The following is a 57,671-nucleotide window of genomic DNA, read 5'->3' as shown; positions in this document are numbered from 1 at the left end:
AGGGAATGGGGCGGTTCGGCTCGTTGATGGCGTCCACGTGGCGGTCGAACCAGTCGTTCACCGCCTGGCTCGAGGCACAGACCAACGGTCCCGTCAACCCGATGCCCAACGCCAGCGTCCACAGGCGCTCCGACGAGAGCGGTACGCCGGCGGAGATCGCTCCGCAGGTGAACGCCCACATCGGGGGGAACCACGTGACTGGCTTGAGCAACGTCAGGACCGCTTTCGGATCCAGTCGTGCCGGGACCGTACGTTCTGTGTAGCTGACGCCCATAGGTGTCCAGTTTAGTTGACAGTAACCGTATGCGACAGAGACCACTTTGCTTTTCCGGTTACTGGGATGGTTCAGGGAAGGCCGGCAGCGCCGGTGAGGGGCGGCGGTGCCGCTAGCCGCTCACATCATCTTCCCGATCACCACCGGGGCTCACCAGTCGATGTCTTCGCAACTTGACGTACAGGCTCTGCCGGCTCACCCCCAATACTTCGGCGGCCGACGTCCGGTTGTCGTTGGTGAGCTCGAGGGCGGCCTCGATGAAATGCCGCTCCACCAGGTCCACCGTGTCGCGCACGAGGTCGCGCAGCGAGACGCGCCCCACGAGCGACGTGAGCTCCTCGACGGCGCGCGTGAGGTCGCGGGCCCCCTGCGGGCCGCTCGCCAGCCGCCGGCCGATGTCACGAATCGTGAAGCCGATGCACGGCTCCTCCCCTTCGGGCACCCAGACGGCCGACACCTCGACCTCGGACTGGTTGCCATGGAGGCCGCGTGCGGAGGTCGCCATGAGCCGCACCACGCCGTTCTTCCGCAGCATACTGGTGAACACCGGGAAGTCGGCGCCGGGGCGCCCGATGTAGGTGGCCAGCGGGGTTCCGCGCACCTGCTCTTCGCTCGCCAGCTCCGTGATGTCCAGGAACGCCCGATTGGCGGTCAGGATGACGCCCTCGAGGTCGGTTACCACGAACGCGTCGGGGGAGCGCTCGAGCAGATCGAGCAGCCGCGACGGCGAGTTGGCGCCGCTGCTGCTGGCCGCTGGCAACTCCGCCGGCGAGAAGCGCACGAGCAGCAGCGTCGCCTGCTCCTGACGGAAGCAGGAGGCGGACGCATGGACCGCCCGCCCACCGTGCAGCGTGATGGCCATGTCGCCCGCCCGGCCGGCGCTGCGTGCGGCACCCAGCAGATCCTCGAGCGCCCGCGCCGCCGTGGCATCCATGCCCAGCGGAAAGACACGGCCGATCAGCCGGTCGGTGGGTTCGCCAAAGAGCTGTCCCGCGGCGGCGTTGGCGTCGAGCACCTTGAGGGTGGCCGCGTCGAGCACAAGGATGCCGTCGCTCGCCAGCTGAAAGAGCAGGCGGTAGCGCGTTTCCACATGACGCAGGCGCCAATAGTCGCGCTCCATCGCCTGCTGCGCTTCCACCAGCCGCTGTTGTAGCGCCGACACGTGGCGCATGTCGCGCCCCACCGCCACGAGGCTGCCGTCGCGCCCAAGCTTGATCGTGGTGTACGACACGGGCACGTCCATGACGTCGCCCATGAGGTGATTCACCTGGCGGCGCTTCGACACCCCCTGGTGGATCGCTTCCTTGAGCAGCGTATCGATCTTGGCGCGCGAGTCGCCCGACACGGTCTCGTTCCACGGCCGGCCGATCCACTGGGTGGCCGCATCGAACTGCGTGTCACCGCCGCCCATGACGGCCACGTCCCGGATGACGCCGGCCCCATCCATGACAAGCGCAATGTCCCCGGCCACCGCGAGCAATGAGGCAGCCGAACGGGCATCGAGCTCGCCGATGGCGGGATTATTCGCGTCGAAGGGCTTCACGGAACTGGCCATACTCGCCGAGCCCCTCCGTCCGATGCGCTTCCGGCAGTCCCGCACGCGCCGCCGTCAGCAGGGAACGCGCAATGGCCGGTGCCTGACGGGCATCGGACGCGATCGCGTTGGCACCGACCTGATCGGCCAGTGAGGGGTCTTCGGCGAACAGCTGTCCGCCAACCATGACCTGCACGTTCGTGTTGCGCGAGGCCTGCTTGAGCCGGCGGATATCGCGACGCAGTACCGACAGGCGACTCTCCGTACCGACCGAGAAGCCGATCACGTCGTACCACTCCGCGGCGACCATGGCAAGCAGGTCGCTTTCTGTCCACGGCGCGCCCACGAGCACCCGCCAGCCGTCGCGCAGCAGGAACTCCCCCACCATGATGATGCCGAGCGTGTGCTGCTCTCCCGGCACGCAGGTGAGCAAGATGTTGCCCACCGGCTCCGCATGCCCCGACTCGGCCAGGAACACCTGCGACAGATCGCGCAGCAGCCGCTGCATGCGCCCCAGCGCCACCGTCACCTCGACGAAATCGCACTCGTCGTTGTCCCACATGTCGCCCAGCCGTCGGGCCGAGGGGGCCAGCAGATCGAGATAGACCCCCTCCACCGTCGCCCCTTCGGCGAGGACGGCGCGCACGAACTGCGCCCCGCGGCTGTCGTCGGGGCTGCGCACGGCCGCCACGAACGCCTGCACGTCCGCCTCCGAAAGCATGCGGGCGGCCGCGGCCGCCATGGCCGGCGAGACCGGCCCCACACGGTGGCTCGTCATCAGGCGCGGCACGAGTTCGTTCTGGATGGTCCGCTCCAGGCGCTCGAGCCGCTCACTGCGGCGCTGCGAAGTAAGGTGGTCCATGGCATCGGGGTGGGATCCCGGGCCTCGATTCACCGTGGGGAAGCCGCTGGCAGCTGGCTGGAGAGACGCGCCGGTCATGACGCGGGAACTCCTTGGCACGATGGCGTGGTGAAATGGGCCCTGGTGTGCGGGCACACCATAACGTAAGCACGCCGATAATGGTACCACGTGGTCCAGTTGTCAAGAAAAGTGTACGTCAATTCTTCTTGACAACTACCCGGTCCGATCACACCTTCTGCTCATCTGGGCAGCGAACCCCCGGAAGAGACGGCTAGATGACTGTTGTGCCCCATCCCGAGACGGCCGCGCCTACAGCGGCCGCCGATCCGCGCGCGTCGGCACCCACCGTGCGCACGGGTCTGTATACGCCGGAAGAGCGGAAGCGCCGCGACGAGACCAAATGGACACTCGTGCAGGGAATCCTTGCACCCGTCCAATTTCTCGTCATGGGCGTGTCCGTCTTCCTTGTGCTGCGCTACCTCCGGACCGGACAGGGACTGGAGGCGGCCCACCTTTCCATTGTCGTGAAGACGCTCGTGCTGTACACCATCATGGTGACCGGCGCGATCTGGGAGAAAGTGGTGTTCGGCCAGTACCTGTTCCACGAGTCCTTTTTCTGGGAAGACGTGGTCAGCTTCTTCGTGATTGGCCAGCACACGGCCTATCTCGTGGGGCTGTCTCTGGCATGGGATCCTCGCTTCCTGATGTGGATGGCCCTGGTCGCCTATGCCGCCTACACCGTGAACGCCATTCAATTCATCCTCAAGCTCCGTGCCGCGCGGCTGCAGGAAGCTGCGGAAAAGGCCGCCCGGGCCGCCCAGGTGCACGTCTCGTGAGTACGGCCCTCGAGCTGCCGGTCATCCGCGAGCGTGGTCAGCGCGAGGTCTTCTGCGGCCTGACCGGCATCGTCTGGCTGCATCGCAAGATGCAGGACGCCTTCTTTCTGGTGGTGGGGTCGCGCACCTGCGCGCACCTGGTGCAGTCGGCGGCCGGGGTCATGATCTTCGCCGAGCCGCGCTTTGCCACCGCCATTCTCAGCGAACGGGATCTGGCTGGCCTTGCCGACGCCAACGACGAACTCGATCGGGTGGTGCAGCAGCTGCTCTCGCGGCGTCCCGACATCACCACCCTCTTTCTGGTGGGCTCCTGCCCGTCGGAAGTGATCAAGCTCGATCTGGCGCGCGCCGCCGAACGCCTCAACGGCCAGTTCATGCCGCGCGTGCGCATCCTCAACTACAGCGGCAGCGGCATCGAAACCACCTTCACGCAGGGGGAAGACGCCTGCCTGCGCAGCATGGTGCCGCACCTGCCGGAGAGCCGCACGGCCGAGCCGTCCCTGCTCGTGGTCGGCACCGTGGCCGATGTGGTCGAAGATCAGTTCGCGCGCATGTTTGCCAAGCTTGGGGTGGGGCCCGTGCATTTCTTCCCGCCCCGGCGGGCCCGCGAGCTGCCGCCCGTTGGCCCCAATACGCGCATCCTGCTCGCGCAACCGTTTCTCGGCGACACCGCGCGCGCGCTGGTGGCTCGTGGAGCGACGCTGTTGCCGGCGCTCTATCCCTTCGGCGTGGAAGGGACCACCGCCTGGCTGCGCGCCGCGGCAGATGCCTGGGGCGTGACCCCGGCCCACTTCGACAGTAGCGTGGCCCCCAACGCCGAGCGGGCGCGGGTGGCGCTCTCGCGCTATCGCTCGCAGCTCGAGGGCAAGCGGTTGTTCATGTTCCCCGATTCCCAGCTCGAGATCCCGCTTGCCCGCTTCCTGCATGAGGAGTGCGGCATGGCGCTCGTCGAGGTGGGGACGCCGTATCTCGATAAGCTGCTCATCGACGCCGAGCTGTCGCGTCTGCCCGCCACGGCGCAGGTGAGTGAAGGGCAGGACGTGGAAAAGCAGCTCGACCGGTGCCGCGATGCGCGCCCCGACCTCACCGTCTGTGGCTTGGGGCTCGCCAATCCGCTCGAGGCCGAAGGGCTGCGCACGAAGTGGTCCATCGAACTGGTCTTCTCTCCCGTGCACGGCTACGAACAGGCCGGCGATCTGGCCGAACTCTTTGCGCGCCCGCTCGATCGGGCGCGGCGACTCGCGGTTTGAGGCGGCCATGGAACTGACGCTCTGGACATATGAAGGACCGCCGCATGTGGGGGCGATGCGCATCGCCACCTCCATGAAAGGCGTGCACTATGTGTTGCACGCCCCCCAGGGCGATACCTACGCGGACCTGCTGTTCACGATGATCGAGCGGCGTGATCGCCGCCCGCCGGTCACCTACACCACGTTCCAGGCGCGCGATCTGGGTGGCGATACGGCGGAGCTGGTGAAGACGTCGGTGCGTGAGGCGTATGAGCGGTTCAAGCCCGATGCCCTCCTGGTGGGCGAATCGTGCACGGCCGAACTCATTCAGGATCAACCGGGCTCGCTGGCGCAGGGGATGTCGCTGCCGGTGCCGGTCGTTCCGCTTGAACTGCCGGCCTACAGCAAGAAGGAAAACTGGGGCGCCAGCGAGACGTTCTACCATCTCGTGCGTGCCCTGCTGCAGCCGATGGCACCGCCGCCGGGCACCACGCGTGCGCCGGTGCTGGAGGGGGTGCGCCGGGAGAACCGGCGTCCGCGCGCCAATCTGCTGGGCGCCACGGCGCTGGGGTTCCGTAACCGCGACGACGTCCGGGAAATCACGCGGTTGCTGCATGACCTCGGCGTGGACGTGCACGTCTGCGCGCCGCACAACGCCACGGTGGCCGACATCCGGCGCATCCCCGAGGCGGACTTCAACATTGTGCTCTACCCCGAGGTGGCCGACACCACCGCGCGGTGGCTCGAGAAAACGTTCCGCATGCCTACGGTGAAGACGGTCCCCATTGGCGTGCTGGCCACCCGCGAGTTCGTGCAGGAAGTCGGTACGGTCACCGGCCTCGACGTGCAGCCGCTGCTCGACCACGAGCGCGCCGGCACGGCGCAGGTGGATGCGAGCCGCTCGCTGCTGCCCTGGTACTCACGGTCGGTGGACAGCACGTACCTCACCGGCAAGCGGGTCTTCGTTTTCGGCGACGCCACGCACGTGCTGGCAGCCGCGCGCATCGCGCGCGACGAACTCGGCTTCCAGGTGGTGGGCATCGGTACCTATTCGCGCGAATTCGCGCGGCCGGTGCGCGAATATGCCGCCAGCATCGGCGTTGAGGCGCTCATCTCCGATGACTACCTGGCCGTGGAGCAGCGGGTGAGCGAGTTGGCGCCCGAACTGGTCCTCGGCACGCAGATGGAGCGCCACATCGCCAAGCGGCTCGGGGTGCCCTGCGCCGTGATCTCGGCCCCCATCCATGTGCAGGACGTGCCGGCGCGGCACTCGCCGCAGATGGGATTCGAAGGCGCCAACGTGATCTTCGACACGTGGGTGCATCCGCTCATGATGGGGCTCGAGGAACATCTGCTGCACATGTTCCGCGACGACTTCGAATTCGGCGACGGGACCTCGCCGTCGCACCTGCACCACGCGGCGCCCAAGGCGGTGGCGGCGACGGCACCGGTGCGGGAAACCGCCGATGTGTTGGCCACCTCCTTCTCCACCCCCACCCCCACCGGGACCCACGAGATCGTGGTGCCCGAGGCGGCAAGCGCCGTGGGGCTCACCGAAGAAGAGGGCGAAACCCCCGCCCCGTCATCCGCCCAGCCCGCCTCGGTGACCAGCACGCAGTGGCTGCCGCCGGCGGAGGCGGAACTCAAGAAAATTCCGTTCTTTGTGCGCGGCAAGGCGCGCCGCAACACCGAACGGTATGCCCTCGAGCACGGGATCGCCGAGATCACCGTGGACACCCTGTACGACGCCAAGGCATTCTATGGCCGCTGACACCCGCACTCCCGCAATGCGCGTCTGCATCACGACGCTGGATGCTCACCTGGCTGACGCGTTCGACCGCGCCAAACAGGGACTCGCAAGCATCCCGGGATTGCACGTGTCCATGCACATCGCGGCCGACTTCGGCACCGATCCCAAGGCCGCCGAGCGTGCGCGCCAGGACATCGCGAAAGCCAACATTGTGGTGTGCACGCAGCTGTTTCAGGAGGAGTACGCCAATGAGGTGCTCCCCGCGGTGCTCGCGCGTCGCGCCGACGCCGACGCGGTGCTCTGCGCGTTGTGCACCCCGGAACTCGTGAAGTGCACCCGGCTGGGCAAGTTCGACATGTCCGGCGGCGAAAGCCGGTCGCCCTTCTCCCCCATCTCGCTGCTCAAGAAGCTCCGCGGGTCGCGAGGCGACGGCAAGAGCAGTGGCGAGCGGCAGATGAGCGCCCTGCGTACACTTCCCAACCTGCTCAAGTTCATTCCGGGCACGGCGCAGGATGTGCGGGCGTATCTGTTGCTCATCCAGTATTGGCTGGCCGGCAGCGACGAGAACATCGAACAGATGATCCGCTACGCGGTCGACCGCTACGCCGCGGGCCCGCGGGCGAAGTTCAAGGGCGCCCTCAAGCCGGCGCAGCCGGTGACGTATCCCGAAGTGGGGCTCTGGCATCCGGCGCTGCCCAATCGCGGCATCACCGAGGAATTGTCGGCGCTTCCCAAGCGCGCCCACGCCACCGGAACGGTCGGCCTCCTCGTGGGCCGTTCGTATCTGCTGGCCGGCAACGTCGCGCATTACGCGGCCGTGGTGAACGCACTCGAGGCGCGAGGGCTCACGGTGGTGGCCGGCTTCTCGTCGGCGCTCGACGCGCGCCCCGCGATCAGCAAGTACTTCGTGGATGCGCGCGGACACGCCACCATCGATGCCATGATCAACCTCACCGGCTTCTCGCTGGTGGGCGGACCGGCGTACAACGATTCGGTCGCGGCGCAGGCGGTGCTCAAGCAGCTCGACGTCCCGTACCTCACCCTGCAGACACTCGAGTTCCAGACGATCGAGGAGTGGCAGCGCGATGCGCGCGGGCTGAACCCGCTGCAGGCCACGCTGCAGATCGCCATTCCCGAACTCGATGGGGCCATCGTGCCCACGGTGTACGGGGGCAAGGGGCAGCCGGTGGAAGGGAAGCCGGCCGCTTCGGAGCCTATCCCCGAGCGCATCGAACGCGTGGCGGAACGCGTGAGCCGCCTGGTGACGCTGCGCCGGAAGGCGCGGGGCGAGCGCAAGGTGGCCATCATCCTGTTCAACTTCCCGCCCAACGCCGGCAACACCGGCTCGGCGGCGTATCTCGCCGTCTTCCCGTCGCTGCAGCGCGTCCTCGCCGAAATGAAGGAAGGGGGCTATACGGTCGACTTGCCCGGCAGCGTCGATGAACTGCGGGAACGCATCACGCAGGGTAATCGCGAGCAGTTCGGCGCGCCGGCCAACGTGCACACGCGCATTCCCGTGGACGATCACGTGCGGCGCGAGAAGTACCTCAAGGAAATCGAGAAGACGTGGGGCCCGGCGCCCGGTCGTCAGCTCGCCGATGGGCAGAGCATTCAGGTGATGGGCGCCATGTTCGGCCATGTGTTCGTGGGGGTGCAGCCCAGCTTCGGCTGGGAAGGCGACCCGATGCGTCTGCTGTTCGAAGGCGGCTTCTCGCCCACGCACGCCTTCAGCGCGTTCTATCGTTGGCTCAAGGAAGACTACAAGGCTGATGCCGTGCTGCATTTCGGTACGCACGGCGCGCTCGAGTTCATGCCCGGCAAGCAGTCGGGACTCGATGCCACCTGCTGGCCGGAACGCCTGATCGGCGACCTGCCCAACGTCTACCTGTACGCCTCCAACAACTCGTCGGAAGGCACGCTCGCCAAGCGCCGCGGCAACGCCACGCTGGTGTCGTATCTCACGCCGCCGGTCAGCAACGCCGGGCTCTATCGTGGTCTGGCCGATCTCAAGACGAGCCTCGATCGTTGGCGCCAGATGGACAGCGGGCGGGCGGCAGACGCCGACCAGCTGCGCACGCTCGTGCAGCAGCAGGCGGCGGCGGTGGAGCTCGCGAAGGCCGAACCGGCGTGGACGCCCGACGAAACCGACGCGCGCATCGCCGAGATCCGCGAACGGCTGCTGGAGCTGGAGTACAGCCTCATCCCCACGGGGCTGCACGTGGTGGGTGAGCCCATGACGGCCGAGGCGCGCGTCGAGATGCTCATCGAGATGGCGCGCTCCGGACGTCCCGAGGTGGAGCTGCCGAGCATCGGGGACACGGTGCTGGCGGGGCACGGCGACAAGCGCACGGACGATGTGCAGGGCGCGGCCGTGGAAGCGGTCGTGCGGGCCGCCGTACAGGCGCTCGTGGACCAGGGCGATCTTCGCGCCGCGCAGAACGCCGGACGCGCCGCAGCCAAGGCGTGCGGCATGCGCCTCGCCAACGACAAGCAGTTCGACCAGCATCTCGAGCTGCTGGCCGGCTACGATGTGGCGCTGCGGGAAGACCGCGAAGTGGACGGCGTCCTGCGGGCGCTCGATGTGCGCTACGTGGAGCCCGCGCCGGGCGGTGACCTCTTGCGCAATCCGCAGGTGCTGCCGTCGGGGCGCAACATCTACGGTTTCGACCCGTATCGCGTGCCCAGCGCCGCGGCCATGCTCGAAGGGCGGGGACGCGCCGAGCAGCTGCTGGTCAAGCACCGGCAGGAAACCGGGGAGTTCCCCGAGACGGTCGCCGTGGTGCTCTGGGGTACCGACAACATGAAGAGCGAAGGCACGCCGCTCGCGCAGGTCATGGCGATGATGGGCGTGGTGCCGCGCTTCGACAGCGTGGGGCGTCTCACGGGGGCACGCCTGCTGCCGCTCGAGAGCCTCGGTCGGCCGCGCGTGGATGTGGTCATCACCCTGTCCGGCATCTTCCGCGACCTGCTGCCGTTGCAGGTGAAGCTGCTCGCCGAAGCGTCGCTGCTGTGCGCGAAGGCGGAGGAAGATCCCGCGAGCAACTACATCCGCAAGCATGTGCTGGAGACGATGCGCGACACCGGCTGCACGCTGGAGCAGGCCTCGCTGCGCGTCTTCTCCAATGCCGACGGCGCCTACGGATCGAACGTCAATCTGCTCATCGAGACGGGCAAATGGCAGGACGAGAACGAACTGGCTGACCTGTTCGTGCAGCGCAAGGGCTTTGCCTACGGTCCCGATGGCAAGCCGCAATCGCAGCCGGCGCTCATGAAGCGGGCCCTCGGCAAGGCGACGCTGTCGTTCCAGGGGCTCGATTCGGTGGACCTCGGCGCCACCGACATCGACCAGTACGTGGAGTCGCTCGGCGGCATGACGCGCGTCATTGCCCAGCAGAACGACGGCAAGGCGCCCGCCGTGTACGTGGGTGACTACGGACAGGGGCAGGGCAAGGTGCGCACGCTCAAGGAACAGGTGGAGCTGGAATCGCGCACCAAGATGCTCAACCCCAAGTGGTACGAGGCGCAGATTCAGTACGGTTACGAGGGCGTCCGCAACATCACCGGGCATCTCACCACCACCCTCGGCTGGTCGGCGACCGGTGGCAAGGGGACGGTGCCGCAGTGGGTGTACGCGGAGGCCAGCAAGACCTTCGTGCTGGACGAGGAGATGCGGAAGCGCATCGCCGATGCGAATCCGGATGCGGCGCTGGGCATTGCGCAGCGATTGCTGGAAGCGAACGACCGCGGGTACTGGCAGCCCGATGACGCCACGCTGGAGGCGTTGCGGGATGCGGCCGCCGATCTGGAAGACCGTCTTGAAGGTGTGTACGCGGCTTAACCTGTAGCACCCCCACTCCCCACGGGTAACGCAGCATGGCAACAATGAAACTCCCCATCGTGGACGCGCTCGGTGACGGCGACGGCTCCCTGCAGGTCCACCTGGACGAAAACCAGAAGATCGAGGGAGCGCTCGTCATTGCCGTGTATGGCAAGGGCGGCATCGGGAAGAGCACCACGTCGAGCAACCTGTCGGCGGCGTTCTCGAAGCTGGGCAAGCGCGTACTGCAGATCGGGTGCGACCCGAAGCACGACAGCACGTTCACGCTCACGAAGAAGATGGTGCCCACCGTCATCGACGTGCTCGAAAGCGTGGACTTTCATGCGGAGGAGCTGCGGCCGGAAGACTTCATGTTCGAGGGCTTCAACGGCGTGCAGTGCATCGAGGCCGGCGGTCCGCCGGCGGGGACGGGCTGCGGCGGGTACGTGACCGGCCAGACGGTGAAGCTGCTGAAGGAGCATCACCTGCTCGAGGACACCGACGTGGTGATCTTCGATGTGCTGGGCGACGTGGTGTGTGGCGGCTTTGCGGCACCGCTCCAGCACGCGCACTACTGCCTCATCGTCACGGCCAACGACTTCGACTCGATCTTTGCCATGAACCGCATCATTGCGGCCATTCAGGCGAAGTCCAAGAACTACAAGGTGCGACTGGGCGGCGTGGTCGCGAACCGCTCGCGCGAGACGAACGAGATCGACCGTTTCAACGCCGCGGTCGGCCTCAAGACCATGGCGCACTTTCAGGACGTGGACGCCATTCGTCGCAGCCGGCTCAAGAAGTGCACGATCTTCGAGATGGAGCCCACCGAGGACGTGGTGCAGGTACAGCACGAGTACCTCGAGCTCGCGCGCAAGATGCTCGAGGATGTGGTGCCGCTCCCTGCGGCACCGCTCAAGGATCGCGAAATCTTTGACCTCTTGGGATTCGACTGATGGCTCCGACCGTGAACAATTCTCCGACTCCAGGTCCGTCGTTCGAGGGAACGCCGCTTGGGGGTTCGCACGCCGCATCGGTGTCGTACCGCGAGCGGCGGGCCTGGATCGGGGAGTATTTCGACCGCACCGCCGCCGACGCCTGGAAGGCGCTCACCTCTGATGCGCCGGTGTCCAGGGTGCGCGCCACGGTGCGCGCCGGTCGGGATCGCATGCGCAGCACGCTGCTGGCGTGGCTGCCTCCCGACCTGCATGGCAAACGGGTGCTCGATGCCGGCTGCGGTACCGGGACGGCATCGATCGAGCTGGCTCAACGGGGGGCCGAGGTGGTGGCGATCGATCTCTCCCCCACGCTCGTGGAGCACGCGCAGGAGCGGGCGGAGGAGATGGGAATCGACGACATCGATTTCCGCTCCGGGGACATGCTCGACCCGTCGCTCGGGCCCTTCGATTACGTGGTGGCCATGGATTCCATCATCCACTACGAGCTGGAGGACATGGTGAAGGCGCTGGCCACGCTGGCCCCGCGGGTGAACGAGCGCATGCTCATCACCGTGGCGCCACGCACTCCCATGCTCTCGGTGATGCGCGCCGTGGGGAAGCTCTTTCCGCGCTCCGACCGCTCCCCGTCCATCGTGCCGGTGTCCGAGAACGCCTTCCGCAAGGCCCTTGCCGCGGAGCCGGTCCTTGACAGCTGGGGGATGGTGGGCACCAGACTCATCGAGTCCGGGTTTTACCGATCGATGGCGATCAATCTGCAACACGCCACGCTGGGTGCCCATGGCACGCGGCGGGGCTGACCGACACATGCCGAAGCACCGGGAGGACGCAGGATGGACGTGATGACATGGGGGCTGGTGGCGGCTGCCGCCGTGGGGGGAGGGGTCTGGTATGCGGCGTCGCGCAAGAGCGAGGTGCCGTGTACCGTCGACTTGGAGATGACCCACGACCATTTCCACGCCCACGTGGATCTGCAAGGGGTGGAGGTTGATCCCGGCGACGAGGTGCTGGTACGCAACACGCCCAACCGGATCGCGTTCGGCACGACCACCACGTTCGAATCGAGCGCCGAAGTGAAGCGCGCGAGCTGGCTCAAGCGCCAGATCGTGAAGCTCACCGGCGGCACCGAAATTCACGAACTCTACGAAGTCGGCTTCGAAGGCTGATCAGACATGTACTCCACCGAGACAGACGTACCCGTCCGCGCGATGAAGCCGGTGAACGACACGACGAAGGCGGCCCAACAGGACGCCATCCTCAATCCGCGCTTCTACACCACCAACTTCGCCGAAATCGACGCGCTCACGATCACGCCGGAGAACCGGCAAATGTGGGATGAGATTCTGGCGGAGTTCCGGCGCGATCCCAACAAGGATCACTTCAAGCGCAACGCCGAGTTCGATCAGGACTTCTCCGACATGGACCCGGCGCTGCGTGAGCAGTTCATCGAGTTCCTCACATCGTCGGTGACGGCCGAGTTCTCGGGGTGCATCCTGTACGCCGAGATCAAGAAGCGCATCAAGAACCCCGACGTGCGCGAACTGTTCGGCTTCATGAGCCGCGACGAAGGGCGCCACGCGGGCTTCATCAACCACACGCTGAACGATTTCAACGTGGCGGTCGATCTGAGTTTCCTCACGAAGTCCAAGAAGTACACGTACTTCCAGCCCAAGTTCATCTACTACGCCACGTACCTGTCGGAAAAGATCGGCTACGCGCGCTACGTCACCATTTATCGCAACTTCGAGAAGCAGCCGGACAAGCGGTTCCATCCGATCTTCAAGTGGTTCGAGAACTGGTGCCTCGACGAGTTCCGCCACGGGGAGGCGTTCGCGGTGCTCATGCGCTCGAATCCACAGTTCCTCGAAGGGGTGAACAAGCTGTGGATCCGCTTCTTCCTGCTGGCCGTCTTCTGCACCATGTATGTGCGCGACCACAGCCGGAAGCCGTTCTTCGACTTCATGGGTATCGACGTCGACGAGTACGATCGCAGCGTGATCGCCCTGACGAACCTCATCAGCCGGCAGGTGTTCCCCGAGACCATCGACACCGAGAGCGAGGCGTTCTGGGGGCTCATGCACAAGATGTGGCTCAACACCGACGCCATGCGGAAGGCCGAGGCGGAGGGCAGCGGGCTGTTCACCACACTCAAGGTGGCGGCTCTCAAGGTCTCCAACGGGCTGACGTTCCTGCGCCTGTTCCTGCACACGCCGCATCGTCAGCCGCTACCGGCTGACGTGCGCATGCAGCCGGTGTGGTGATGTCGGTGCGCACACCGGGAGTGGCGTGATGGCGTCCGCATCCGATCGGATCGTCAATGTCTGGCGCAACGTGGGCAGCCAGTACCTGCCGTTCGCCGACGTGGCCACGAACGACGTCCCGCTGTCCCGCCTCCTGCGGCTGTCGCTGTTCCAGCTGTCGGTGGGCATGGTGCAGACGCTGTTCGTGGGCACGCTCAACCGCGTGATGATCCTCGAACTCGGGGTGCCCGCGTCGCTGGTGGCGATCATGCTCGCCATTCCGCTGCTCGTCGCGCCCTTCCGTGCCCTGGTCGGCTTCAAGTCGGATACGCACAAGAGCATTCTGGGGTGGAAGCGGGTACCCTATCTGTGGTTGGGCACACAGATGCAGTTTGGCGGGTTGGCCATCATGCCCTTCGCGCTGCTCGTGCTGTCGGAAGGGGGCGGCCGCGCCCCGCTGTGGGTGGCCTATGCCGGGACCGGCCTGGCCTTTCTGCTTGTCGGCGCCGGTGCCCACACCACGCAGACGGCGGGGCTGGCGCTGGCCACCGATATCGTCGACGAGGACAAGCGGCCGCGCGTCATTGCGCTCATGTACCTCATGATGCTCATGGGGACGCTGGTAAGCGCTCTGGTGCTGGAACGGCTGCTGCAGAACTTCACGCCGTTCACGCTCATCCAGGTCATTCAGGGCACGGCGGTCTTCACGGTGGTGTGCAACGCCTTCTCGCTCTGGAAGCAGGAAGTGCGGGTGCGTGGGGTCGTGGAGTACCAGAAGGGGGAACGGCGACCGATGTTCCGCGATGCCTGGCGTACCTTCAGCGAAGGGGGCCAGGCCGTGCGCCTGCTGCTGGCGTCGGGGCTCGGGTTCTTTGCCTTCAACCTGCAGGACGTGCTGCTCGAGCCGTACGGCGGGGAAATCCTCAAGTTCACCGTGGCCGAAACGACGGCGCTCACGGCCATCATGGCCTTCGGCGCGGTCATTGCCTTCGCCTGGTCGGCCAACGTCATGCGGGCCAACACCGATCCCATCAAGCTGGCGTCGCACGGGGCGATCGTGGGCATTCTGGGGTTTGCCCTCATTGCGGCCGCCAGCCTCGCCAAGTCGGCGTTTCTTTTCCGCGTCGGCGTCATGATGATCGGTTTCGGGGAAGGGTTGTTCGGGGTGGGGACGCTGTCCTACGCCATGAACATCCGTGATGCGTCGCAGCACGGCATCGCGCTGGGCGCGTGGGGGGCGGTGTTCGCCACCGCGGAGGGCCTGTCTTTCGCCGTGAGCGGCATCGCCAAGGATTGGCTGTCCCACCTGGTAAGCCGGGGGGCGCTGGGGGCCGGCATCACGAGTCCTGCCGCGCCCTATACCATGGTGTACCTCACGGAAGTCGTCGTGCTGCTGGCGACGCTCATTCCGTTGTTCTCCCTGCTCCGGCGCGAGCCGGTTCAGGATGCTGTAAATTCCCGTCGTTCATTCGGTCTCGCCGATATTCCGGCCTGATCGGTAACCCTCCGCACCGGAGCCGTCTCATGATGGAGTACATCGATGGTGCCCAGATCGCGCTGTATGCGTTCTGGCTGTTCTTCTTCGGCCTGATCATCTATCTCCGCCGCGAAGACAAGCGCGAGGGCTATCCGCTCGAGTCGCCGCAGGGGCCGCGTGAAGGGTGGCCGAAGCCCGGCGCGAAGAAGACCTACATCCACCGCGATCACAGCGAGGGCGCGCACTGATGTCCGACGTCAAGTTCGTACCAGCCGACAATTACAACGGCTCGCCCATCGTGCCCACGGGTGACCCGATGATCGACGGGGTCGGGCCGGCCGCGTGGGCCACTGATCGCCGCGACGAACCCGATCTCACGTATCATGGTTCGCCCAAGATCGTGCCGATGCGCCTCGATCCCACCTACTCGGTGGCCAAGGGCGATCCCGATCCGCGCGGGCTTCCCGTGATCGCCGCCGACAAGCAGGTGGCCGGCACGGTGATCGACCTGTGGGTGAACCGCTCGGAGCCGCAGGTCTCGTATTACGAAGTGCAGCTCGCCAACGCCGAGCGGCGGGTGCTGTTGCCGGTCGGATACGTACAGTGGCCCAACCTCGGCCTCTGGGGCAACGACAAGCTGCTGGTGAAGTCGATCACTGCCGCCCAGTTCGCCAACGTGCCGGCCACCAAGCGTGACGACCAGATCACGCTGCTCGAGGAAGATCGTATCGGCGCGTACTACGCCGGTGGTCACATGTACGCGTTCGCCGAACGCTCGCAGCCGATCATCTGATTATGAGCCAGTTGGAAGGCGGCACGCCAACGGCGCCAGCGGCGCCACAATACATTCGTGGCGTGCCGCACCCGCTCCCCGACGGCGAGCGGTTGCTGTGGGAGGGAGCGCCGTCCATGAAGTCGGTGGCCACGCACGTGTTCCACTGGCGTCTCGTGGCGGCGTATTTCGCGGCGATGCTCGCCCTCTGGGCCATCTCCACCGAGCACGAGCCGGGGAGCGAGGTGTACGTGGCCAGCGCCGTGGTCCGCGTGGCGCTGGCGGCGTTCGTGATGCTGGCGGCGCTCGGGCTCTCGCGCGCCGTCGCCACCACGTCGTGGTATGCCATCACCACCCACCGCGTGGTGATGCGCGTGGGCATGGCCTTCCCCATGTCCATCAATATCCCCTTCAAGCTGCTCGAATCGGCCGGGGTCGGCACCTTCAAGGATGGCACCGGGCAGGTCACCATGACGCTGCAGAAGGGGAGCCGCATTGCGTACATCGCGCTCTGGCCGCACTGCCGCGTCTTCCGCTTCACGCACCCCGAGCCGGTGTTGCGCGGACTCGAGGAGCCGCAGCGCGTGGCGCAGATTCTCTCGCGCGCCGTGGCCGACTTCGCCGAGGCCGACGCGGACACGCGGGTGGAGCGCAGTGGCCCCGCCGAGCGCATGAACAGCGGACTGGGCATGCCCTCGCCGGCGAGCGTGTAGCGTGAACCAGCAACAGCCGGGCATCATCTTCGAGCCGGAACCGGGAGAACGTCCAGGGGGCGCCCCACCGCTCGTCGTGCCCAAGCCGGCGCTGCAAATGGCGGGGCTCCTCATCGCCACCGTCTTTGCTCTCGCCATTGCCGCCCGCTTCTTCGGCTTCGGCGCGTTCCGCGAAGTGCCCACCACCGTCCTCATCGAACGGTCGCTGCGTTTCGAGGATGCACCCAATCAGGGCATCACCGTCATCGACGCCACGACCAACAAGGTCGCGGTGGTGCTGGCGCCCGGCAGCAACGGCTTCCTGCGTGGGGCGCTGCGCGCGCTCACCCGCAGCCGCCGGGCCGCCGGTGTTGGGGCGACTGCGCCCTTCCGCCTCGTGCGCTATACCGACGGCCGCCTCGTGCTGCACGATGATGCCACCCGCCAGCAGGTCACGATCACCAGCTTCGGCCCCACGCAGATCGAAAGCTTCGACAACCTGCTCAAGGAGAAGCCGGGACCGGGACCGACCGTGGCCCCGCCCTTCGTGCCGGTACGCTGAGAGCTGAGAGCTGCGATCTGAGAGACGAGCCGGGGAGTTGAGCCGGCAGGCGGAGCGTCGAGCCCGGATCGCCGTGAGAGTTGAGGGTTCCAGCAGCGAGAATTGAGGTACTCAACTCTCACCGCGAGGCCGCTCAATTCTCACGGCGATCCGGGCTCAACTCGTTGCCTGCGGACTCAACGCTCCCACGCACCGCTCGCGTCTCGCCCCTCACTTCTCGCGCTGCCCCGCCGCCTTGACGGTCACGTTGCACGTCATTTCGCCCGTGCGCAGGCGCCGGTAGAACACGATGTTCACCGTGAGATCGAGCGCACCGCCCGCGTCGAATCGCCCGTTCAACCGCGTCGTGAGCGCCGTCATGGTGCGCGCCTGATCGGGCACAATGCGGAAGGTGCTGGCGAAGTAGCCGTCGGGGTCCACGTTCGAGGGGAAGAGGTCGCCCCCCTGAAACGCCACGGCGAGGGTGTCCGCCCCCGGCAGGTGCGTGACCACGGCAATGTCCTCGGCGTTGGGGGGGCGGGTCCACACCTGCGTGCATTCGGGCGAGCCCACCGCGGAAGCCGCGGCGTACCGAATGCGATACCGGCCCGCCACGCCGCGGGCACGCACCCCGCTCGCGGGTGCGCTCCTCTCCGCGGCCCTGGCGCCCGCAGCCCCCAGGGTGGGGGGCTTTCCCGGCCCGCGGGCCGCCGTGGCGGTGGCGCGTTCCGCGCGGAAGCGCACCACGGTGCCGAACTCGGTGATGATCTCGGCGATGTCGTCCTTGCGGTACTCGTGACGCAGCCCCGTGCGCATGTCGCGGAAGATCACCGTGCCGGCGCGCACCACATCCACCCGCCCGCGCATCGTCTCGCCGCTCACGAAGTGCAATTCGTCGTAGGTGATGGGCGTGGCCGAGGACGGGGTCTGCATGCGACGCCCTTCGCCGGCGGCGCGACGTGCCGGCTGCACGAAGACCATGCGCCCACTGTCGGCGCCGGTCGCCAGCAGCCCGCGCGTAATGGAGGGGACGCCCGGCTTCTCCGGCGCGAGAATCGTCACGCCGCCGGTGAGCGCCGGTGACACGGTGCGCGCACTGGTGGGATCGGCGCCGGTGGGAAGCCGCCGGTCGGGCACGGTGGGGAAGCCCCCCGCTCCGGTGGCGACGGCGCCGCCCGGCAGGGACAGGCCAGCGGAACGCCTCACCGGCTCACCCGGCACATCGGCGGTGGAGACGAGCGGACGTGTCACCTCGGTGTCCTCGAGCGAGGGCATGGGCGCCGACATTGCCGCCGACGGGCTGTTGGCCGGCGCGCCGGAGAGCCTCGCCGGCTGACCGGGGGGCGCGGCGCCCGCCGCGGCCTGTGCCACCAGCTCGTCCCCCGGCGTATCGCCGGTCACAGTGACCACGGCCACGCGCGTCACGATCCCCAGCGCCATGACGCAGATGGTGGCGAAGAGCGCCTTGGGAAGCCACGCGGGCACACTGCTCCCACCGCCTCCAGAGCGCGTTCGCGGCGTGTAGGACGGATTGAAGCGCGCGGGAGGGGCAACGGTGCTGCGCGGCGTTCCGCGGGCTCCAGCGGGCTGCTGGAGCCCTTTGCTGGCCATTCCGGCGCCGCCGCGCGCACGCGGTCCTGGAGCAGCGGCTGCTGGCGTGCCGGCCATGGCGGCGGCCACGGCCCGCGCCGCCTGTGCGGCCTGCGCGCCCGCGACCGCCGCACCGGCGTTGAGCCGCGCGGCCATCGCCGCCATGGACTCGCGCTTGGGGGGCGGGGCCACGCGTACCTGCGACTCGTCGATGACCCGCAACGCGTACGCCCACGACTCCACCGCCCACCGGGCCATCTCGGGTTGCACGAACCGTTCGCTGCTCCATTGCAGCACGAAGGGGGCAACCATGGCGTCGAAGCGCCCGGTATCCACCGCGCCCGACGGCAACCGGTCGCGCCAGCCGCGTCGCAGCGCTTCGATGAGGAATTCGGCCAGGGGGCGCGCATCACTCCCGGTGTGATCGAGCAACCGGTTGCGGAGCACGAACAGCGAGGGCGCGTCCCAGTGGGCAGGGCTCTCGTCGACGAGGGTGCGCAGCGCATCACGCATGCGCACCCGGGGATCGAGGGGCGAGCCCATCACGCCCCCGCGCCCCTCACGGCAGGCGTCGGCGCCCGGTCAGGTCGGCAGTCACGACACACGTCTGAATCTTGCCCCAACGGAGAATGGCATCGGTGTGAGTTACGCTCTCCCCGGTGAAGCCATCCGGCCCGAACCGGCCGCGCATCTGGAAGCGCCAGTTCACGTTGTTCGTGGTGCCGGCCCGCGGTTCCGAGACAAACGTGCCGTCGCGGTCGAGCGTTCCTGCCACGCGCCGTGTGCTCAGGACGAAGGTGGGCGCTCCGGGCGTGTGCACCACGCGCTCCTCCGATTCGCGCCCGCTCGCGAGGGCCTGAGCCACGGCGTCGCAACTGGTGCTGCCGCTCACATCGCGTACGCGCTGCCTGACCACGTAGCGCCCCGCCACACCGGTTTCGCGCACCGGAAGGTCGGGCGGGAAGGCGTTCCCGCCCGGCATGGCGAGCCGATCGCGCGCTTCCGGTGAGGCCTCCGCGTTGGTGTCCACCGGAGGCGCTGCTGCCGCTGCCGCGCCCGCTTTCACGGCGGGGGCAGGGGCGGCAGGTGCCGGTGCGCCCTCGCCCACCGGAACGGCGGCCACTGGAAAGGCGGCCACCGGAACGGCGGCCACCGGCGTGGTGACATCGGGGCGGTTCCGCAAGGCGTTGCGCAGCCCGATGGTAATCATCACGAGCAGCACTGCCAGAATCAGCGCCGCTCGCCGCTCCGCCGGCTGAAAACGCGGCCCGGAGACCGGCGCGCCGCGCACCACCACCCGGCCGCTCTGGGCCATCGCCGCGAGTGTGGCGGCCTTGGGCTTCTGCCCTACCCGGAAGGACACCGGGCCGCCGGCCCAGCTTGGCGTCTGCTTGAGGGCCGCCGGTACCTGCTGCGGCGTGAGCACGCGTGGCTGAGGCGCGGCGACGTGAGCGGAGGGTGCCGTTGCACGGGCAGGCCGGGTGGCCGCCGCGCCCGCGGCCGCGGTCGCCCCCGGCGCACTGGCTGCCTCGAGTGCCGGCGGGGCCACGACGCTCGACGGCACGATGCCAAGCAACTGCCCCCAGACGTCCACGGCCCAGCGTGCCACATCGGGCTGGAGATAGCGCGTGGATACCAGCCGGTGCACCAGCGGCGCCCGTGCATGGACCCACGAGCCAGCGGTCTGCGGCGGCAGCGACGCCAGCGGCGGGCGCACCACACGGCCCAGGTCGATGACCAGTTCCACCAGCGGCCGATAGTCGCTGCCGCACTCGTCGAGCACACGCCCTACCTCGGCGCGCGTTGGTGCGGCCGGATCCGCCATGCCCGGCCACACCGTCACGAGGGCGGCGCAAACGCGAGCGAAGGCATCGGTGGACGAAGCAGTGGACATGACCTGGGGAGACGAACGGGACACCACGTCGGTGCGCCGACGGGGCGCCCCCGACGGGCTACGGCAACCTACAGCGTACCGATGCGCAACACCCGCGCGGGCAATTCGTCGCCGATGCGCACCGTGAGACCGCTCACGAGCTCGAGTGACGCATTGCGGCCGATGGACGGCCCGTCCACCACGTGCCACGGGGTGTCACTGGTGTTCACCATCCACCACTTGCCCGCGTGCTGCGCCACGTACCCACGGGCGGTGCGGTCGGCCTTCTCGTTGGGGAGCGTGCCCACACGCAGGTGCCAGTCATGCAGCGCCAGGTGATGAAACAGCACGAACAGGTCCTGCTCGTCGACCACCCCCTGCGGCGTATCGCGCAACAGATGCGCCACCAGCACCGGCCCCGACACCCGTTCGTCGCCGGCGAGTGACGCGTTGGGCAACCCCGAGCCCACGAGCGTCCACTTGCCGCTCGGCAGGGGATGCAGCCGCTGCATCGTGCGATACAGCGCCGCCTCCCACTCCGCGGCATCGGCGCGCTTGCCCGGGGTGTGCAGGCCATCGACGAAGGTACGGGTGAAGCACTGCGCCAGATGCGGCCCCAGTCGGGAGAAGGGGACGGTGATGGGCGTGTGCGGCGGATTGCGGCGGTCGGTGGGGTGCTCGATGAACAGCGCCCGTGCCCCCATCGACAGCTGCTCATCCTCCTCGGCCGACCGCGTGCTGTTGACGCGCTTGCCCTGCAACGGATGGCGTTGCAGCAGCAGTTCATACAGCAGCACCGCCAAGGCATGCTTGTCGGTGGCGATGCTGGGCTGGGCCTTGTTCGCGAGCACTTCGGGCGCGATGTAGCCCGGGGTGCCGAGCACACTTGGCGGCGCCACGCCTGGCACCACGAGTGAATCGATGTCGATGATGCAGGCATCGCCCCCCTTGGGGTCGACCAGCACGTTCTTGTTCGACAGGTCTGCGTGGGCGAGACCGGCCATGTGCAACCGCCGCACGGCCCGCGAGAGCCGCACCGCCACCTGCAAGCGCGTGAGCAACGTTCCCGTTTCCGCTTGCGGCACGAACTTCGAGGCCTTGCCGCCGGTGAACCAGCGCACCTCCTTCTCCTGCTTGCTGCCGAAGCGATCGCTGAAGTAGAAGTTGCCGCGATAGGTGGGGGTGACGACGGCCAGGGGGGGCCAGACCAGCTGCTGCCGCTGGGCAAACGCCAGCGGGATGGCCTGCGCGCCATCCACCATCCCCACCGGCCAGCAGAAGTACGGCGACCAGTACGCGCCGTTGGCCGCCAGGGTGGGATTGTAGTTGGTCAGAATGCGCGTCAGCCGATCGACCCGTTCGCGCCGGTCGCTCAGCGTGCCATAGTAGAACCCCACGGCAAATTGTCGATCGCGCGTGAGGAACACGCGCTTCTCCGCACCGGTGCCCACCGGTTCATCGTCCAGCTGCAGCGTGCGCCCGTCGGTGAGGCGGCAGTGCACGGTACCCATGATCAGGCGCCCGCGGGGCGCACGCCGGCCGTGGCCACGAAGGCATCGGTGTACGCGAGGCACAGCGTACGGTCGTCGTTTTCGCCGCGCTTCTCGAAGGCCAGCCATTCGGCCAGGGCGTGCACGGGGTCGGCGGCGCCCAGCACCGAGTCGGTCCATGCCGGCACGAGCGACGCCGGCATGGCGGCGTCGGACTCCGCATGGCGCCCGGTGGCAAGCAGCTGCACCAGGGGCTTGGCGAAGCGGGTGAACGGATACCACGGGTCCTCCACGCCGTCGCTGGCGAGCAGCACCGCCGCCACGTTGGTGGCCGGCATGAGGCGCAACGAGGTCTGCAGCACGTCGAGCGCGCCGTCGTCGGGCAGGAAGTGCGCGACCTCGCCGGAGTAGTCGCCGGTGGCGGCTGCCTGCGGGTGGGACATGGTTCCGTCGTCGTGCAGCACGGCCATGGCTCCGTCCCCCACCTGCATCACGGCGAGGGTGCTGCCATGCCGCGCGGCCACGAGCAGCGTGGTGCGCAGGTCACGGGGGGCGAGGGCGGCATGGGTCGCGAACGCGCGCTGCCGGTCGTGTACCACCTGCGCGGCCTGCCGCATGGCCGGACCGAGCGCGGCGGCCGGCGCACTGCCGTGCGACAGCGCCTCGCGAAGGGCGTGCGTGACCGTGTGGGTTGCGAGCGCGCTGCCGAGGCGGCTGTACGCCGCCGAGCCGGCGCCGTCGGCCACGGCCGCGCACCAGCCGTCGTGAAAGTGCACGAGGTGACCGGCGTCCTCGCGGTGCTCGCCGCGGTGCGCATGCAGCCGTCCGCGTCGCGAGGAGAGCAGCAGCGACCAGGGCGCCGCGCGCAGCTGCACGCCGGTGGCCTCGTGTGCGGCCGCTGCCTGTCCGCGGTGAGGCAGTCCCGGTGCGAGCCGCTCGAGATGCTCGCGCCATTCGTCGGGACACCACGGGGTGGTGGGCACGACCGCCTTCCACGTGGGACGGACGGGCGCGACCTCGGTGGCAGCGGACTCGGACGGCGTGTCGTCAGGGCGGGGAGTGGATTCCACGGTACTGCGGATCGTGCCTTACGGAACGATCGTGATGCCGGGTGGCGGCGGCGGCAGCGTAATGCTTCCCCCATCGGCCACGGCCCCGACCTTGGCGCTCGTCTGCTTCACACTGGCCGACACGAACCGGAAGAAGGCCTTGAACGCATCGGGGGACATGTCCTGCATCTGGATGACGATCTCGGTGACCTGCTTGAGCGCCTCGACGTCGGCCTGATCGCCGCAGGCCACGGCGATGATGTTGGCCGGGCGCCGCTCCCGCAGCTGCTGCGCGTACACTGGCCAGTCCACATCGGTGGGGGCGCCGTCGGAGAGGATGAACACCAGCGGACGCCAGTCGCCCTTCTGCTCGGCGGTGGTGCGCATGATCTCGCGGTCGAAGCTCTCGAGGAGGAGTCGCAGGCCGTCGCCGAAGTTCGTGGAGCCGCTCGCCACCAGGTCGGGCGGGTTGAACATTGCCACTTCGGTGAGCGGCACCAGCTGCTGCGCCGAGTTGGAGAAGGTGAGGACCGAGAGGTACGCGCTTTCGATGGCCTGCGGGTCGCCCAGCAGGTCGCGGTGCAGCTGGCGGATCCCCGACTTCACCGATTCGATGGGGGTACCCTGCATCGAACCGGATACGTCGGCAAGGATGTACACGGGCAGTCGGCGCGTAGACACGGCAGGACTCGGAGGGAAAGGGTGAAACGGGCAAGAACGCCCGGGGGTCGGTGGACACCCCGGGTCAACGCACGATGAATGCGCGAGGGCGGGTGGCGGTTTCTGCCATGCGGGAAGCAGTAACCCCGCGACGCCGGTGAGGCGCCGCGGGGTTGGCCGCACGGCGGGCCAGGGGCCCTATGCGCGGAGCTGAAACGTGCGGGTCAGTTCATACCCACCGGTGCGGCCGGCGCCGTCTTGGCGCTGGTACGCTGTGCTGGCGCGGCCACGGGAGTGGCCACGGTGCTGTCACGCTTGGTGGTGTCCGCCGCCATGGTCATGATCCCCGGGAAGGGGGCTCCGTTCCAGTCGGCGCGTCCCCAGAGGGCAGGGAAGTCCTTGGTCATCTGGGCCCCGTACAGCGGCTTGTACGCCCCGTTGTGGCAGGTGACGCACTGGGCCTTGGGCGCATCGCCCATGGCGCCAAGGCGCACCGCGGGATAGACCGGCTGCAGCGGCGCCAGGTAGTTCTGGTTCACGTCGCGCAGCATGAGGATGCCGTGGTAGGCGGTCACACGCTGCGGCGGCGCTTCCCGCCAGGAGGAGAACTGGCGGCTGTTGTGGCAGTACGTGCAGTTCACCCCGAGCGAGCGCGACTGCGAGATCATGAGCGCGTACGTCCACTCCGTCTGCTTGACCGAACTGCGGTTGACACTGGCCGGGGCAACGGTCTGGCTGATCACGCGCGCGCCATCCCGGTCGAGGTAGTGCCGCAGGTAGTCGGTCTGGCTCGAGTAGAACCAGAGGCCGTTGGGCAACGGCTTGCCCATGTGGCAGGTGTAGCAGGTCACGCCGGTGTTCTTCACGTGCTGCGAGTACTGCCCGTTGATCTGCCGCGTCATCTGCAGCATGCGGCGGGCGACCAGCTTGGTGTACAGCGGCTTGCCGTTGGGCAGCGTGTCGTCCTGGAAGGCGGCGACGTTGTGGCAGTAGGCGCAGTTGCCCGTGCCCGCCACCCAGGTGCTCATGGCAATCATGGTGCGGTTGAACTCCGCCACACTGATGTCGTTGAGCACCTGCACGTTCTTCCACGGCAGCGGGCCCGGCGGTGATTCCCCGGCCGGCGGCGGACTCTGTGGAATCTTGACCTGGGCGAACTTGGCCTTCAGATCGCCGTGGTCGTAGTTCTGCTCCATGGCCGTACCGCGGTACCCCACCTGGACCGTGTCCACGGCCGCGTCGCCACAGGCCCCGAGGGACAGCAGGGCAAGGGGGAGGCCGGCCGTGGTGACCCATCGACGTGCGGACTTCACTGGACACCTCCCGACTTCGTGGAATCGGTCTTCAGCGAGTCGACCTTGAGCGAGTCGGCCATGAGGGAATCCACGGCAACCGGCGCTTCCGCCGTATCGGGCATGGTCGCGTTCTGCGGCACGACATACGACGGGAAGGAATCGGGGGCGGTGCCCTGATACCGGCCGCGCAGCAGGTCGGCTTGTTCTGGCGTGAGCTGGTTCTGCGCCGGGTACGGCGCCACGAGGCCGTGCTTCACACCCCACAGGTACCAGTTGTCGACCACGGTGCCGGTGAGGAGGATGCCGATACCGCCCGTGAAGGTGGTGAGCACCGCGAACCACCAGGACCAGCGATGGATCGACTCCATGGTGGCGTTGAAGCCCATGCACCAGCGCCAGAAGAGCATCGAGCGTTCGGCCGCCGTGCCGCGGTCGGTGATCTGCTCGATTTCGCGCTCACCGCCCATGCGGGCCACGGCCAGGATGGTGGCACCGTGCATCGCGAAGAGCACGGCGGAGCCGTACAGGAAGGCGATGGAGAGGGCGTGGAACGGGTTGTAGTACAGGTTGCCGTAGCGGATCGAGAACGCCGCCGTCCAGTCGAGATGCGGGAAGATGCCGAAGGGCACCATCTCGCTCCAGCTGCCAACGAGCAGCGGCTGGAAGAAGAACGTGGAGTAAAGGAAGATCGCGCTGGCGAAGGCCCATGGGAGATGCGTGCCCATTTGCAGGGCACGCGCCCGGCGGTACACCCGCACCCACCACAGGATGATGCTCAGGGTGAGGAAGAAGCCGGCCATGAGGTACCAGCCACCCTGATTGAGCGGCGGGATGCGCAGCCCGTACTGCGGCGGCGGCGGCTCGAGGGCCAGCCACGGAAGCTGGCGGATGAACTCCACCGGATCCCAGCCCACCGAGGCCCACATGTTGAGGCCGATGATCTCGAAGGCGATGAAGCCGAAGATCAGCGACAGCACCCCGGCCCAGCCCAGATAGATCGGGCCGATCTGCGCGTCGCCGAACTTGCCGGCGAGATACGAGAAGGTGGGGGTGCCGTACCGCGTACCCGTCGATTCGTCGATCGGGATCCCCGCTTCGGGGAGCGTCCGGACCTGGACGCGCGTGAACAGATTCTGGTATTCAAGCATGGTGACCGGGCCTCACTTCCAGATTGGGAGGTTGAGCCACCAGCTCCACCACTCGGGCCAGCCCTTCGTCCAGAAGGGACCGGAGATCACGATGCAGATGGCACTCCAGACCGCCGCGCCGACCGCGAGGAACAGGCCAAGGCGGTGAATGCCGATTGCGCCGATCGAGTAGCCGACCAGGTCGCGGAAGAAGACGTTCTCCTGTTCACTCGTTCCGACGGGCGTACCCTTCGGCGGATTGGTCACCGAGAGGATGAGCGAGCCGTGCATCGCGAGCGCGAGGCAGTTCGTGAAGAAGAACGTCACGGCGATCATGTGCGCCGGATTGTAGTGGAAGTGGAGGTACTGGTACCCCACGTTCGACACCCAGTCCAGGTGCGAGAAGATGCCGTACGGAAAGCCATGTCCCCACGCGCCCAGCAGCAGCGGACGAATGACGACCAGCGTCACGTAGGCCAGTACGGCACCGCCGTACGCCCACGGGATGTGCATGCCCATGCCGAGTTTTCGGGCGATCTCGGCCTGACGCAACGCCCAGGAGCCGAAGGCCCCGATGGCGCACAAGGTGATGATCTGCCACAAGCCCCCCTCACGCATCGGCGCGAGGCCGAGCCCGTACTTGAGGTCGGGCGGGGCAATGTTGATCTGCCACAGGTTCCACGTCGGCCCCATCGCCGCGCCCCACACGCACAACAGCGTGCCAAGCGTGACGAAGATGATCGTCGTGACACCAAAGAAGCCCACGTAGAACGGACCGAACCAGAAATCGAAAAGATCTCCGCCGATCAGCGTACCACCGCGGACACGATACTTCTTCTCGAAGCTCAGCATCGCCATGGGCGATATCTCCGGACGCGCAGAGAAAAGGCAGCGGGGGGAATTGCGGCTGCGAATTACCAGGGAACTGCCAGCAACTGCCTAGGAAAATGCGAACGTTTTGCGTCGGCCGGGGCTGGCGTCGCACTGACACGTGCGAAACGCCAGCCCGGCGACGACGCGCGACGTTTTACCGGCCGGGCGGGAGCGGCGACATCTCTGCCGCCGCCGCCGGAGCCGACGCCCCGACGGGCGCCTGATCAGCACCGAGCGTCCCGTTTTCGATCCACGAGTAACGCTGCGAGCTGAGCAGGATGAAGTGAATGACCAGCGCAAGCACCGCCAGGAAGCCAACCATGGCCACCAGCACGCGCCGCGGGTCATACATCAACCAGATGCGATGCATGGGTACTCCTTACTTGGTGGCGGCCTGCGCGGTCAACGGCGCGTACTTCGCCTTCAGCGTCGCAGGCCAGTTGAACTGCCCGTAGGCCCAGATGTGCATCACGAGTACCGCGCCAACCAGGAACGATCCGAGCGCGCTCATGATGATGTTCGGGTCGTGTCCCATCCAAATTCTGTGCATGTGTTCTCCTGCTCGAGAATCAGAGGGTTAGAACCACGGACGCCACGACCACGCCAGGAAATGCGCGACCGCAGCAACAACGATGTAGCCCATGGTGCCGGTCACCATGTAGCCGTGGAAGCGACGCGCCTCTTCCTCGGTCATTCCGCCCTTTTCCGACATCTCTGCCTCCAAAGGAACTGACTGATGCTACCGCGCTCCGCCCGCGCGGCTGGGATGCCACCCGAGTAACGGGCAGCGAGTCTTGAACTACGGGGTGTAAACTGGACCTTACGGTTCAATGCGTCAAGAAGAATTTACGGTTTCTGACGCATCAATTTCATAACACCCCAAAATCACCATATTCCCGACATGATCCCTCTGGACTGGCCGCTCCGCGAGTACTCCCAATTTCAGGCGTGCGACGGCCTCACGTGGCACCTCCAGCGGTCGGGACTCCCCCCCGATGCCGCCCCCACGATCGTGCTCATGCACGGCACCGGGGGCAGCACCCACTCCTGGGCCGGCGTCGTACCCGCCCTCCACGGCCACTATCACGTGGTCAACATCGATCTCCCCGGTCACGGCTTCACCGAGGTCCCGGCCAGCGTCGAACGGACCCGCAATCCCTACAGCCTGGCCGGCATGTCGCGCCTGCTGCACGCCCTGCTCGATGGCATCGGCGTGCGGCCGCAAGTGGTCGTGGGGCACTCTGCCGGCGTGTCCGTGTTGCTGCGCATGATACTCGACGGCTACCTGGCGCCCGAGCGGCTGCTGGGCGTCTGCCCGGCGCTCGTGTCCCCGCCCGCGTGGTATGTGGCGCTCATTGCGCCCGTGCTGGGGCTCGTGCTCGAAACCGAGGCCGTGGCCGGCACCACCGCCCGTCTGGCCGCACAAACCCGCCTCATCGAGCGCATGCTCGGCAGCACCGGTACCACGCTCACCGCCCCGCAGGCCGCCCGCTATCGCCAGCTCTGCTCCCGCCCCGCGCACGTGCACGCGGCCATTGCCATGATGGCGCGCTGGGACCTGCCCGCGCTCTTTCGCGACGTGGGCGTGCTGCGCACCCCCGTGCAGCTCATCGCCGCGCGCGGAGATCGCTGGATTCCACTCGCCCCCCTGCGTCGCGCCGTGGCGCGCATTCCGGGGGTGACGCTGACCGTGGAGGAGGGAGGGCACCTGCTGCCGGAAGAAAGGCCGGAGGTGATCGTTCACGCCCTGTGCGGGAACGGCGACTAGCCGCCAACAACGCGGCAAAACATACCACGCAAACGCGCCAGCGGACCCTCGGTCCGCTGGCGCGTTCGACCCTACCGGACCCCGTGGGCGGGGCACCCTGCAAGGAGCCGCATTACGCCGTGGCTCCCTGCAGCGTACGCCGGCTGGCCAGCACGTGATCGCGGGTCACGACACTGTCGCCAAGCTCCCGCGCATCCTTCTCCGCCGCATCCCGCAGCCGCTTCGCCGCCGAAATGCGAATGAGAATGGGGAACCCTTCGCACAGCTCGTCGAACGTCGCCTTGGCCTCGTCGTCCCACGGCAACTCCTGGTGCAGGCGCGCCGGGGTGGCGTCGATCTTGTCCATCTCCGTGCCCAGCGGCAGGATGTGGAAGAGCGCGTCGAACAGCTGGTTGCACACCTCCTGCACGATGTACGTGGCCCCGCTGTAGCCCATGAAGGGGGTACCCGTGTGCCGGCGAATGATCGCCCCCGGGAAGGACGCCGGGATGTACATCGAACGCGACCCCAGTTCCGCCAGATACATGCGCTCGTTGTAGCTGCCGAACATGATGAGCGGCGGCTTCGCCTTGAGGGCGTCCTTCACCGCCTGATTGTCCGGCTTCACGCCCGGACGGCGCGCGAAGCTGAACGCGCAGGGCATACCCATCTCCGTCTCGAGGAAATGCCGGATGCCGCGGGCGTGTGTCTCGTTCGCCACGATCGCGAAGCTCGCCGTGCCGAAGAAGTCCTGCGTGACCGATCGCCACAGATCCCACAGCGGCTTGATCGTCGTGTGCTTCTCCTTCTCGATGAACGGCTCGGGATCGAGCCCCAGCAGGTCGCCGAGCGTGCGCAGGAACTTGGTCGTGCTGTGGAGACCGATGGGCGCCTGCAGGAAGGGCACCTCGAGATCTTCGCACAGCATGCGGCCGAACTCGCGGTACATGCAGATGTTCACGTCGGCATCCACCAGCCGCGGAATGTCCTGCATGTGGCTCCCCAGCGGGAACACCATGTTGATCTCGGCGCCGATGCCTTCCACCAGGCGACGGATCTCGTGCAGGTCACTGGCCGTGTTGAAGTAGCCGTAGATGGGGCCGATGATGTTCACGCGCGGCTTGTCGCCGGGCTGCTTCTCGCGGCGCTTGGGACGCACGCCCTTCTTGAGGCCGTACTCCGTCCACAGCCAGTACAGGGCACGGTTGGCGGCCTGCCACTGGTCTTCGTCGATGGTGCGCGGCAGGAAGCGCTGGATGTTGGTGCCTTCCGGCGTCACGCCACCGCCGATCATTTCGGCGATCGAGCCCGTCACGACCACGCTGGGCAGTTCGGGGTCGAGGGTGCTGTGCGCCCGCTTCATGGCGCCTTCGGTACCGTGCTGGCCCAGCTCCTCTTCGCCGAGCCCCGTGACCACGATGGGCAACTCATGCGGGGGCAGGGCATCGGTGTAGTGCAGCACCGAGGTCACCGGCAGGTTCTCGCACCCCACCGGGCCGTCGATCACGACCTGCATGCCCTTGATGGCGGTGAACACGTACACCGCGCCCCAGTAGCCGCCGGCGCGATCGAGATCGAGGATGAGCGTCATCTCAGACCATCTCCTCGGCCTTGCGGGCGCGCGCGAGCTTCGCGATGTGGCGCTTGTAGTGCTCGCGGAATTCCGGCTTGTCCTGCGGCACGTCTTCCCACACACCGGCCTTGAAGCCGCTGCCCACGTCGCCGAAGAACGCCTTCATCTCGTCGAAGCGCACCTTGTTGCCGATGGCGGCGTTCACCACCTGTGCCAGCGAGCCGGCACCGGCCGGACCCATGAGCGGACGCGCCGAGATGAGATTGGTGAAGTAGAGCGCCGGAATGGTGAGCTCCTTGGCCTTCTGCACGACCGGTGTGGTGCCGATCGCGAGATCGGGCTTGAACTCATCCATGGCCGCGCAGTCCTGTTCGAGCGACGCGCGATACTGGATGTGCACCCCCTTCGCTTCGAGCCATTCGCGATCGGCATCGCTGTACGGGGTGCGCGGGCAGGCGGTGCCCACGTAGCGTACGTCGGCGCCGCTCTCCACGAGCAGGCGCGCCACCAGCAGCTCCGAGCCTTCGTAGCCCGACATCGTGATGCGGCCCTTGATGGGCATCGCCGACAGCGCGCCCTTGATCGCGGGGAGCATGCGGTTCTTCACGGCGTCGATCTGCTCGCGCGACACGTTCGCGGCCTGACCGATGTGCTCGAGCCACGCCTCGGTGCCGTCGTAGCCCACCGGCGCCGAGCCGATGATGGGGCGACCGGCCGCTTCGAACTCGCGGTAGGTGGCCACGTAGAACGGGTGAATGGCTGCCGCCACCACGCAGTCGAGCGCCGCATACAGCTCGCGCCACTCCCGGGTGGGCACCACGGGGCCGGCCGCGAGACCGAGCCCGTCGAGCATCATGCCGATGCCCACGGGATCGGCCGGGAACATCTCGCCGATGAGCGAGACAGTGGGCTTCTGCGAACGGCCGGCGCGCGGCGCCTGCACGGGCCCCTGTTCGGCCTCGAGGCGCGCGTACTTGAGCATGGCGCCCGCGAGCACGTCCTTTGCCTCGGCGTGCGTGGGCACACCGAAGCCCGGCACGTCGATGCCGATGATGCGCACGCCGTTGATCTCCTTGGGGAGGATCTGCAGCGGCACACCGGACGCCGTGGGCACACACAGGTTGGTGATCACGATGGCGTCGTACAGCGCCGGGTCGGCCATCTGATACACGGCGTCGCGAATGTCCTCGAACAGCTTGCCGGTGACGAGCGTCTCGGAGTTGAAGGGCACGTAGCCCACCGTGCGACGCGCGCCGTAGAAGTGGCTCGTGAAGGTGAGCCCGTACACGCAGCAGGCCGAGCCGCTGAGGATGGTGGCGGTGCGGCGCATGCGCAGTCCCACGCGCAACGACCCGAAGGCGGGGCACATGCTCTGCGGCTGATCGTGGGGCCCCTTCGGATAGTCGGCAGCGTAGCGATCGAGCACGTCGCTCTTGCCGGCGGCGCGCGCGGCCTCGAGCATCTGCTCCTTGCCCGAGTGGCAGCCCAGGCCATCGGCCTGCGTGGCGGCCATGTTCACCGCCTTGCCGTCCACCACGGGCAGTGCCTTCCCCGACGGGCCGCTCGGAGCGCACCCCATGCCGCCCGGCGCGTCGGCGTCGTTCAGCATGGGCACCTCAGAAACGTCGTCGTAGACGACTTCCTTCTCGTTGGACATCGCGCAGGCCTCAGACGGTGTCGTAGACGACTTCGAGCGTCGGCTTCACGATCTCTTCCTTGCCGACCATGTCGAACATGGTGGCCGGCTCCATCACGAAGTCGCGCCCGGTGGTTTCGGCCGAGAAGAGGCCGAGGAGCTGATCCTGGGTTTGCGGCTTGGGGCGTACCGGCGGGGCGTCGGCGACGTTCTGCGCGAGCTCGGCGAAGAGCGCGCCCCACTCGCCATCGGGCTTGCCGATGATCTCGTAGCTGGCACTCTTGCGGCGGATGTCCTCGTGCGCGGGAATCGCGGCGAGCACCGGAATGCCGGCGTTGCTGGCAAACGCCTGCGCTTCGCCGGTGCCGTCATCCTTGTTGATGACCATGCCGGCCACGCCCACGTTGCCGCCCAGCTTGCGGAAGTACTCGACCGCGCTGCAGACGTTGTTGGCCACGTACAGCGACTGCAGGTCGTTCGAGCCGACCACGATGACCTTCTGGCACATGTCGCGCGCAATGGGCAGGCCAAAGCCGCCGCACACCACGTCGCCCAGGAAGTCGAGCAGCACGTAGTCGAACCCCCAGTCGTGGAAGCCGAGCTTCTCGAGCGTTTCGAACCCATGGATGATGCCGCGCCCGCCGCAGCCGCGCCCGACCTCGGGACCGCCCAGCTCCATGGCGTACACGCCGTCGCGCTTGAAGCAGACGTCGGAGATGGAGACCGCCTCCCCGGCGAGCTTCTTGCGACTGGAGGTTTCGATGATGGTGGGGCAGGCCTTGCCACCGAAGAGCAGCGATGTGGTGTCGGACTTCGGGTCGCAGCCGATGAGCAGCACCTTCTTGCCCTGCTGCGCCATCATGTACGAGAGATTGGCGAGGGTGAAGCTCTTGCCGATGCCGCCCTTGCCGTAGATCGCGATGATCTGCGTCTCCTTGGTCACCGGGCCCGTGTGCACGGTGTCGACATCCGACGAGGCCTCATCGCGGATATTCTTGTGCAGCTGGTGCAGACCGTTCTCGCTCATGCAGCAGATCTCCAGTCGAGGATCATCTTGACGCAGTGGGGATCACCGAACGCCGTGGCGTAGGCGTCGGCGGCACGCGCCGCGGGTTCGCGGTGCGTGATGAGGCCATCGAGGTCGAGGCGTCCGCTGTTGGCGAACGCCGTGATGGCGGTGAGGTCCTGCTCCTTCCACTGCGCCGCAATGCGGATGCGCGCTTCGCGCAGGAACGCGGGCGGGAAGGTGAACGACACCGGTTCGCTGTAGAAGCCGCCGAGGACGATCTCGCCGCCCGGCATGAGCTTGTTGACGAGGGAATCCATGATGCCGTCGGCGCCACTCACGTCGCAGATGACCTGGTAGCCGCGCGTGGTGTCGTCGTTGGGGTGGATGACGGCATAGCCGCGCGCGCCGTCCATGCGAATGGGATTGGTTTCCCACACGGTGGGAGCCGGCGCGCCGTAGAGGACACAGAGGCGAGCAATGAGACGGCCGAGGGCACCGTGCCCCACGATGAGCCCGGGCAGCTTGTCGAGGTGGTTGGCCGGATCGGGCTCGAGACAGTGATGCGCCGTGGCCGCGAGGGCGAAGAGCGCCCCCTGCTCCCCCACATGATCGGCAAGCGGGATGGTCTTGGCACCGGGCACCACCACGCGTGACGCCTGTCCACCGAACAGGCCGCGGGCTTCGTTGAAGCCCTTGGAGCCGGGCACGTACACCAGCTGCCCCGGCTCACGTCCGGATTCGGCTCCCGCCTCGACAATGAGCCCCACCCCTTCGTAGCCGGGGACCAGCGGATAGGCGAGACCAGGGAAGGGGGGCATGCGCCCGGTGAAGAGCAGCTTCTCGGTACCGGTACTGATGCCGGAGTACTGCATGGCCACCACGACATCGGCGGCGGTGGGTTCGACGAGCGTCAGTTCGCGGACGGACAGTTTCGTCGGTTCTTCGAAGACTACGGCGAGGGTGTTCACGAGTGTACAGTGAAGTTGACAGTGGTTGCTGTCAATAACCAGAGATAATCGTTCGGGTATGGGGTCCGAGACTGATAGGACGGTTCGGACCGAGCTTCCTAACGAGGAGCAGGGGGAAGACGGTCAGGCGGAAGGGGAAAGGCGGGGTCCTACGGCCTTCCCCCTGATCCCTTCGCCCTGCGCCCTGGTTCGGCCATCGCGCCCTAGACTTCCGCCACGATGAGCCCCGTCTGGATCGGGAAGCGGGTGCGAAGTTCGCGGCTCCTCCGGAACCCGGCCGTCTGCAGCATCTGGTGCAGCTCGGAGGCCCGGCGCGCGCGCCCCTTGCCCATGGCCATGAGGTAGAACGAGAAGTAGGCGTCGCCCACCGTCTCGGCGCCCTTGGCGCCCGCCAGCGCCTCGGCGATGAGCAGGACCCCGCCCTTGGGGAGCGCGGCCCGCACCCGCTGCAGCAAGCGCAGCACCGACAGATCGTCGTGGTCGAGCAGCACGCGCACCAGCGAGCAGACATCGGCGCCCGTGGGGAGGGAGTCCGCGTGGAAGTTGCCCCCGTAGCACTGCACCCGGTCACCCAGGCCGATCTGTTCGAGTCGCGTACGGGCGCGCGACGCCACGGCCGGCAGGTCGAACAGCTGCAGCTGCAGCCGCGCATGCCGCGCGCCCACGAGCGACAGGAATGCTCCCTCCCCTCCGCCAACGTCGAGCAGGCAGTCGTGCTTCGACAGGTCGTAGGCGTCGAGCACATCGTGCGCCACCGGCGGCAGGGTGGCCGCCATGATTTCCGAGTAGGCGGCAACCCGCGAATCGTCGATCGCCTGCGGCCGCGGGGCGTCGGCGTACGACCAGTAGCGCGACAGCTCCGTACGGAAGTTGGAGCCCTGACGCAGCAGCGAGACAGGGTCGGCCAGGTCGTGATACGCCATCTTGTGATGACGGATGAGCGCCGTGACCCCGACGTTGCGCACCAGCGGAGCCCCCAACGGCCCCAACCCATAGCGGCCGTGCCGGCGCTTGATCAGCAGGCGCAACGACGCAGCCGCATTGAGCAGGCGCTCGGCGCTCGGGATGGGCATCTCGCCGTGGTGGGCGATCTCCTCGATGGTGCGGGCCCCATCGGACAGGTAGTCAAAGAGATCGATCTCCACGCAGGCATAGAGTGTCTGCGTGTAGACGAACCCCGAGACCAGGTCGAAGACCTTTCGCGACCGGTAGCGCGTAATGGGAGCCGTGAGCGGAAAGCGCGCACTCCAGCGCTGGAACTCATCGGTCGCAACCAGTTTGTACCAGCGATCGCGCACGCGCTCGAACCACGAGGGCGCCGGCGCACGGACGGTTGCCGAAGCAACCGGGGCGAGATCGGCCGTCGCGCGTGGGCGATCGGCGGCCGGAACGGTGGGCGCGGACAGCGCCTGCTCGGGGGGATTCACAGCAGCTAAGCTCGCGCGAGGAAACCGCAGTGTCAAGAAAAGTGTACACCTGCAGGCGCCGGGACTGTCAGGACATTGCGACATAGAATGTCCGGTCCTAACGTCATAGAAACATGGATTTCTCCAGCTGCCCTGCGCCACCCCCGGCGGCCGGCCGATTTTTTCAGGATTCTGATGCGACCTGTGTATCCGTTCAGCGCCATCGTGGGACAGGACGAGATGAAGCTCGCCCTGCTGCTGGTGGCGATCGACCCCTCCATTGGCGGGGTCATGGTGTTTGGCGACCGAGGCACCGGCAAGAGTACGGCGGTCCGTGCGCTGGCTGGGCTGCTGCCGCCGATGAAGGTGGTGCAGGGGTGCAAGTACGGCTGCGATCCGCACTCCACCACGCAGCGCTGCGATGACTGCCTCAAGCGGCTGGCCGAGGGGCAGCATCCGCGGGCGCTGCTCGCGCCGGTACCGGTCGTCGACCTGCCGCTCGGCGCCACCGAGGACCGCGTCGTGGGCGCCCTCGATCTGGAGCGGGCGCTCACGACGGGTGAGAAGGCCTTTGAGCCCGGGCTCCTCGCGCGCGCGCACCGTGGCTTCCTGTACGTGGACGAGGTGAACCTCCTCGAGGATCACCTCGTGGACCTGCTGCTCGACGCGGCCGCCACCGGTGAGAACGTGGTGGAGCGTGAAGGGGTCAGCGTGCGGCATCCGGCGCGTTTCGTCCTCGTGGGGAGCGGCAACCCGGAAGAGGGGGAACTGCGGCCGCAGCTGCTCGATCGCTTCGGGCTGGCCGTGGATGTGCGCACGCCCACGGTCATCGCGTTGCGCATCGACGTGATTAAGCGGCGCGATGCCTTCGATCGCGATCCCATCGCCTTCCTCGCCCAGTGGCAGAAGGCCGATGCCAAGGTGCGTCGCTCCATCGAAAAGGGGCGGACTCGCCTCGACGAGCTGACCGTACCCGACGCCATCCTCGAGCGCGCTGCGGCGCTCTGCTCGGCGTTGGGTACCGACGGACTGCGTGGCGAACTCACGTTGCTGCGTACGACGCGCGCGCTGGCCGCCTTCGAGGGCGCCAACGTGGTCACCCTCGATCACCTGCGGCGCATTGCGCCGATGGCGCTGCGCCATCGCCTGCGCCGCAACGTGCTCGATGACGCCGGCTCCACCACGCGCGTCGAACGCGCCGTGGCCGAACTCTGGGACGCGCCGGCCGGCGATGTCGTCGCCGCAGGCTGACCTGTCCGGCCGCTTCGGCGCCCTCGCGGCGCTGTTGCTGGCCGTGGACCCGCACGGGCTGGGAGGCGCCGTGCTCGACCACCCGCTGCACGAGCAGGCGCGCCAGTTCGGGGCCCTCGTGCGGGCGTGGCTGCCCGCGGGCGCCCCACTGCGGCGCGTGCCCGCGGGCGTGACGGCCGACCGCCTGTACGGCGGCGTCGATCTCGCGTCCACGCTCTCGGCCGGCCGGCTCGTCGCGGAGCGGGGGGTGCTGGCGGCGGCCGATGGCGGCGTGCTGGTGTTGCCCATGGCGGAGCGCCTGGCCGTGGCCGCGCGTACGGCGCTGTGCGAAGTGCTCGACCACGGGGAAATCACCGTGCAGCGCGATGGCATCGCCGACCGGCATGCTTCGCGCGTCTGCGCGCTGCTGCTCGACGAGTCGGTGGATGAGGAACTGGTGCATCCGGCGCTCGGTGACCGGGTGGCCTTCCGCGTGCGCTTCGATGGACGCACCAGTGAGGAGCTCGAGGGGATGGCCGACGAATCGGCGGCGCATCACTTCGCGCGGCTCGTGCGCGAGGCACGGGCCCGGCTGCCGCAGGTGACCGTGGACGATGCGTGGGCGGCGGCGCTTTGCCAAACGGCCGATGCCTTCGGGGTGGACAGTGTGCGCGCGACGCTCTTTGCGCTGCGCTGCGCTCGCGCCCACGCGGCACTCGACGGGCGTCTGGCGGTCACCGAGGCCGACGCGGAGAAGGCCGCCGCGCTCGTGCTGGCGCCGCGGGCCACGCGACTGCCTCCTCCGCCGCCGCCCCCCGAGGAGGAGGAGGAGGAGCAGGGTGACGATCCCGCGCCGCCGGAGCAGGAGGAGACACCGCAGCAGCCGCCCGAGCCGCCGCCGCAACTGGAGCAGCCGCCGGAGCCCCCCGAGTCGGAGCAGAAGGACAACGATGACGACAGCACGCAGCCCACGCCCGACAGCGGCGAGTTGCTGCGTGATGCGGTGCAGGCCGCGTTGCCCCCCAACCTGTTGGCGCAACTGGTGCAAAACAGCACGGCGGGATCCATGCAGGGCCGCGTGGGCGAGGAAACGCCCAACCTGCTGCGCGGGCGGCCACGCGGTGCCCGCAGTGGGCTGCCGCGCGGTGGTGCCCGGTTGCATCTGCTGGAGACCCTGCGGGCGGCTGCGCCGTGGCAGCGGGTGCGGGAGCGCAGCGCGGGTCCGGCCAGCGCCACGGCGGCACCACGGCCGCGTGTGGCCGTGCGCCGTGAGGACTTCCGCATTCGACGCTTCGTGGAGCGCACCGGCACCACGGTCATCTTCGTGGTGGACGCGTCGGGGTCGTCGGCGCTCTATCGTTTGGCTGAGGCCAAGGGCGCGGTGGAGCTGTTGCTGGCGGAGAGTTACGCACGACGTGACCGCGTGAGCCTGGTGGCGTTCCGTGGCCAGGGCACCGAAGTGCTGTTGCCGCCCACCCGGGCGCTCGCGCGGGCCAAGAAGGTGCTGGCGGCGCTTCCCGGTGGCGGGGGCACCCCCATGGCCCATGCCATCGATGCCGCCCTGGAACAGGCGATCGCCACGCGACGCGGCGGCAGCGCGCCACTCGTGGTGATGATGACCGATGGGCGCGCCAACATCGCGCGCGACGGAACGCCGGGGCGCAAGCAGGCCGAAGTGGATGCGCTGGCTGCTGCGGCGCGCTTCGCGTCGCAGCACATTCCGGCCATGTTCGTGGATACCTCGCCGCGGGGAGAACTTGTGGCGCGCAAGCTGGCGGAGGCCATGAAGGCGCGCTACATCCTGCTGCCGTCGGCCGATGCGAGGGCATTGGGAGGACTCGTGAGGACGGCAATGCAGATGGCCGAGGGAGGCGCATGAGCGTGGGGATGGATACGGTACAGATCCCGTTGGCGCCGACGCGTCCTACGGGCTGGCGGGCATGGCTGCCGTCGCTGTTGCGCGCGCGTCACCCGGACATGGTGCATGCCACGGACATTGCCACGCGCGAAACCACGATGCGGGTGGCGCTGCGCTCGTTCGGCGTGGTGGTGGCCTTCTGGTGGAGCACCACGGGCGTGGTCTTCGCGCTCGAGCGCACGCCGGGCACCCGGCTGCTGGGGCTCGTGGTGGCCAGCGCGTTGGCGCTCTGGGGAGCCTCGCTCGTGTATCTCGAGCGCGATCGCGACACGCCCTCGGCGGCCCGACGCAGCTTTCTGGGCGGCGCGTTTCTCTGGACGTGGGCGCAGGTCACGTTCTATGGCGGATGGATCATCGGCCCCGAGGCGCTGCGTCTCTCCATACCCGCCGAGCCGCCGTCGTGGAGCTTCGCCGTGCGGGCGGTGCTCTCGATGTTCTGGTATCAGCTCGTCATGCTGGGGGTGCTGGCCACCACCGCGTTCTTCACGCACAAGCGCGTGAATCGGGTGGGGTGGTACACGGCGGCGCTCTTCTGGGTCGTGCACCAGGTGGCCAGCATCAACATCTTCCTTGGCGTGGAGAACCCGGGTCGCGGATTCTTCCCCGACCAGCTGGTGTTCCTCGAGTCGTATTTCGGCCCGGTGCAGAACAGTTGGTTCCTGCCGTTCACGCTCGCGTGCGTCATCACCTACACCGTGGTCACGGCGGTGCTGGCCATTCGCGGGCGCACGCCGGCGTATCGTCAGGGCAAGATGCTGCTCACGGTGATCGGGGCGCTGTCGGTGCTCGAACTCGCCGTGCTGGGTGCTCCCATCCAGCTCCCGCTCTGGGAAGCCTTCCTCGCCGTGCGCGGGTACTGACGCCCGTTCCCGCCACTCCACGCTCGCGGAGTTGCTCGCCTCGGCGTTGGCGGCCACGGTCTGCGGGAGATGTTGATCTGCTCGATCGTCACGCCTGCCGCGGCGGCGTCCACCACGACTCACTCGTAACGCAGCGCTTCGATGGGATCGAGCCGGGCCGCGCGGCGCGCGGGAATCATGCCGAACACGATCCCGATACCCACCGAGACGACGACCGCGATCACCGTCAGGGTCACGGGGACGGGAGCGTCAATGTCGAGCGCCACCGCCGCTACCCGTCCGAAGGCGAGGCCCGCCAGAACGCCGATGACGCCACCGATGCCGGTGAGGGTGCTCGCCTCGACGAGAAACTGGATCAGGATATCGCGGCGTGTCGCGCCGAGCGCCTTGCGGACGCCGATTTCGCGCGTGCGACTGGTGACCGAGACGGTCATGATGGCCATCACGCCAATCCCACCCACGAGCAGGGCCACGCCGCTCAGCACGATCATCACCAGAAAGAAGACGCTCGTGAGGCTGTTGAAGGTGTTCAGGATCTGGTCCTGCGTTACGAGGTCGAAGGTATTGCCGTCGCCGGGGCGCAGTCGCCGGCTTTCCCGCAGCGCCATCTCCACGGCGCCCTGCGCATCGGCCACGCGCACGCCCGCTCGTGGCTTTACCGGGATGAACAGCGCGTTGGTGCGATCGATGGTGTACGAACGATCCATGAAGCGAAACGGCACCACGGCGCCCACGGATTGCCCGGGAGGCGCAAAGATGTTCCCGGGCTGTGCCCACAGGCCGATCACCTCGAGCACGCGCCCACCGATCTGCACGCGCCGCCCCAGCAGGCGCTCCTGGCCGAACATCGAGCGCGCCGTGTTCTCCTGCAGCACCACCACCGGGGCCCCGGCGGTGATTTCGCCGCGCGTGAACCACCGCCCCTCCACCAGTTCGCCACCCTGAATGAGGGTGAAGCCGTCGTCGGCCCCCATGATGGCCATCCCCTGCGTGCGTACGCCGTCAGCCTCGATGCGCGCCAGCGTCTGCGCCCACAGCGAGGCGTAGCCGATCTCCGGGAGCAGACGAATGCGCGCCACTTCCGCCTCGGTGAGATCGGGGCGGATGCGCACCTCCTTGGGGAGGTTGTCGGGATTGAGCGGGGTCTGCGAGAACTTCTTCAGCACGTAAAAGGTCGTGGGGCCGGCCACTTCGATCGTGGTCACGATCTGATCGCGAATGCCCTGGACCATGGCGGCCATCGTCATAACGGTAGCCACGCCAATGACCACGCCGAGGATGGTGAGTGACGAGCGCAGCTTACTTACACGCAGCGCTTCAATCGCCAGCTTCACATTCTCCGCGAGACCACTGCCCGACAGCGGCATGTCAGGTTTCCGCGCGCATGGCCGTGATGGGGTCGAGCCTCGCGGCGCGCGAGGCCGGGTACACGCCGAAGAGCACGCCGATCCCCGCCCCCAGCACCAGCGACAGGGCCACACTCCACGGCGTCACGCGGGCGGGCAGGGGGCTCGCGCTGCTCACCACGAACGCCAACGCCCATCCCGCTGCCACGCCCAGCACGCCGCCGGCGAGCGCCAGCGCTACCGCTTCGGCGAGGAACTGCCACCGGACGTCCGCGGACGTGGCGCCCACCGCCTTGCGCAGCCCGATCTCGTGCGTGCGCTCGGTGACGGCCATGAGCATGATGTTCATGATCACGATGCCGCCCACGAGGATGCCGATGGCCACCACCGCCGGTACCACGGCAAAGAGTACGCTGGTGAGTTGCTTCCAGAAGGCGATGAATGCTTCCCCGGTGCCGATATCGAAGTCGTCCCGGTCGGCGGGGCGCAGGTGACGCGTCACGCGCATCGCCTCCTGCGCGCGCGCCATGGCAGGCGCCACCTCCTCGGCCGTCCGCATCTTCACCGACACGACCGTCTGCTGGCGTCGCCCCCAGATGGACTCGAAGGCGGGAATGGGAATCATCACGAAGGCATCGAACGACTGCCCCAGCACGCGCCCCTTGGGTGCGACCACGCCCACCACGGTGAAGCGGCGGCCGGCAATGCGCACCTCCTGGTCGATGGCATTCCCCTCGTCGAAGAGATCCTTCGCCACATCGGCGCCAATGGCCACCACGGGGCGGCGCTCGCGCACGTCGAGTTCACTGAGTGGCCGGCCGGCCACGAAGCGGTAGTCCTGCACCGCCTGGTATCCCTCATTCACGCCAAACACCAGCACACTGCCGAGGGTGCGATTGCGCCACACCACGTCGGCGCGCGGCGTGGGCCACCCGGTGGAGAAGCCAATGGACTGGGCGTCGGGGAGCACCGCCGCCACGGCGGCCGCGTCACGCTCGTCCACGCGCGGGCGCTTCTGCAGCAGGCGGAACTCGTCGTCGGTGAAGAGCCCCAGGCTGAGCGGCAGGCGACGCACCTGGAAGGTGTTCATGCCGATCATTGCCTCCGCGATGTTCTCCTTCACATAGGCATTCATCCCCTGGATGATTGCCACCACCGCCACGAGAAACCCCACCGACACCACGATCCCCAGCAGCGTGAACGCGGTGCGCAGGAGGTTCACACGCAACTGGCCGAACGCCAGACGGAAAATGTCGATGGGGAGCATGGCTTACTCGTATCGCAGCGCCTCGACCGGATCGAGGTTGGACGCCTTCACGGCCGGCAACATGCCGAACGCCACGCCGGTCACGGCGCTGGCGACGAGTGCGGTCACCACGATGCTGGTGGGCAACTCGGCTGGAATGCTGGTATTGGAACGGATGACCCACGCCAATAGCGCGCCCACCGCGAGGCCCACAATGGCGCCAATGCTGGTGAGCGTGGCCGCCTCGACGAGGAACTGCCACCGGATGGTGCCGGCGGTGGCGCCCAGCGCCTTGCGCACGCCGATCTCCCGGGTGCGCTCGGTCACCGAGATCATCATGATGGCCACCACGCCCACGCCCCCCACCAACAGCGCCACCGCCGACAGGGCCAGCCCCACGGCGAATATGGCACCAAAGAGCTGGTTGAAGGTGTCGAGCAGACGATCCTGCTCCACCAGGTAGAACGTTTGTCGCTCACCCGGCTTGAGGCCGCGGCTGGCGCGCAGCGCCGCCGTGACTTCGTCCATGACTTCGTCCTGTCGCGCGCTGGGGAGCGGGCGCACGGTGAGCATGAGCCCACTGCGGAACGCCTGCAGCTGGCGCACCGCCGCCTGCAACGGGATGATGGCGCGAGGTGTGTCGGGCCCCTTGCCCTGCAGCGACAGCAGGAAGCCGGCGCGCGGTGAGTACACGCCGATCACGGTGAACTGCTGCCCATTGAGCGTGATCTGCTTGCCGATGGCCTCGGACTGGCCAAACAGCTGCGCTTTGAGCGTGTCGTTGATCAGCGCCACCGGGGTGCCGGCGGCGTCTTCATTGCGCGTGAAGTTGCGCCCCGGCGCAATGTCCGACGCGTTCACCTTGGGCCAGTCCACGCTGTAGGCGTCGTAGCCCACATTGTCCACGCGACTGTTGCGGTAGGCGAAGTTCGCCGACCCACCCAGTGTGGCAATGACCGTTTCCACCCCGGGCAGGCGCTTGATGATGTTCCACTCATCGAAGCTGATGGGCGGATTGCTGCGGTCGGGACACTTCTCGTCGGTGCCGTCGCAGCCACTCAGCCCACTGCTGCGTCGCTGCACGAAGAAGCTGGTGGCACCGATCTGGTCGAGGTCCTGCTGGAACGACGTGCGGATGCCGTTCACCACCGCGCCCATGGCCACCACCACGAACACGCCAATGGCGACGCCGGCAATGGTGAGGCCGGCGCGCACCTTGTTGCCGCGAATGGCTTCGAGCGCCATGCCCACGCCTTCCAATACCAGCAGCAGACTGTTCATGAGGGCTCCTCAGTCGGCGCGCAGCGCGGCAATGGGGTCCAGTTGCGAGGCGCGACTGGCGGGATAGAGCCCGGCGCCAATGCCCACACCGGCCCCAGTCACCAGCGCCGCGGCAATGGACCAGGGCGCCACCGCTGCCGGCAGCGGCGTGAGCACGGCGACCAACTCGGCGAGGCCGATGCCCAGCCCGATGCCGATGGCCGCCCCGATGGTGCTGAGCGTCGCGGCCTCCACGAGGAACTGCGAGAGGATGTCCTTGCGCTTGGCGCCCAGCGCCTTGCGCACCCCGATCTCACGCGTGCGTTCGGAGACCGCCACCAGCATGATGTTCATGATCACCATGGCGCCCACGACAAGGCTGATGGCCGGCAGGGCCGTGCCGAAGAGCACGAGGCGCCCCTTGAGCTGCTTGATGAAGCCGAAGGCCGCATCCTGCGTGACGATGCCGAAATTGTCGGGCTCCGCGGCGCGCAGGCCGCGGAAGGCGCGCAACGCGCCGCGCGCGATTTCGATGCCTTCCGCCAACTCCGCCTGCGTGGGCGCCTGCACGATGAGTGTGCTGAAGTCGCGCAGCGGGCGAATGATGCGCTGCATGGGCGAGGTGTACGGGGCAATGGCCAGGCGATCGAGGGAGAAGCCGAACACCGAGCCCTGCTTCTCCACCACGCCGATCACGGTGAAGGGCACCCCGGACACGCGCAGCACGCGATTGATGGGATTGAGCCCCGGGAAGAAGTGCTCGGCCACTTCCACGCCGATCACCAGCACCGGCGCGCCGGCGCGCACTTCCTGATCGGTGAAGGCGCGCCCCTGGTCCACCACGAACTTCTTGATGGCGAAGTAGTTCGCGTCGGTAGCCACCGCCTGCACCTGCCGCGGCCGCGCGCCCGGGGCACCGGCGTACTTGAACGTCTCGCTGGAGATGGTCGATGTCATGGACGGTGGCAGCGCACCGCGCACGGCGTCGATGTCGGTCATGCGCAACAGCGGACGCCGCTGCGCTTCACGCGAATCGAAGCCCCGGTTGCCACCGGGACCACCCGCCACGTTGTCGAAGCGCCGCACCGTGAACGTATTGGTGCCGATAAGGCGCGACGCGAAATCTTCTTCGACGTACTTGCCCATGCCCTCCACGATCGACACCACCGCGATGAGGAACATCACGCCGATGGTGACGCCGAGGAGCGTAAAGGCGCTCTTGAGTTTCTGGACCCGCAACTGGGCGAGGGCCAGCCGAATGGCATCGAGGGTTCTCACCCCAGAACGATAACACCCTCCGGGTCGGCCGGTCGTCCCCCGGAGGCCGCTATTCGTACCGGAGCGCTTCCACCGGGTCGAGACGCGCGGCGCGGCTGGCCGGGAGCATGCCGAACAGGATGCCGGTAATGCAGCTGGCGCCCAGCGCTGCCACCACGGCCATCGGCGGGATGCTGGCGTTGATGGGGGTGAAATTGCGAATGAGCAGGGTGCCCAGCCACCCCACGAACAGCCCGATGGCGCCGCCGATGCCGGTGAGCGTGGCCGCCTCCACCAGGAATTGCCACAGAATGGTGGCCTTGGTGGCGCCCAGCGCCTTCCGCACGCCGATCTCCCGGGTGCGTTCGGTCACCGAGATCATCATGATGGCGACGACCCCTACGCCCCCAACGATGAGGCCCACCCCCGACAGCGCGATCATGACGAGAAAGAACATCCCGAAGATCTTGTTGTAGGTCTCGAACAGCTTGTCCTGCGTGATGATCGCAAAACTCGACTCTTCGGAGGGCCGGGCGCCGCGCAATCCGCGCAGCGTGGCGGTGACGTCATCAATGGCCAGGTCCCGGGCGAGGGCCGGTGCCAGCTCCTCCCGCGGCTTCACCGCCAACGCCACGCCGCTTTCCCGGGCCCCGATCGAGCGGATGAGCGCGGTGATGGGCACCACCGCCTTGGGGCGGTCGCCACCGTTCAGGAAGCTGACGTTGTCCTTGAACACGCCGATCACCTCGAAGGGCACATCGTTCATGGCAATGGCCTTGCCAATTGGGTCACTGTCGGCGAACAGCCGCTCTGCCATGAGCGTACTGATGACCGCCACGCGCGCCCCGGTGCGGACCTCCGACGGGGTGAAGGCCCGCCCCGGATACACCTCCGGCGCGTTGATCAGCGTCCACTCCGCCGAGTACCCCTCCACGCTGGTGGATGCCAGCTCGGTGGAGCGGTAGGCCACCTTGGCCCCCCATTCGAGCCGCTCGCCCACCGCGTCCACCGAGGAGAGCCGCCGCAGGGCGTCCACTTCGTTGGGGCGCAGTGGCGGGTTGCGCAACCACTGGCAACTGTTCTCGCTACCGTCGCAGCTTTCGAAACTGATGGGGTAGCGCGCGACGAAGAACGTGGTGGGCCCCATGCTGGCAAAGTCCCTCGCCACGGCCTGGTTGATGCCGCGTACCGCCGCTGCGATGGCCACCACCACGAACACGCCCACGGCGATGCCGAGGATGGTGAGCCCCGCGCGCACCTTGTTGGCGCGCGTCGCATCGATGGCAATACGGACGCCCTCGCTCACGGCCAACAGCCCCGTGGGGAATGCACTCATGGCTTACTCCTGCCGCAGGGCAGCGATGGGATCGAGCCGCGAGGCGCGGCTGGCGGGATACACGCCGGAGATGATGCCCACGCCCGCGCCCAGCGCCACGCCTGCAACGATGGACCAGGGCGCGACACTGGCCGGGAGGGGCGAAACCGCTGCGATGAGCTGCGCCAGCCCGATACCGAGCCCCACCCCGATGACCGAGCCGATGGTACCGAGCGCGGATGCCTCGATCAGGAATTGCAGCAGGATGTCCCGGCGCCTGGCCCCGAGGGCCTTGCGAATACCGATCTCTCGCGTGCGCTCGGCCACGGCCACCAGCATGATGTTCATGATCACGATGGCGCCCACCACGAGCCCGATGGCGGGGAGCGCCACCCCGGCGAGCACCAGATAGCCCTTGATCTTGTTCCAGAATTCCAGCGCGGAATCGGCCGTTTGCAGCGAAAAGTTGTCCTTCTGTGCCGGCCGCAGCTGGCGCTGCGCGCGCATGGCGGCGCGCACCAGTTCCATGTTCTCCGTCATGGCCGGTACCGTGGGCGACTGAATCACCACCGCATCCACGATGTTGGGGCGCGAGTTGAGCAGCCGCCGCGCCGGCGAGCGGAAGGAGGCCACGACGAAGTTGTCGAAGGACATGCCGAACACCTGGCCCTGCGACTCCGCAACGCCCACCACGCGATAGGGCACGCCACCCATCTTGAGCTCCCGGCCGATCGGGTCGAGCCCGGGAAAGAGCCGGTCGGCGGCATCAGGGCCAATCACGACCGACTTCTCGCCGCGGTCGAGCTCCTGTTCCGACAGCAGGCGTCCGCGCGTGACCCCCATCTTCTTGATCGCGAAGTAGTCCCCCTGCACGGCAACGCCGCGTACCTGGCGAGGCTTGCCGCTCGTGCTGCTCGTGGCCATCACCATGTCTTCGCTGTACAGGTACCAGCGCGAGTCGGCGGGGAGTGTGGCCGTGGCCGGTGCCACGTCGGTGATGTCGAGCCGTGGGCGCTTGCGGTACTCCTCCCACGTCGACTCGTCGACGTCGCCGATATTGATGTTGGGACGATGCCGCAGCTCGAACGTGTTCACGGCAATGAGCTTGCCGATGAGGTCCTCCTCCATGTACCGCCCCATCCCTTCCACGATGGACACAACGGAGATGAGGAACATCACACCGATGCACACGCCGAGCAGCGTGAAGGCGCTCTTGAGCTTCTGGGTGCGGATGGTACGGAGCGCCAAACGAATGGCATCGAAAAACGGCACGGGGCCTCGCGGTAAGCGGTGACCCCGTGCCGTACGTGCCGCAGCTGCGCCGGTTTCAGTGCGTCGCGTGGGTCAGACCGACGCGCTCGATGAACTGTTCACGCTGCTCGTCGCTGGCAATCACGCCGTCGCGCAGCACCACCACGCGCCGGGCATGCGCGGCAATGTCGGGCTCGTGCGTGACCATCACCACCGTCTGCCCCTGCTGCGCCAGCTCCTCGAAGACCTTCATGATTTCCTCGGAGGTGGTGGAGTCGAGGTTGCCGGTGGGTTCGTCGGCCAGCAGGATGGACGGCCGGTTCACCAGGGCGCGGGCAATGGCCACGCGCTGGCGCTGGCCGCCGGAGAGCTCGTTGGGGCGGTGATGCATGCGCTCCCCGAGCTGCACGCGCCCGAGCGCCTCGCTCGCCCGCTTCTTGCGCTCGTCGGCGGAGATGCCGGCGTACACGAGCGGCAGCTCCACGTTCTGCAGCGCTGACGCACGCGGCAGCAGGTTGAAGGTCTGGAAGACGAAGCCGATTTCCTTGTTGCGTACGCGCGCCAGCTGGTCGTCGCTCATCTCGCTCACCAGCATGCCGTTGAGCCAGTACTCGCCCGCGTTGGGCGTGTCGAGGCAGCCGATGAGGTTCATGAGCGTGGACTTGCCCGAACCGGACGGTCCCATGATGGCCACATACTCGTTGCGCCGGATGGCCAGATCGACGCCGCGCAGGGCGCGCACGATTTCCCCGCCCATGTCGTACTCGCGCTTCAGCTGGCGCGTGACGATGACCCAGTCCTTCGTGGGTGCGGCGCCGTTGGTCGCGGTGACGGCGAGCCGTTCCCCGGTGGTGCTGAGGCCGATATCGCCCAGCGCGCTCACGACTTCTTCTCCGCCGCCACCTTCTTCTCGGGCACCGCCTCCTTCACCAGCGCGCCGTCCTTGAGTTCGCGGATGGCCTGGTACGTGCCGGCCACGATGCGCTCACCCGGCTTGAGGCCGTCGAGCACCTCGAAGTGGCGCTCACCCGCAATGCCCACCTTCACCGGGCGGAAGGTGACCTTGTTGTCGGTGCCCACGATGAACACGCCTTCCACGTCGCGCTTGCCGACTTCCTTGGTCGGCTGACGTCCCACCGTCACGGCGGAATCACCGTTGGGCAGGTCCTCGTTCTCACGCACGGTGAGGGCGATGATGGGAATGCTCAGCGCCTTGGTCCGCTTGGCGGTGACGATCTTGGCGGTGGCCGAGAAATCGGGGCGCGTGTCGATGGGCGGATTCACCAGCTGCACGCGCACCTCGTAGTCGATGGCCTGGTCGCCCGTGGCGCCCGCGGTGGCCGACTTGGTGACCGAGCTGTTGGAGATCTCCACCACCTTGCCCACGAACGCCGTGTCGGGGAAGGCGTCGATCTGGATGAGCGCCGAGTCGCCCACGCTGATGCGCGCCACGTCGGTCTCGTCCACCTTCACCTTGGTCTCGAGCACGCTCATGTCGCTGATGGTGAGCAGCGTGGCCGCGTCCTTGTTGAGCGTGCCCATGATGGCCGTTTCGCCCTCTTCCACGTTGAGCCGCGTGATCTTGCCGCTCATGGGGGCCGTGATGGTGGTGCGGCTCAGCGCCTGCCGGGCATCACGGACCGAGGCCACCGCCTGCTCGACGGAGTAGTTGGCCGCTTCGGCCAGCGCCTTGTTCACGTCCGCCTGCGTGCGCAGCTGCTCGAGCTGCTCTTCGCTGATGAGGTTGGGGGACTGCTTCTGGATGGCGGCCGACCGTTCGTAGTTGCGCTGCGCCTGAATGAGGTTGGCCCTGGCCTGCGCCGCCTGGGCCCGGGCCGATGCCAGCGTGGCCTCGGCGCGCTGCATGGCCGCGGTAGCCTGCTCGGGGTCGATCTGCAGCAGCAGCTGCCCCCGGGTGACCATCTGCCCCTCCTGCACCACGAGCCGCACGATCTTGCCGGTCACGTCGGCGGACACGTCCACCTTGGTGCGGGGCTGAATCTGGCCGCTGGCCGTGACCGAGGCTACGAGGTCGCGCGCTTCCACGGCTTCCACGCGCACTTCGGTGGCCTTGGTCTTGTTCTTGTTGGCGGCCACGACCGCGAGCCCGACCACACTCGCGAGGACCACACCACCGATGGCGTATTTGGCTGTCTTGTTCATGATGATAGGGCTCAGTTAGCGAAGCGGGCGACCGGCGGCATTTTCGAGCGCGGCAAACGCCCGTTGCACGTCGTATACGGCGGTGATGCGATCCGTCTCTGCACGCTCGAAGTCGCCGCGCGCCTGCACCAGGTCGACGAGGTTGCTGGCGCCCACCCGGTAGCGCTCCTGCGCCAGCGAGAGGGCGGTGCGCGCCGTGCGCACGTTCTGTTCCTGCAGCGATACCGCCTGCTGCGCCGTGTTGAGCTGCAGGTACGCCGCCGTCACGTCGGCGATGACCCGCAGCTCCTGGCCCCGGGTGTTGTTCTCGGCATTGCGACGCTGCACCTGCGCCTGTTCGATTTGCTGTTCGCGCCGGAACCCGTTGAACAGGGGCAGCGAGAGGCTCGCCGACACGCTGTACGGGTTACGGGTGAAGTCAAACGGGTACTGCCCCTGCGCGTCGCGGATGGATTGCTCCTGTGCCGGGGTGAAGGCAATGTTTTCGCACGCGGCGAGATTGTTGGCGAGCTGCAGGCGGGCACGGACCTCCTCAGAGCGGATGCATCCGGCACGCTGCGATGCCGCGCTGTTGCGCGCGGTGCTGATCAGCGCGTTGGTGTTCAGAAAGCGATTGGTGAACGCCGAGACGCCAGCCTGGAGCGCGAGCGACGGGTAGTAGCCGCTCTTGGCCGAGGTGAGCTGCCGCCGTGCCGACTCCTCGCGCATCTTGAGGGCGCCAAGTGCCGGATTGGCGCGTTTGGCCATGTCGAGCACCGCGGGCAGTTCGAGCGCCGGGGCGGCCGGCAGGTTGGGGTCGAGGGTGGTGCCTGGCACAGGATCGATGCCGATCTGCTGGAAGAGCCGCACCACTTCCACCTGGACCGTGTTGCGCGCGCGGAGCTGGGCCACGCGCTGCTGGCCATCAGCCACCTCGGCCCGCTGCACGTCAAGCTGCGTCCCCGAGCCCACTTGCAGCCGCGCGCGCGCGAGCTGCAGCTGTGCGGTGGTCGTGACGAGGAGCGTGTCCTGCAATATGGCGTTGGCCTGTGCCTGCAAGGCTGTGAGGTACTGATTGATGACGTTGTTGCGCACCGCCACTTCAGCCGCCGCAATGTCCGACTCGGTCGCTTCCTGCTCCGCCTTGACGGCGCGGCGGTCGTTGATGGCGCCAAGGGAAAGATTCAGGTTCGCCGACGCGCCGGCGTCGGTGGAGAGCTGGTCGTTGGTGGAGCCGAAGCCCTGACCCTGGAAGAACGTCTGGCGCCCTTCGCGATAGCCGCCGCCGAAGCTGGTATTCACGCTGGGGAGGAAGGCGCCGTTGGCCGCGCGCAGGTTCGCGGCGGCGTTTCGCCGCGCGTTCACCGAGTTGGCCAGTGCAGGGTTGCTGCGCCGCGCCAGGGAGAGGGCGTCGGCAAGCGTCAGGACGTTCCCCTGAGCGGTGGCCGGTGCCTGGGCGTGGGCCACCGCCGGAGTCATGACCCCGGCCAAGCAACCGATCGCCAGCGCGAACACGTGAAATCTCACGGGAAGCTTCATGATGTTGGTGCAGGGAGAAGAGAAAGAGGACAGGGGGGCGTACGGCGGTCCCCAACTGATGGTTTCAGCCTCTGCCCAGTCGAACGCACAGAGGGGCGTTGAACGTTGCCGCGGCTTCATCGCGGCACGTCGTCGCGCAACGCGTCCAATCCGCGTGCCGGGATGCGCAATCGCAGGAGTGCGCCATCGGCCTCGGCCCACAGCACCCGCACCTCCCCGGCGTCGGTCACGATCCGGTAGCGGCGCGCATCGCGGCGCGCCCCGGCAATGATGACCACATCGTGAGCCGCCTCGAGCACGACACGGACCACGCCCTGGCTGTTGGCGACCGGGGTGAGTGAGGGGAGGGTGAGGCCTTCGCCCTCGGCCAGCGTGCGCCCACGCACGAGCAAGGCATACTGCACGATGCCGTCATCCTCCACGACCACGGCGCCGGGGCGCAGCAGATACTCGCGAGCCGCTTCCCCGGTGACGCTGCGCGCCAGCGTGGCAAAGCGGCCACGGACGCGCTGGCCGCCCAGGCGCAAGATCTGCTCGGTGCCACGTCGCGCTTCGATGGAATAGCGGACCGGGGTTCCCGCTGAGTCCGCCTCGAGGCGCACGGCGGTGCGGGTGTCGCCCACCGCCGATTCCGAGCGCACTTCGATGGTGCCGCCGTCGTTGGACTCCACCCGCTGCACGGAGAACTGTTCGCGCCCCGCGCGCTGTCCGCCAACGCTGATGGTGAAGCTGCCCACGTCGAGCCTGGTCGATTGCGACGGCCCCGGGTGCACTGCCCCCGCCGGGACTGCTGGCAAGGCGCAGAGGAGCCCCAGCAGGGCTGGGACGAAAGGCAGGGCGGGACGAGACATTACGGAAGTATAACCGAATCCGGTCCCCCCTTCGCCTGAGGGAACCCGTCGGGGTATTGTGGGCCATGGCCGACTCTGCTCCCGCCGAACCCCAACTCGTCCCCACCGGTCGCTGGCCGGTGGGTTGGGTAGCGAGCTGTGCCGTGGCATTCGTGGCACTGGCCTATTGGCAACAGGCACCGGCATGGGGATCGCTGCTGACGGCCATGGGCGGCACCATGGCGGCCGCCTGGTTCCTGCCGCAAGTCAAGCGCCCCCGCGCGGCAGCGGTCCTGGCGGTGGCCGTGCTGGCCGCCGGCTGTCTGCTGGGCGCGTCGGACACGGCAACCTTCGTGTCCATGCGCAACGACTGGCCGGCGTGGTCGGCGGCCGAACGGGAGTCGCGGGCGCGGCGTGTTGCCGAAAGCGTCACTGAGGTGGCGTCGGTGCTGCGTGAGGCGGCGGAGCGCGCCACGGCCGACAGTGCCCTCATGGCGCGCGCACTGGCGGGGCAGACGGTGGACGTCGAGGCGCCGCTGCCCCGGAATGTGGAGTCGGCGCTGCTGGTGTACCGGCGCGGCATGCTCGTGGCGAGCGTCGGCCAGATGCACACGCCCGTGAATCCCGGAGCGCCGGCGGGCGTGATGATTGTACCCGGCGCGTTCCATACGTCGCTCGTGGCGCGCTCGCGCACCGCCGACGATGCCATCGAGGTGGTGGCGACGGCGCTCATCACGTCGGCGCCGCCCGCCGATCGTTTCACGCGGACGCTGCTGCAGACGTTGCCGGGCAACGTCGACGTCGCCCACACATATGTGGAATCGCCGGACAGCCGCGGGATGGTGGCGGGGGAAACCGCGGTTGCCGCGCGCGACGGCGAGCGCGCGGTGGCGCGGGTGCGCGCCACCACCTACACCGAAGGCGAGACACGGCTTGCCCTCGAACAGCGCGCCCGCTTCCGCAGCAGCGTGGCGCTGGCGCTGGCGCTGGTGGCCTTCCTGGTGGTGGCGTGGTACCGGCCGGCGCGCACGGCGGAACGCTTCGGGGCGACCGCCGCCGTTCTGCTCACGGTGGCCGTCGCGCCGCTGTCGGGGCTGTCGAATATCTCCAGCCTCTTCGATCCGCGCAGCTACTTCGCGCCCATGGGGGGACCGTTCACCTCCACCGTCGTCGCGTTGCTCATTACGGCGGCGCTCACGCTCGCCATGCTGCTGTTCGTGCTGCGCGGCACGCTGCAGCGCCTGTCGCGTGGCGTGGCCGTGGCCCTCGTGTTGGCCACGGCGGTGGCGGGCCCGTTCCTGCTGCGCGATCTCGCGCGCGGCATCACGTTGCCCCCCTCGGGCGCGGGCTACACGCTCTGGCTGGCGTGGCAGTCGTCGCTGGCGCTGGTGGGGGTCTCGGTGCTGCTCATCGCCGCCGCCGGTGGCCAGGCAGCGTGGGGGCGGCGGCGTGCCCTCTCACCGGCGGTGGCCGTGTCGGTCGCACTGGCCGGCGGCGTGCTGGCGCCGTTGCTCTGGCGCGGGCAAGGGGCGTGGCCCGCGTGGTTCCCGGTGTTCTGGGTCGTGGCGATCGCCTGTCTCGCTCTTACGCGGCGCGGTCTCGCGCAAATCGCCGCGGCGGCTGTGGTCGCCGGCACCGGCGCGGCCACACTCACGTGGGGCGCCACGATCAAGGCGCGCACCGCCCTCGCCCAGCACGACCTGCAGCTGATCGGCGAAAGCGACCTCGATGGGCAGCGCCTGCTCGAGCGCTTCGCGATTGGTCTGCGCGACGACGGGCGCCCGGTCGTGAGCAGCGAGGAACTGCTGCGTCGCTATGCGGCCAGCGAACTGGCGCGCGCCGGCTACTCGGCGCGTCTGGCGCGGTGGAGCCCCGCATCCATCGATGCGCCCGAGTCGGTGCTCGAACTCACCCCGGTGCTCGATACCATCGATGCCCAGTCGTATGTCGCGATGATTGCGCGCGAGAGCGGCACCGTGGAGTTCCGTGAGGCGCGCGACGGATTGCGCCGTCTCCTGCTGGCCGCCGTGCCAGCGAACGACGGCACCGTCACGACCATCGTGCTGCCCCCGCGCACCAGCCTGCTCCCCTCCGACCCGTTCTCGTCGTTCATCGGCATTACCGGCGAACGGTGGCGCGAGGCGCCGTACCGCCTCACGCTGAGCGCGTCGGCCGAAGGGGATACGCCGTCGCCCGCGCTCACCTGGCATCGGCGGGGCAATGCGCTGCACGGCGATGGCGTGGCGGGCGAAGGGCGCGACGTGAATCGCGTGCACGCCGAGGTGGACCTGGGCGGGCTTGATGTGCTCCTGCCACGCGGCGCGCTGCTGGTGATCTTCGACGTGCTCGTGGTGCTGCTCATCTGGGCCATGACGGTGCTGGCCGATGGCGCGCTGGGGCGCATGGTGGCCGTGCGCCGGGCGCGCTGGTCGCGCTCCTATCGCGTGCAGCTGTCGGTGGCCATGCTGGCCTTCTTCATCGCGCCCGCCGCCATCTTCGCCCTCTGGGCCTGGTATCGGCTGCAAGGCGATGATCGGGCAACGCGCGACCTGCTGGTGCGGGAAACCCTGCGAGTGGCGGCCGCCGAACAGGAGCAGCGCGCGCTCGGCTCCGCGCCCTCGAGCACCGGGGCACCGCTCTTCCTGTACCGCGACGGCGTGCTGCGACAGGCCAGCAACCCGCTGCTCGATGCGCTGGCCCCGCTGGGGCGGCTGCTCCCCGTCTCGTTGAGCGACGAGGAGATCGGCAATGACGACACTTTCCTGTCGCGACGCCTGGTGACGGGCATGACCCGCCCGCTGGTGGGCTTTCGCCTGCTGTCACGACCGGGGGCGGTGAACCTGCCGGGGGCCGCCGTGAGTGTGCTGGCCACGCCGGCACGGGGCAACGAATTCGCGCTCGACGACCGCCGGGAAGACCTTGGCATTCTCGTGCTCTTCGCCACCGTCCTGGGGGCACTCGCAGCGGTCTGGTCGAGCGGCATTGCCGCGCGCACGCTGGCGCGCCCCGTGGGGGCACTGCGGGAGGCCGCCCTCGGTCTCGCGGCGGGACGCGCGGCACCGGCGCTGGGCACCGCGCCGGCAACGGAGTTCGCCCCGGTGTACCGGGCGTTTTCCCGCATGGCCGAGGATCTGCACACGAGCCGCTCCGCGCTCGAAGCGGCGCAACGTCGCACCGAAGCCGTCCTGCAGAACGTGGCCAGCGGCGTGATCGCCATGCTGCGCAGTGGCGACATCATTCTCGCCAATCCGCGTGCCGGCGCGCTGCTGGGGGAAGGGGTGCGGCGCGCGGGGGGCACGCTGGCGGCCTTGCCGCCGGAACTTGCCCCGCTGGCCGAGCAGTGCCGCCGCTTTCTGCAGGCCGAGGTCGATGAGGAAGCCTTCGAGCTCACCGTGAACGCACGGCAGCTGCAGGCGCGGCTTACGCGGCTGCCCACGGGCGCGGTGCTCACGCTCGACGACATCACCGATCTCGCGTCGGCGCAGCGGGTGCTGGCGTGGGGGGAGATGGCGCGGCAGGTGGCCCACGAAATCAAGAATCCCCTCACGCCCATTCGCCTCGGGGTGCAGCACCTGCGCCGCGCCTATCGGGATGGCCGCAGCGACTTCGGCGACATTCTCGATCGCAACGTGGGGCGCGTCCTCGAGGAAATCGATCATCTCGACGAGATTGCGCGCGCCTTCAGCCGCTACGGGACCGCGCCTTCGGAGCGCGCGCCCGGTGTCCCGGTGGACGTGGGGGCCGTGGTGCTCGATGTCGTGGCGCTCGAGAAGCTCGGCGACCACGCCGAGCCGGGGCAGCGCGTGGAATGGCGCGTGGTCATGCCGGAGTCGGAGGGCACGCTCGTGGCACTGGCACAGCGCGACGAGTTGCGTGAGGTGCTCATCAACGTGCTGGAGAACGCGCGACTGGCGGGGGCACGCTGCGTCACGGTGCACGTCCGTCTCACCGAGGCCCAGCTGCATCTCGACGTGGTCGATGACGGCGCCGGCATCGCGCCCGCGGTGCTGCCGCATGTCTTCGAACCGCACTTCTCGACCCGGACCAGCGGCAGCGGACTCGGGCTCGCCATCAGCCGTCGGCTCATTGAGGGGTGGGGCGGTACGATCAGCGTGACCAGCAGCGCGGGGCAGGGGACCACGGTCCATATCGGTCTGCTGCGTGCCCTTGGTACACCGCGGGAAGCGTCTGCAGCGGCAGCGCGTTAAACTTCGGCATGGATGATTCTCCGCTTCCCTCCGACCAGACCCTGACGGCGTCACCGCCGGCGCACCTGGAGGAGTGGCAGCTGCCGCCCGGCTGGTCATGGGGCAACGAAGCCATCCAGCGCGAGCACCGGCACTACCAGGAAGTGGTGGATGCCCTCGGCCGCTCGCTGTCGCTGGTGAGCATTCCCGATCCCGCCCACGCCGAGTGGCTGAGCCACGAGGCGCGCGCGCTGGCGCACCGCAATCACCCCTCGATCCCCACCACGTACCACTACTGGGCGTCGTATCAGGAAAGCCGACGTGGCCCGGGCTATCTGCGTCGCTGGATCAGCGGCGAAACCGTGTACTCGCGCGTTTCGCGACTGGGCCCCGAGTCCATTCAGGTGGGCTTTCAGGTACTCCGCGAAGCGGGGAGCACGCTGGCGTATCTGCACGACACCAGCGCGGCGCATGGCGCCGTGTCAGCCAGCACGGTGTGGCTGACACCGGGTGGCCGGCTCTGGTTGCTGGGCTGGGAGTGGGTCCTGCCGCGCGAGCAGCGTCCGGCCGGAATCATGCCCGACCCGACGTTCATGCCGTGGGCGCCCGAGTGGGGCGCCGGCACCTGGAAGCCTACTGCCGCCTCCGACCAGTGGCAGCTGGCGGCCATGCTGTTCGTCATGCTCACCGGCGAGACGCCCCCCGAGCACGATGTACCACCGCTGGCGCTGCTGCGCAGCGACTGTCCCGGGGCCCTGGCCTCGGTGCTGGAGCGCGCATTGTCGGTAAATCCGGCCGAGCGCTATCCGAGCATTGCCACCATGCTGCGTGAACTCGACCGCAACGTATCCGTGCGCCCGGTGCTCATCGCCCCGGAGGGCGACGAGTTGCCGAAGGCGCTCGACACCGCCGAGGGACGGTTGCGCTGGGCCACGGCCGACGACTACGAGATTCTCGCGCCGCTCGGTACCGGCCAGTTCGGGAGCGTGTGGCGGGCGCGCGATCTGTCGCTGTCTCGCGAAGTGGCCATCAAGGTGCTGCATCCGCACATCGCCCGCGACGACGTCGCCGTGGCGCGCTTCCGCCGCGAAGCGCGGTTGGCGGCCCAGCTCGCGCATGCGGCCATCGTGCCCATCTACGACACCGACGGGCGCGGCGGTGTGGTGTGGTACACCATGGAACTCGCCGAAGGCGGCTCCGTGGCCAACCTCGTGGCGCGCAGTGGGGCGCGACCCTTCGAGGAGATTGCGCCGCAGGTGGATGAGGTGCTGGAGGCCATGGATGCGGCCCATATGAGTGGCATCATCCATCGCGACCTCAAGCCCGAAAACATTCTCATCGACCGGTATCGCCGCTGGCGCATCGGCGACTTCGGCATTGCGTACGCGTTGGGCGACGAGAAGGTGGGTACGTCGGGTACCCCGTCGTTCGCGGCACCCGAGCAGCTGCTGGGCGAGGCGCAGGGGCCGGCCACCGATCTCTACGCGCTGGCGAGCATCGTGTATTACGTGCTCACGGGGCGTCCGCCCTTTGGCGACGGACCGGCCGAATTCATCCTGGCGCAGCAGCTGGCCGACACGCTGCCGGAACGGCTACGGCAGGACGAATTCCCGGAGGAACTCGCGTCGTGGATTGTGCGCGGGCTCGCGCAACGCGTGGAAGACCGCTTTGCCGACGCGCAGGAGATGCGAGCGGCGTGGCGTCAGGTGGTGCGCGCCATTCGCCGCGCCGAAGATCAGCGCCCCTGGTGGCGCCGGCTCATTGAGGGGCTGCAGGAAGACGAGCCGGCCACCACCGTTACGCCGGACTGGTAACGCCGCGCTCCATCGGCAGAGCCAGTGGAAGGGCGGTTGCCGGGACCGCTGCCGAGGTGGTGGCATTGGCGGCAACGGCCACCGGCGATGGCAGGCTGCGCGCGGCCGCCATGGCCACGGCGGCGACGTCGGGCGGAATGGGGACGGTAGGGAGGGTGCGCGGCGTACGACGTGGCGCACGCGCGGGCTTGGCCGTGGCGGCT

46 protein-coding genes and 2 pseudogenes (2 of these 48 cut by a window edge) are annotated in these 57,671 nt (G+C 68.0%); 18 read left to right on the top strand and 30 right to left on the bottom strand.

The annotated features are described in order from the left end of the window. From chlG to O9271_RS09745, 3 genes are all read right to left on the bottom strand, one after another. Window positions 1–274 carry the beginning of a chlorophyll synthase ChlG gene (gene chlG / locus O9271_RS09755; RefSeq protein ID WP_298268838.1) on the bottom strand. It extends 665 nt beyond the left edge of the window, so 274 of the gene's 939 nt are visible here — the first part of the coding sequence; the start codon lies at window positions 272–274; the stop codon falls past the left edge of the window. A gap of 112 nt (window positions 275–386) precedes the next feature. Beyond that, window positions 387–1,829, bottom strand: a complete 1,443-nt coding sequence (gene ppsR, locus O9271_RS09750) for a transcriptional regulator PpsR (protein ID WP_298268836.1) — start codon at window positions 1,827–1,829, stop codon at window positions 387–389. Beyond that, window positions 1,795–2,748 (bottom strand): cobalamin-dependent protein, encoded by a 954-nt coding sequence (locus tag O9271_RS09745; protein WP_298268834.1) that lies wholly within the window; start codon window positions 2,746–2,748, stop codon window positions 1,795–1,797. The genes ppsR and O9271_RS09745 overlap by 35 nt, the downstream gene beginning before the upstream one ends. A gap of 269 nt (window positions 2,749–3,017) precedes the next feature. On the opposite strand from O9271_RS09745, the gene bchF reads away from it, so the two are divergent. From bchF to puhC, 12 genes and pseudogenes are all read left to right on the top strand, one after another. Further along, window positions 3,018–3,506: a 2-vinyl bacteriochlorophyllide hydratase gene (bchF, locus tag O9271_RS09740; RefSeq protein WP_343213894.1), complete on the top strand. Its 489-nt coding sequence runs from the start codon at window positions 3,018–3,020 to the stop codon at window positions 3,504–3,506. Then, window positions 3,503–4,756: a ferredoxin:protochlorophyllide reductase (ATP-dependent) subunit N gene (locus O9271_RS09735; protein WP_298268830.1), complete on the top strand. Its 1,254-nt coding sequence runs from the start codon at window positions 3,503–3,505 to the stop codon at window positions 4,754–4,756. Before bchF ends, O9271_RS09735 begins: the two co-directional genes overlap by 4 nt. Window positions 4,757–4,763: 7 nt before the next feature. After that, a complete protein-coding gene (gene bchB / locus O9271_RS09730) occupies window positions 4,764–6,506 on the top strand; it encodes a ferredoxin:protochlorophyllide reductase (ATP-dependent) subunit B (protein ID WP_298268828.1) in 1,743 nt (580 codons plus the stop codon). Beyond that, the gene (gene bchH / locus O9271_RS09725; protein WP_343213883.1) at window positions 6,433–10,323 is read left to right on the top strand and encodes a magnesium chelatase subunit H; all 3,891 of its coding nucleotides are present in this window, start codon (window positions 6,433–6,435) and stop codon (window positions 10,321–10,323) included. Before bchB ends, bchH begins: the two co-directional genes overlap by 74 nt. A 44-nt stretch (window positions 10,324–10,367) precedes the next feature. After that, complete coding sequence (bchL, locus tag O9271_RS09720; protein WP_298268823.1) at window positions 10,368–11,255, top strand: ferredoxin:protochlorophyllide reductase (ATP-dependent) iron-sulfur ATP-binding protein; 888 nt, start codon at window positions 10,368–10,370, stop codon at window positions 11,253–11,255. Next, window positions 11,255–12,055 carry a magnesium protoporphyrin IX methyltransferase gene (gene bchM / locus O9271_RS09715; RefSeq protein WP_298268820.1) on the top strand — a complete coding sequence of 267 codons (801 nt, stop codon included), beginning with the start codon at window positions 11,255–11,257 and terminating at the stop codon, window positions 12,053–12,055. Before bchL ends, bchM begins: the two co-directional genes overlap by 1 nt. A gap of 33 nt (window positions 12,056–12,088) precedes the next feature. After that, window positions 12,089–12,421, top strand: coding sequence for a hypothetical protein (locus O9271_RS09710; protein ID WP_298268817.1), 333 nt, complete (start codon window positions 12,089–12,091; stop codon window positions 12,419–12,421). A 42-nt stretch (window positions 12,422–12,463) separates the two neighbouring features. Continuing rightward, on the top strand, window positions 12,464–13,516 hold the full coding sequence (gene acsF / locus O9271_RS09705; RefSeq protein WP_343213893.1) for a magnesium-protoporphyrin IX monomethyl ester (oxidative) cyclase: 1,053 nt from the start codon (window positions 12,464–12,466) through the stop codon (window positions 13,514–13,516). Between the two features lie 28 nt (window positions 13,517–13,544). Beyond that, window positions 13,545–14,990, top strand: coding sequence for a BCD family MFS transporter (locus O9271_RS09700; protein WP_298268811.1), 1,446 nt, complete (start codon window positions 13,545–13,547; stop codon window positions 14,988–14,990). A gap of 29 nt (window positions 14,991–15,019) precedes the next feature. Further along, window positions 15,020–15,765, top strand: a pseudogene (gene puhA / locus O9271_RS09695) (photosynthetic reaction center subunit H). 2 nt (window positions 15,766–15,767) lie between these two features. Further along, window positions 15,768–16,457, top strand: coding sequence for a photosynthetic complex putative assembly protein PuhB (gene puhB / locus O9271_RS09690; RefSeq protein ID WP_298268809.1), 690 nt, complete (start codon window positions 15,768–15,770; stop codon window positions 16,455–16,457). A 1-nt stretch (window position 16,458) separates the two neighbouring features. After that, on the top strand, window positions 16,459–16,998 hold the full coding sequence (gene puhC / locus O9271_RS09685) for a photosynthetic complex assembly protein PuhC (RefSeq protein WP_298268807.1): 540 nt from the start codon (window positions 16,459–16,461) through the stop codon (window positions 16,996–16,998). 210 nt (window positions 16,999–17,208) lie between these two features. Here the strand turns inward: puhC and O9271_RS09680 are convergent, their stop codons facing one another. From O9271_RS09680 to pufB, 11 genes and pseudogenes are all read right to left on the bottom strand, one after another. Then, window positions 17,209–19,113 carry a hypothetical protein gene (locus O9271_RS09680; protein ID WP_298268805.1) on the bottom strand — a complete coding sequence of 635 codons (1,905 nt, stop codon included), beginning with the start codon at window positions 19,111–19,113 and terminating at the stop codon, window positions 17,209–17,211. 13 nt (window positions 19,114–19,126) lie between these two features. Next, window positions 19,127–20,461, bottom strand: coding sequence for a hypothetical protein (locus O9271_RS09675; protein ID WP_298268803.1), 1,335 nt, complete (start codon window positions 20,459–20,461; stop codon window positions 19,127–19,129). Between the two features lie 68 nt (window positions 20,462–20,529). Beyond that, window positions 20,530–21,951, bottom strand: a complete 1,422-nt coding sequence (locus tag O9271_RS09670) for a lipopolysaccharide kinase InaA family protein (RefSeq protein WP_298268800.1) — start codon at window positions 21,949–21,951, stop codon at window positions 20,530–20,532. 2 nt (window positions 21,952–21,953) lie between these two features. Next, window positions 21,954–23,000, bottom strand: coding sequence for a PP2C family serine/threonine-protein phosphatase (locus O9271_RS09665; RefSeq protein ID WP_298268797.1), 1,047 nt, complete (start codon window positions 22,998–23,000; stop codon window positions 21,954–21,956). Window positions 23,001–23,018: 18 nt separating this feature from the next. Further along, complete coding sequence (locus O9271_RS09660; protein WP_298268794.1) at window positions 23,019–23,660, bottom strand: VWA domain-containing protein; 642 nt, start codon at window positions 23,658–23,660, stop codon at window positions 23,019–23,021. A gap of 203 nt (window positions 23,661–23,863) precedes the next feature. Further along, complete coding sequence (gene pufC / locus O9271_RS09655; RefSeq protein ID WP_298268791.1) at window positions 23,864–24,952, bottom strand: photosynthetic reaction center cytochrome PufC; 1,089 nt, start codon at window positions 24,950–24,952, stop codon at window positions 23,864–23,866. 224 nt (window positions 24,953–25,176) lie between these two features. Then, window positions 25,177–26,082, bottom strand: a pseudogene (gene pufM / locus O9271_RS09650) (photosynthetic reaction center subunit M); the annotation flags it as partial. Window positions 26,083–26,094: 12 nt separating this feature from the next. Then, window positions 26,095–26,919 (bottom strand): photosynthetic reaction center subunit L, encoded by an 825-nt coding sequence (gene pufL, locus O9271_RS09645; RefSeq protein WP_291262572.1) that lies wholly within the window; start codon window positions 26,917–26,919, stop codon window positions 26,095–26,097. Window positions 26,920–27,088: 169 nt separating this feature from the next. Then, window positions 27,089–27,304, bottom strand: coding sequence for a light-harvesting antenna LH1, alpha subunit (pufA, locus tag O9271_RS09640; RefSeq protein ID WP_291262573.1), 216 nt, complete (start codon window positions 27,302–27,304; stop codon window positions 27,089–27,091). Window positions 27,305–27,313: 9 nt separating this feature from the next. Beyond that, window positions 27,314–27,484: a light-harvesting protein gene (locus O9271_RS09635; RefSeq protein ID WP_298268786.1), complete on the bottom strand. Its 171-nt coding sequence runs from the start codon at window positions 27,482–27,484 to the stop codon at window positions 27,314–27,316. Between the two features lie 27 nt (window positions 27,485–27,511). Further along, a complete protein-coding gene (gene pufB / locus O9271_RS09630; protein WP_298268783.1) occupies window positions 27,512–27,646 on the bottom strand; it encodes a light-harvesting antenna LH1, beta subunit in 135 nt (44 codons plus the stop codon). Window positions 27,647–27,835: 189 nt separating this feature from the next. On the opposite strand from pufB, the gene bchO reads away from it, so the two are divergent. Continuing rightward, window positions 27,836–28,702 (top strand): alpha/beta fold hydrolase BchO, encoded by an 867-nt coding sequence (gene bchO, locus O9271_RS09625; RefSeq protein WP_298268780.1) that lies wholly within the window; start codon window positions 27,836–27,838, stop codon window positions 28,700–28,702. Window positions 28,703–28,814: 112 nt separating this feature from the next. Here bchO and bchZ read toward each other — a convergent pair whose 3' ends face one another. The 5 genes from bchZ to O9271_RS09600 all read right to left on the bottom strand — a co-directional run bounded on the left by bchZ (window position 28,815) and on the right by O9271_RS09600 (window position 35,294). After that, a complete protein-coding gene (gene bchZ, locus O9271_RS09620; protein ID WP_298268777.1) occupies window positions 28,815–30,272 on the bottom strand; it encodes a chlorophyllide a reductase subunit Z in 1,458 nt (485 codons plus the stop codon). Window position 30,273: 1 nt separating this feature from the next. Continuing rightward, on the bottom strand, window positions 30,274–31,767 hold the full coding sequence (gene bchY, locus O9271_RS09615) for a chlorophyllide a reductase subunit Y (RefSeq protein ID WP_343213892.1): 1,494 nt from the start codon (window positions 31,765–31,767) through the stop codon (window positions 30,274–30,276). Window positions 31,768–31,921: 154 nt separating this feature from the next. Further along, window positions 31,922–32,917 carry a chlorophyllide a reductase iron protein subunit X gene (locus O9271_RS09610; protein ID WP_298268771.1) on the bottom strand — a complete coding sequence of 332 codons (996 nt, stop codon included), beginning with the start codon at window positions 32,915–32,917 and terminating at the stop codon, window positions 31,922–31,924. Then, on the bottom strand, window positions 32,914–33,867 hold the full coding sequence (bchC, locus tag O9271_RS09605; RefSeq protein WP_298268768.1) for a chlorophyll synthesis pathway protein BchC: 954 nt from the start codon (window positions 33,865–33,867) through the stop codon (window positions 32,914–32,916). The genes O9271_RS09610 and bchC overlap by 4 nt, the downstream gene beginning before the upstream one ends. A 203-nt stretch (window positions 33,868–34,070) precedes the next feature. Further along, window positions 34,071–35,294: a methyltransferase gene (locus O9271_RS09600; protein ID WP_298268765.1), complete on the bottom strand. Its 1,224-nt coding sequence runs from the start codon at window positions 35,292–35,294 to the stop codon at window positions 34,071–34,073. 174 nt (window positions 35,295–35,468) lie between these two features. Between O9271_RS09600 and bchI the strand changes: the two genes are divergently transcribed. Genes bchI through O9271_RS09585 form a run of 3 tightly spaced genes read left to right on the top strand, consistent with a single transcriptional unit; the run spans window position 35,469 to window position 39,281 of the window. Next, window positions 35,469–36,524 carry a magnesium chelatase ATPase subunit I gene (bchI, locus tag O9271_RS09595; protein ID WP_298268762.1) on the top strand — a complete coding sequence of 352 codons (1,056 nt, stop codon included), beginning with the start codon at window positions 35,469–35,471 and terminating at the stop codon, window positions 36,522–36,524. Then, the gene (locus O9271_RS09590) at window positions 36,505–38,382 is read left to right on the top strand and encodes a magnesium chelatase subunit D (RefSeq protein ID WP_298268759.1); all 1,878 of its coding nucleotides are present in this window, start codon (window positions 36,505–36,507) and stop codon (window positions 38,380–38,382) included. Before bchI ends, O9271_RS09590 begins: the two co-directional genes overlap by 20 nt. Next, window positions 38,379–39,281 carry a DUF3623 family protein gene (locus tag O9271_RS09585; RefSeq protein WP_298268756.1) on the top strand — a complete coding sequence of 301 codons (903 nt, stop codon included), beginning with the start codon at window positions 38,379–38,381 and terminating at the stop codon, window positions 39,279–39,281. Before O9271_RS09590 ends, O9271_RS09585 begins: the two co-directional genes overlap by 4 nt. 119 nt (window positions 39,282–39,400) lie before the next feature. Here the strand turns inward: O9271_RS09585 and O9271_RS09580 are convergent, their stop codons facing one another. The 10 genes from O9271_RS09580 to O9271_RS09535 form a co-directional block, all read right to left on the bottom strand. Beyond that, the gene (locus O9271_RS09580) at window positions 39,401–40,648 is read right to left on the bottom strand and encodes an ABC transporter permease (protein ID WP_298268753.1); all 1,248 of its coding nucleotides are present in this window, start codon (window positions 40,646–40,648) and stop codon (window positions 39,401–39,403) included. A 1-nt stretch (window position 40,649) separates the two neighbouring features. Continuing rightward, entirely contained in the window at window positions 40,650–41,894 is a 1,245-nt protein-coding gene (locus tag O9271_RS09575) for an ABC transporter permease (RefSeq protein ID WP_298268750.1), read from the bottom strand. Between the two features lie 3 nt (window positions 41,895–41,897). Further along, window positions 41,898–43,154 (bottom strand): ABC transporter permease, encoded by a 1,257-nt coding sequence (locus O9271_RS09570; protein ID WP_298268746.1) that lies wholly within the window; start codon window positions 43,152–43,154, stop codon window positions 41,898–41,900. A 9-nt stretch (window positions 43,155–43,163) separates the two neighbouring features. Beyond that, window positions 43,164–44,411 (bottom strand): ABC transporter permease, encoded by a 1,248-nt coding sequence (locus O9271_RS09565; protein ID WP_298268739.1) that lies wholly within the window; start codon window positions 44,409–44,411, stop codon window positions 43,164–43,166. A 49-nt stretch (window positions 44,412–44,460) separates the two neighbouring features. Next, window positions 44,461–45,726: an ABC transporter permease gene (locus tag O9271_RS09560; protein ID WP_298268736.1), complete on the bottom strand. Its 1,266-nt coding sequence runs from the start codon at window positions 45,724–45,726 to the stop codon at window positions 44,461–44,463. Window positions 45,727–45,729: 3 nt separating this feature from the next. Continuing rightward, on the bottom strand, window positions 45,730–46,977 hold the full coding sequence (locus tag O9271_RS09555; RefSeq protein WP_298268733.1) for an ABC transporter permease: 1,248 nt from the start codon (window positions 46,975–46,977) through the stop codon (window positions 45,730–45,732). A 55-nt stretch (window positions 46,978–47,032) separates the two neighbouring features. Beyond that, the gene (locus O9271_RS09550) at window positions 47,033–47,713 is read right to left on the bottom strand and encodes an ABC transporter ATP-binding protein (protein ID WP_343213891.1); all 681 of its coding nucleotides are present in this window, start codon (window positions 47,711–47,713) and stop codon (window positions 47,033–47,035) included. Between the two features lie 122 nt (window positions 47,714–47,835). Next, window positions 47,836–49,119 (bottom strand): efflux RND transporter periplasmic adaptor subunit, encoded by a 1,284-nt coding sequence (locus O9271_RS09545; protein ID WP_298268728.1) that lies wholly within the window; start codon window positions 49,117–49,119, stop codon window positions 47,836–47,838. A 15-nt stretch (window positions 49,120–49,134) separates the two neighbouring features. Beyond that, complete coding sequence (locus tag O9271_RS09540) at window positions 49,135–50,637, bottom strand: TolC family protein (RefSeq protein ID WP_298268725.1); 1,503 nt, start codon at window positions 50,635–50,637, stop codon at window positions 49,135–49,137. Between the two features lie 116 nt (window positions 50,638–50,753). Beyond that, on the bottom strand, window positions 50,754–51,488 hold the full coding sequence (locus O9271_RS09535) for a hypothetical protein (RefSeq protein WP_298268722.1): 735 nt from the start codon (window positions 51,486–51,488) through the stop codon (window positions 50,754–50,756). Window positions 51,489–51,553: 65 nt separating this feature from the next. Between O9271_RS09535 and O9271_RS09530 the strand changes: the two genes are divergently transcribed. Both O9271_RS09530 and O9271_RS09525 read left to right on the top strand, forming a co-directional pair. Continuing rightward, window positions 51,554–55,675 carry an ATP-binding protein gene (locus O9271_RS09530; protein WP_298268720.1) on the top strand — a complete coding sequence of 1,374 codons (4,122 nt, stop codon included), beginning with the start codon at window positions 51,554–51,556 and terminating at the stop codon, window positions 55,673–55,675. A gap of 8 nt (window positions 55,676–55,683) precedes the next feature. After that, window positions 55,684–57,468: a serine/threonine-protein kinase gene (locus O9271_RS09525; protein WP_298268718.1), complete on the top strand. Its 1,785-nt coding sequence runs from the start codon at window positions 55,684–55,686 to the stop codon at window positions 57,466–57,468. On the opposite strand, the gene O9271_RS09520 is transcribed toward O9271_RS09525, so the two are convergent. Then, on the bottom strand, window positions 57,452–57,671 hold the 3' portion of the coding sequence (locus O9271_RS09520; RefSeq protein WP_298268717.1) for a GGDEF domain-containing protein. 1,085 nt of this gene lie beyond the right edge of the window; 220 of the gene's 1,305 nt are visible here — the last part of the coding sequence; its start codon lies beyond the right edge, outside the window — the gene reads right to left on this strand; its stop codon occupies window positions 57,452–57,454. The genes O9271_RS09525 and O9271_RS09520 overlap by 17 nt on opposite strands.

It is taken from the genome of Gemmatimonas sp. (genome assembly GCF_027531815.1).
In the GTDB taxonomy this organism is placed as follows: Bacteria; Gemmatimonadota; Gemmatimonadetes; order Gemmatimonadales; family Gemmatimonadaceae; genus Gemmatimonas.
Note: the sequence above shows the minus strand (reverse complement) of the source record. Positions and strands in the feature narration are given on the sequence as shown.

Coding starts and splice junctions, on each gene's coding strand:
- O9271_RS09575 (WP_298268750.1), bottom strand. CDS start 41,894: ATGCTCCCCATCGACATTTTCCGTCTGGCGTTCGGCCAGTTGCGTGTG.
- bchB (WP_298268828.1), top strand. CDS start 4,764: ATGGAACTGACGCTCTGGACATATGAAGGACCGCCGCATGTGGGGGCG.
- O9271_RS09585 (WP_298268756.1), top strand. CDS start 38,379: ATGAGCGTGGGGATGGATACGGTACAGATCCCGTTGGCGCCGACGCGT.
- pufL (WP_291262572.1), bottom strand. CDS start 26,919: ATGGCGATGCTGAGCTTCGAGAAGAAGTATCGTGTCCGCGGTGGTACG.
- O9271_RS09570 (WP_298268746.1), bottom strand. CDS start 43,154: ATGAACAGTCTGCTGCTGGTATTGGAAGGCGTGGGCATGGCGCTCGAA.
- O9271_RS09610 (WP_298268771.1), bottom strand. CDS start 32,917: ATGAGCGAGAACGGTCTGCACCAGCTGCACAAGAATATCCGCGATGAG.
- bchL (WP_298268823.1), top strand. CDS start 10,368: ATGAAACTCCCCATCGTGGACGCGCTCGGTGACGGCGACGGCTCCCTG.
- O9271_RS09535 (WP_298268722.1), bottom strand. CDS start 51,488: ATGTCTCGTCCCGCCCTGCCTTTCGTCCCAGCCCTGCTGGGGCTCCTC.
- ppsR (WP_298268836.1), bottom strand. CDS start 1,829: ATGGCCAGTTCCGTGAAGCCCTTCGACGCGAATAATCCCGCCATCGGC.
- O9271_RS09745 (WP_298268834.1), bottom strand. CDS start 2,748: ATGACCGGCGCGTCTCTCCAGCCAGCTGCCAGCGGCTTCCCCACGGTG.
- acsF (WP_343213893.1), top strand. CDS start 12,464: ATGAAGCCGGTGAACGACACGACGAAGGCGGCCCAACAGGACGCCATC.
- bchZ (WP_298268777.1), bottom strand. CDS start 30,272: ATGACGCTCATCCTCGATCTCGATCGCGCCGGCGGCTACTGGGGCGCG.
- O9271_RS09700 (WP_298268811.1), top strand. CDS start 13,545: ATGGCGTCCGCATCCGATCGGATCGTCAATGTCTGGCGCAACGTGGGC.
- bchM (WP_298268820.1), top strand. CDS start 11,255: ATGGCTCCGACCGTGAACAATTCTCCGACTCCAGGTCCGTCGTTCGAG.
- bchO (WP_298268780.1), top strand. CDS start 27,836: ATGATCCCTCTGGACTGGCCGCTCCGCGAGTACTCCCAATTTCAGGCG.
- pufB (WP_298268783.1), bottom strand. CDS start 27,646: ATGTCGGAAAAGGGCGGAATGACCGAGGAAGAGGCGCGTCGCTTCCAC.
- O9271_RS09580 (WP_298268753.1), bottom strand. CDS start 40,648: ATGCCGCTGTCGGGCAGTGGTCTCGCGGAGAATGTGAAGCTGGCGATT.
- O9271_RS09670 (WP_298268800.1), bottom strand. CDS start 21,951: ATGGGTACCGTGCACTGCCGCCTCACCGACGGGCGCACGCTGCAGCTG.
- bchI (WP_298268762.1), top strand. CDS start 35,469: ATGCGACCTGTGTATCCGTTCAGCGCCATCGTGGGACAGGACGAGATG.
- O9271_RS09525 (WP_298268718.1), top strand. CDS start 55,684: ATGGATGATTCTCCGCTTCCCTCCGACCAGACCCTGACGGCGTCACCG.
- O9271_RS09590 (WP_298268759.1), top strand. CDS start 36,505: ATGTCGTCGCCGCAGGCTGACCTGTCCGGCCGCTTCGGCGCCCTCGCG.
- bchH (WP_343213883.1), top strand. CDS start 6,433: ATGCCCTCGAGCACGGGATCGCCGAGATCACCGTGGACACCCTGTACG.
- puhB (WP_298268809.1), top strand. CDS start 15,768: ATGAGCCAGTTGGAAGGCGGCACGCCAACGGCGCCAGCGGCGCCACAA.
- O9271_RS09545 (WP_298268728.1), bottom strand. CDS start 49,119: ATGAACAAGACAGCCAAATACGCCATCGGTGGTGTGGTCCTCGCGAGT.
- O9271_RS09540 (WP_298268725.1), bottom strand. CDS start 50,637: ATGAAGCTTCCCGTGAGATTTCACGTGTTCGCGCTGGCGATCGGTTGC.
- O9271_RS09560 (WP_298268736.1), bottom strand. CDS start 45,726: ATGAGTGCATTCCCCACGGGGCTGTTGGCCGTGAGCGAGGGCGTCCGT.
- O9271_RS09675 (WP_298268803.1), bottom strand. CDS start 20,461: ATGTCCACTGCTTCGTCCACCGATGCCTTCGCTCGCGTTTGCGCCGCC.
- pufA (WP_291262573.1), bottom strand. CDS start 27,304: ATGCATCGCATCTGGTTGATGTATGACCCGCGGCGCGTGCTGGTGGCC.
- O9271_RS09550 (WP_343213891.1), bottom strand. CDS start 47,713: ATGGGCGGGGAAATCGTGCGCGCCCTGCGCGGCGTCGATCTGGCCATC.
- bchY (WP_343213892.1), bottom strand. CDS start 31,767: ATGGCCGCCACGCAGGCCGATGGCCTGGGCTGCCACTCGGGCAAGGAG.
- O9271_RS09530 (WP_298268720.1), top strand. CDS start 51,554: ATGGCCGACTCTGCTCCCGCCGAACCCCAACTCGTCCCCACCGGTCGC.
- O9271_RS09635 (WP_298268786.1), bottom strand. CDS start 27,484: ATGCACAGAATTTGGATGGGACACGACCCGAACATCATCATGAGCGCG.
- O9271_RS09710 (WP_298268817.1), top strand. CDS start 12,089: ATGGACGTGATGACATGGGGGCTGGTGGCGGCTGCCGCCGTGGGGGGA.